Source organism: Rouxiella silvae (assembly GCF_002093625.1).
In the GTDB taxonomy this organism is placed as follows: Bacteria; Pseudomonadota; Gammaproteobacteria; order Enterobacterales; family Enterobacteriaceae; genus Rouxiella; species Rouxiella silvae.
On record NZ_MRWD01000024.1, the window covers coordinates 1 to 57,671 of the forward strand.

Below are 57,671 nucleotides of genomic sequence, written 5' to 3' on the forward strand. Positions count from 1 at the left end.
AATACATACTCTCCAAATATCAAAAGAAAAATATAATCACTTAGATAATACCAAGCGATTAATGCCTCTTTATTGTCAATAACAGCATGCTAAATTTAATTTATTTTAATAATCGCGCATCAAAAAGCCATTCAACACACTATAAACACATCGTTTATCTCACCCTCATGAAAATAATTACCTACACCGTAATTATTACGCTATAATATTTATCGCTTCAAGGGTTCAGCATATAATAACGTTAAAAAATGACACACACCTCCCTCCACCAGGGATAAATAGTACCGACTAACAGGTGCAAAGTAGTAACTTTAGCCTTGAGCTTTTGGCAATGGCATGAATCGCATGCCATTTTTTTTGATGAATTAAATTAATATTAAAATATTCTTTAAAAATCGGCCATTAGATAATAATTTATTGGATAGTGAATTTTACATCGATAAAAATCGTGAATAAAAAAGCCGGAAAGGTTACCCCTTCCGGCTTTTTTATTTTTCGTCGAACTTCAACAATCAGTTCAGCGATGAACCTTGCGCATTACTCTGCGCCGCTCACTCTTTCGATTTTAGCGCCCAGTAGACGCAGTTTATCTTCGATACGCTCGTAGCCGCGATCAATGTGATAAATGCGGTCAACGATGGTTACGCCTTCTGCGATACAACCGGCCAGCACCAGGCTTGCCGATGCGCGCAGATCGGTGGCCATGACCTGTGCACCCGACAGTTTTTCAACGCCGTGGCAGATAAGGGTATGACTTTCGATTTCAGCGTGTGCGCCCATGCGGATCAGTTCTGGCACGTGCATGAAACGGTTTTCGAAAATGGTTTCGGTGATAACACCCGTACCTTCGGCCACCAGGTTCAACAGGCTGAACTGAGCTTGCATATCGGTCGGGAACCCTGGATGCGGAGCGGTGCGCAGCGTAACGGCTTTCGCGCGTTTACCGTGCATATCCAAGCTAATCCAGTCTTCACCGGTCTCAATATCCGCACCCGCTTCGCGCAGTTTTGCCAATACGGCATCCAGCGTATCGGGACGCGTTTCACGGCACACGACTTTGCCGCCTGAAATCGCCGCGGCCACCAAGAAGGTGCCGGTCTCGATGCGGTCTGGCACCACCCGGTGTACCCCGCCGCCGAGACGTTTAACGCCTTCGATGGTGATTCTATCAGTGCCTGCGCCGGTGATCTTGGCGCCAATTGCGTTAAGGAAAACGGCGGTGTCAGCAATTTCTGGCTCACGTGCGGCATTTTCGATAACGGTAGTGCCTTCGGCCAACGTCGCGGCACTCATGATGGTCACCGTCGCGCCAACGCTCACTTTGTCCATGACGATGTGCGCGCCCTTCAGGCGTCCATCAACGGTGGCTTTAACGTAGCCTTCTTCCAGCACGATTTTCGCGCCGAGCTGCTCAAGGCCGGTAATGTGCAAGTCGACCGGACGTGCGCCGATGGCACAGCCGCCAGGCAAAGAAACTTCACCACGGCCAAAACGGGCAACCAACGGGCCGAGTGCCCAGATAGAAGCACGCATGGTTTTCACCAGGTCGTAAGGCGCACGGAACTCATTTACGCCGCTCGCATCAACCCACACCGAACCATTGCGCTCGATTTTAGTACCCAGCTGGCTCAGGAGTTTGATGGTGGTATCAATGTCTTTCAAATGCGGAACGTTTTGCAGTTCTACCGGTTCTTCGGCGAGCAGTGCGGCGAACAAAATAGGCAGTGCGGCATTCTTCGCACCTGAAATCGTGACTTCTCCACTGAGGCGGGTGCCGCCCTGTACACGAAACTTATCCATTATTGCTCTCTTATCTGTTATCAAATTACTTTAGGTATAACAAAATGGCCGGCAGCTACGCGCTTGCCCGTCACCCTTAAAAACCGTTGAGCTTGCGATCGCGCTGCCATTCTTCCGGGGTATAAGCCTTGATAGAGAGCGCGTGGATGCGGTTGTCAGCAATGTATTCCATCAGTGGTGCATAAACGGTTTGCTGTTTCTTTACGCGGCTCATGCCGTCAAACATTGCACCTACCACCACGGCCTGAAAATGACTGCCATCGCCGGTAACGTGTGCTTCATCAAGTGCCAATGCGCCCATCAGCACGTCTTTAATTTCGTTAGTTTCCATATAACCCGTTTAATCGTATGGGGAGTAATAGCCGAACATATTATAGAGATCCGACCAACTCTTAAACCATCAAAAAGCCCCTGTATGAGAGTTTCAGACAGGGGCCCTGTATTGAATATTGATTTATCGCAGAATTTTTCTTCTTAGGCCTGTGCTATCCATCCTAATCGAGAGGAATTATTCCCTGCAAATTGTACAGCGTCACCAAGGTGCTCAAACGATCGGTGATACCTGAAATCTTTAAATCAACGCCGTGCTTGCCGGCGTAATCGCGCAGATGCACCAGAAGCGCCAACCCAGATGAGTCAACGCGCTCCAATTGTGCGACGTCTACGCAGGTCACGCCCTTAAGCAGGCTTGCACGCTGCTCCCATAGCGGAAGCAGCGTTTCACGGTCAAGGCAGCCACTGAGGATCAGGCATTGCTGCAATGATTCAAAGTGCAGTCCGCTACTCATTTATTGTTCTGCTGAAGAGTAATTGGCTGAGCCGCTGCAGATTTCAGACGCGCAGTCAGGCCGTCAATGCCTTTCTGGCGCAGAATGTCTGCCCACTCATTTTGCTTGGTGGTGATCATGCTCACGCCTTCAGCAATCATGTCATACGCCTGCCACTCACCCGTACGGCTATTTTTACGCCATTGGAAATCAAGGCGAATAGGAGGACGACCGCCGGGATCGGTAATGGTCACGCGGATAGCAATAATATCGGTACCGGCAGGAACAGGCTGGGCCGGTTGAACCTGGTAGGACTGATTGGTGTACATTGCCAGTGCTTGACCGTAGGCCTGTTGCAGGTAATCACTGAACGCGCTGAAGTAGGCATCGCGCTGCGCCGGTGTGGCGGAGTTGTAATAGCGGCCTAGTACCAAAGCCCCCGCGTATTTAACCTGCACGAAAGGCAGCAGCTCTTCGCGAACCACAGTGCGCAGATAATTTGGATCCTGCTTGATTTTAGGCTGTTCGGCTTTCAGACGCGAGAAGGTTGCGTCGGCCGCAGCATTCATCACGCTGTAAGGATTGGTTTTATCAACCGCAGCGGCGGCGTTGGCCGCCAGTGGTGCAATCATCAGTAAAGCAACCACCATTAAACGTTTAAACATAACTATTCCTCTTAATTACCTTGTGCCGCAGGCGCGGATGCAGTTGGAGAAGCTGGAGCAGGTGCGCTCGAGTCATCCGGCGTTGCTTTGGCATCACCCGATTTTGCAGCGTCATCTTTATCGCCGCTTTTGTAAAGGAACTGGCCTATCAAATCTTCCAGAACCATAGCCGATTTCGTGTCCTGAATGGTGCCGTCATTTTTCAAAATGGTGGTCCCCATATCAGGGTCCTGGAAACCGATATTCAGCGCCAGGAACTGCTCCCCAAGCAAACCCGAGGTGCGAATAGCCAGCGAACTGGTGTCCGGGATCTGGTTGTATTTTTGGTCGATATCCATCGCCACACGTGGCGAAAGGTTTTTATCCAGCGTGATGTTGTTGACACGACCAATCACCACCCCGCCCACTTTAACCGGTGAACCCGTTTTCAACCCGCCAATATTGTCGAAATCGGCATAAATACGGTAAGTCGGATCGGAACCGAACGAGCGAATATCGGCCACTTTCAGACAGATAAATAGCACCGCGCACAGTGCGATGAGCATGAATGCCCCAACCCAGACTTCACTCTTTTTGTTTTGCATGGCTCAATTCCCAAACATCAGTGCTGTCAGCACAAAATCCAATCCCAGCACCGCCAGTGACGAGTGCACCACGGTACGGGTCGTAGCCCGGCTAATCCCTTCAGAGGTAGGGATTGCATCGTAACCATTGAATAGCGCTATCCAGGTTACGGTTATGGCAAAAACAACGCTTTTAATCAGGCAGTTGAGCAAGTCTTTACGCCAATCTATGGCACCTTGCATCGCCGACCAGAAAAAGCCGCTGTCGATGCCTTTCCAATCAACGCCCACCAGCGAACCGCCCCAGATGCCCACGGCGACGAATATTATCGTCAGCAGAGGCATACTGATAAGGCCAGCCCAGAAACGCGGCGCTACCACACGACGCAGGGGATCGATGGCCATCATTTCAAGACTTGAAATTTGCTCGGTGGCCTTCATCAACCCAATTTCTGCGGTTAAAGCAGAACCAGCACGACCGGCAAACAGCAGAGCGGTCACGACCGGCCCAAGTTCACGCAGCAGGGACAGCGCCACCATCATGCCCAGACTGGCCTCGGCGCTGTAGGTGGTTAATATCAGATAACCTTGCAGTCCGAGCACCATGCCGATAAACAGGCCGGAGACGACGATAATCAGCAGCGACAATACCCCAACGCTGTAAAGCTGTTTTATTAATAACGGCCATTGCTTGGCAAACTGCGGCTTTCCTACCAGTGCGCGGAAAAGCAGTTGCCCTGCCCGTCCGAATGACGCACAGGTCTGTATTCCGCTGCGGCCCAATGACGCTAACGCCCTAATTAACATTGATTTACTACTCCATCATCCAAGCAGCTCGGTTTTATAATCACCAGCCGGGAAACGGAAAGGCACCGGTCCATCGGCGATACCGTCGAGAAACTGGCGAACGCGCGGGTCTGGATTATTATGCAATTCCTCAGTGGTTCCTTCAGCAATAACGTGCTGAGCGGCAACAATATAAGCATAGTCAGCAATGCTCAGAACCTCAGGCACATCGTGAGAAACGACAATGCAGGTGACGCCGAGAGCATGGTTTAGTTCGTCAATGAGCTTGACCAGCACCCCCATCGTAATAGGGTCCTGACCGACGAAAGGTTCATCGAACATGATGAGTTCCGGGTCAAGCGCAATAGAACGCGCCAACGCAACGCGACGCGCCATGCCGCCAGACAGTTCAGCAGGCATCAGCTCAGCCGCGCCGCGCAGGCCTACCGCCTCGAGTTTCATCATCACCGTCGTACGCAGTAGTTCTTCCGGCAGCTTACTGTGCTCGCGCAGCGGAAATGCCACGTTTTCAAAGACGGTTAGGTCGGTAAACAGTGCCCCAGACTGGAACAACATGCTCATTTTTTTGCGTGCTTCGTACAGTTTGCGGCGAGACAGCGTAGGTATGTTGTCACCATCAAACCAGATTTCGCCGCTGTCCGGCGCAAGTTGTCCGCCGATCAGTCGAAGCAAGGTTGTTTTACCGATACCCGAAGGCCCCATGATAGCGGTCACTTTGCCTTTCGGTACGGTCATGTTTATCTCTTCGAAAATGGGACGATCGCCACGCATGAAACTCATGCCTTTGATCTCGACCAGATTCGCTTCGCTCTGACTCATTTGTCTCTTCCCCTAGGCGAACGCAACACAAGACACCTCTTATGGTAGAACCCGCTTTATAACTTTGGCCTAAACGGCGATGCTAACACCCGACATTTTACAAAAACTTACCGCGATTGCTTTACCAAAGTTGCCTTTGATTTACTTTTAGTTCACGTACGGTCAAAATCAGACAACGGCTTAAGGTTAGTTGTTCCTGAGCAGTAAAAGTGTCAAAACACCAAGTCAGAAGCCAAGGTAAACGCTATTATGGAACCCTATTCAACGCTGCTCAGGCCCTTTGCCTGATGTCAGATTGATCGAACTCATTTTGGTTCCTTGCCAGACTTACGAACATTGCATTATACCCATTAAAGGATTTTTCATGCTTCTCGCTATCGTACTAATGATTGTCGGCCTGTTTCTGTTAGTTTATGCCGCCGATCGTTTGGTGTACGGAGCTTCGGTCCTGGCAAGCTCAATAGGTATTCCCCCTCTTATCATTGGTATGACCGTCGTAGGTGTAGGAATTTCCCTGCCCGAGCTGGTGGTATCAACAACCGCAGCACTGAACGGTCAGATGGATTTGGCCGTCGGCAACGTAATTGGTTCGAATATCACGAATATTCTTCTGATTCTAGGCGGCGCTGCGCTGATTCATCCACTTTCCGTACGTTCTGATATCTTACGCCGTGAACTGCCGTTAATGTTAATAGTGACAGTGCTTTGCGGTTTTTTACTGAGCGACAGTGAGTTAAGTCGGTTGGACGGTGTCATATTGATAGCCGCCGCGGCGATATTTTTAATGCTGATGGTAAAAATCGCCAAGATGTCGCAGCACGTCGGGCAAGATACACTGACCCGCGAGCAAATGGCTGAATTACCTCAGGACGGAAGCAACACAGTAGCATTTTTGTGGCTGGCGCTGGGGTTTATTATCATGCCGCTGGCTTCAAACATGATTGTCGACAATGCTTCAGTAATGGCCCGTTTTTTCGGCGTGAGCGAGCTGGTGATTGGGCTGACTGTGGTCGCTATCGGCACCAGTTTACCTGAGCTGGCGACTTTTATTGCCGGTGCACTTAAAGGTGAAGACGACATTGCCCTAGGCAATATCATTGGCGCAAACATTTTTAATATGTGCCTGGTTCTCGGCCTGCCCGCGCTGGTGGCTCCGGGCCATTTCAATCCCGATGCGTTTCACCGGGACTACTGGGTCATGCTGGTGGTCAGCGTAATACTGACAGGCCTTTGCCTGATGCGTAAACACCGAATTGGCCACCTGGCAGGCGCGCTTTTATTGTGCGGATTTATCGCTTATCTGGGCGTGCTTTTCTTCGTTCCGGACAGCATTACCTTCTTCAATAGGTAAGGTCCGTTTAAATATTGCGCAATTCAGAGCAAGTCACAGGAATTGACGATGACACCATTTGATTACAAGACATTTAACTTTATCGACGTCGGCAAACAGGTGCTGTTAACCGAAAGAGAAGGCCTGGAACAGCTGGATCAATACATTAATGACGACTTTAGTCGCGCCTGTGAAATGATGTTCCACTGTAGCGGCAAGATTGTTGTTATGGGTATGGGCAAATCAGGGCACGTTGGGCGTAAAATGGCGGCAACGTTTGCCAGCACCGGCACGCCGGCCTTTTTTGTGCACCCCGGCGAAGCCAGCCACGGCGATCTGGGTATGGTATCAAAGCAGGACGTCGTGATCCTGATTTCAAATTCTGGCGAATCTCATGAGATACTGGCGCTTATCCCGGTATTGAAGCGCCTGGATATCCGCCTGATCTGCCTGACTGCCAATCCGGAAAGCTCGATGGGCAAAGCGGCAAACGTGCATATCTGTGTCAAAGTTCCGCAGGAAGCCTGTCCGTTAGGACTGGCGCCTACCACCAGCACCACGGCGGTCATGGTCATGGGCGATGCCTTGGCCGTTGCCCTGCTCGAAGCGCGCGGATTTACGGCAGAAGATTTTGCCTTGTCTCACCCTGGCGGCGCACTGGGTCGCAAGCTTCTCCTGCGCGTGAGCGATATCATGCACACTGGCACCGAAATCCCGCAGGTTAGCCGAGATGCTTCTCTGCGCGATGCGTTGCTGGAAATTACCCGAAAAAACCTCGGTATGACGGTGATTACCGATGATCTGATGAAAATCGAAGGGATCTTTACTGACGGTGATTTACGTCGAATCTTCGATATGGGTGTCAACGTCAACGAGGCCAAAATTACCGATGTCATGACCACCGGCGGCATTCGGGTGCGCCCCACACTGTTGGCAGTTGATGCCCTCAATTTGATGCAGGACAAACACATTACCTGCGTGATGGTTGCCGATGGCGACCAGTTGCTGGGTGTGGTACATATGCATGACATGTTGAGAGCCGGCGTGGTTTGAACCTTGTTTAACGGGTAAACGCGCAGCGTGAGTAAAAGTTTAAATGGCGATAAAACATTAAGGAATTGCCCGAATGAGTAATAGCGCAGCCAATGTGGATACCTGTTATGGTCCCGTTAGCGCAGAAGTGCTTGAACGAGCCAAAGCTGTCCGCCTGCTGATTTGCGACGTTGACGGCGTAATGTCTGATGGCTTGATTTTCATGGGAAATAACGGCGAAGAGTTGAAAAGCTTTAACGTTCGGGACGGTTATGGCATCCGCTGCCTGATTACCTCCGATATCGACGTCGCGATTATTACTGGGCGCAAGGCCAAATTATTGGAAGATCGTGCCAAAACTCTGGGCATTCGCCATCTTTATCAGGGCCAGTCAGATAAGCTTTTGGCCTTCCGCGAACTGTTAGATACACTGTCACTGCAACCCGAGCAGGTCGCCTATATCGGTGATGACTTGATAGACTGGCCAGTCATGGAGAAAGTAGGACTCTCGGTCGCGGTAAACGATGCACACCCTATTTTGCTACCCAAGGCACATTATGTGACGCGCATAGCCGGTGGACGTGGCGCAGTACGCGAATTATGCGACCTTATTTTACTGGCGCAGGGCAAGCTGGAGGACGCCAAAGGGCTGTCGATATGAGCAAAATAAAGCTTTGGATAACCTTGGCACTGGGCCTGCTGGTACTGGTGCTTGTGGGCTGGACATTGTCGGATAGCACCGACAAGACGCCTGAGGTTGCCGTTAATAATCAGGATCCTACGTATCAGAGCCAGCATACGGTAACCGTAGTTTATGACCCCACTGGCAAGCTGAACTACCGGTTGGTCTCTGACGAGGTCAAATATTACACCACTGACTTGTTAACTTGGTTCACAAATCCAGTGGTGACCATGTATGACCAGAATGCCGTTGCGACCTGGACCCTTCGAGCCGATCGCGCCAAGTTGACCAATGATAAAATGCTGTATCTTTATGGTCATGTGCAGGTTGATAGCCTGACGCCGGCAACGTCACAGTTGCAAAGAATAAAAACAGACAATGCCCAGGTTAACCTGGTCACACAGGACGTAGCGTCAGACGACGAAGTCTTTATTTATGGTACCGGTTTTACCTCTAACGGCATGAAAATGCGTGGTAACTTGAGAAATAAAACCGCACAGCTGATCGAAAAGGTAAATACAAATTATGAAATTCAAAACCAAAAACAAAATCCGTAACCTATTGATCACGACCTCGCTGTTAGCGGTAAGTATTCCGGCGCTGGCATTGAAAACTGACACCTCTCAACCAATGACGATCACCTCTGACAATCAAGCGGTTGATATCAATAGCAACACCGTAACCCTGACAGGGAACGTTGTCGTGAAACAGGGCAGTATTCTGGTTCATGCCGACCGCGCGACCATCGTTCGTCCCAACGGGCAATCGGGTAAAGAAGTCGTGGAAGGCTTCGGTAATCCTGTAACATTTTTCCAGATGCAGGATAACGGCAAGCCTATTAAAGGCCACGCATTGAAAGTACGCTATGAAGTCGACAAAGACTTAATTACGCTGACCGGCGATGCCTACCTTGAGCAGCTCGACAGCAACGTGCAGGGCGATCGCATTACCTATCTGGTGCAACAGCAGCAGATGCAGGCCTTCAGCGACAAGGGCAAACGTGTGACCACCGTGCTGGTTCCTTCTCAGCTACAGCAAAAGACCCCTGCTGCAGCAGGTCAGAAAAAGAGTAACTGATAACTTATGGCTACATTAATCGCAGAAAACCTGGCTAAAGCCTACAAAGGCCGTAAAGTCGTTGAAGACGTGAGTCTGTCAGTAAAGTCAGGTGAAATCGTCGGCTTATTGGGGCCAAACGGCGCGGGTAAAACCACCACCTTTTACATGGTGGTCGGTATAGTTCAGCGCGATGCAGGACGAATTGTGGTTGATGATGAAGATATCAGCCTACTGCCGTTACACACCCGCGCGCGCCGCGGGATAGGCTATCTTCCTCAGGAAGCGTCTATCTTCCGCCGCCTCAGCGTTTTCAACAATCTGATGGCCGTGCTCGAAATTCGCGACGATCTTAATAAAGATCAGCGTATTGCCCGCGCCAATGAGTTGATGGAAGAGTTCCATATATCGCACCTGCGCGATAACCTCGGACAATCACTTTCCGGCGGTGAACGACGTCGCGTGGAAATTGCCCGTGCGCTGGCCGCCAATCCGAAATTCATTCTGCTCGATGAACCCTTTGCCGGCGTTGACCCTATTTCAGTCATCGACATCAAGAAAATCATCGAACACCTGCGCGACAGCGGCCTCGGCGTGCTGATAACCGACCACAACGTACGTGAAACGCTGGACGTATGTGAACGCGCTTACATTGTCAGCCAAGGGCGCTTGATTGCCCACGGTACGCCAGCAGAAATACTGCAAGATGAACAGGTTAAACGCGTTTATCTGGGCGAAGCTTTCCGTTTGTAATTGGCACGCTTTATTTTATTTGTTGTTACGGAAATAGAACCAAGATATGAAGCAAGGTTTGCAACTCAGGCTCAGCCAACAATTGGCAATGACACCCCAGTTACAGCAGGCAATCCGCCTGTTGCAACTGTCCACGCTTGAACTCCAGCAAGAAATACAATTGGCGCTGGAAAGCAACCCGCTGTTGGAACAATCCGACCTGCACGATGAAATAGACGCGAAAGAAACAACCGAAAGTGAAGCCCTGGATACCCGCGAAGCTCTCGAGCAAAAAGACATGCCCGAGGAGCTTCCGCTTGATGCAACCTGGGATGAAATCTATACCGCAGGCACGCCGTCAGGCACCGGTAACGACTACAGTGACGATGAGCTGCCGGTGTATCAGGGTGAAACGACCCAAACCTTGCAAGATTACCTGATGTGGCAGGTTGAACTTACCCCGTTCACCGATACTGACCGCGCGATTGCCACCTCCATTGTCGACGCCGTGGATGACACCGGTTATCTGACCATTTCGCTCGATGATATTCTTGAAAGTATTGGCGATGAAGAAGTCAGCATGGACGAAGTTGAAGCCGTGCTCAAACGCGTTCAACGTTTCGACCCCGTCGGCGTGGCGGCGAAAGACCTGCGCGACTGTCTGCTGATACAGCTCTCTCAATATGCCTCTGATACGCCACACTTAACGGAAGCACGGCTGATCGTCAGCGAGCATCTGGACTTGCTCGCGAATCACGATTTTCGTGCGCTGATGCGTTCAACGCGTCTAAAAGAGGATACACTCAAGTCTGCGATGATGTTTATCCAGTCTCTGGACCCTAGACCCGGGCAGTCGATCAACACCGGTGAGTCTGAGTACGTGATCCCTGATGTGCTGGTACGTAAAGTGGGTAAAATCTGGACCGTAGAGCTGAATTCCGACAGTATTCCGCGCCTGAAGATCAACCAGCAGTATGCTGCGATGGGCAATTCGGTGCGTAATGACAGCGACGGGCAATTTATTCGCAGCAATCTTCAAGAGGCCAAATGGCTGATAAAAAGCCTTGAGAGCCGCAATGACACGTTATTGAAAGTCACACGTTGTATTGTTGAACAGCAGCAGGCATTCTTTGACTTTGGTGAAGAATTTATGAAACCTATGGTGTTGGCAGATATCGCTAGCGCCGTGGATATGCACGAATCGACCATCTCCCGCGTGACCACGCAGAAGTTTCTGCACAGTCCACGAGGGATTTTCGAGCTTAAATATTTCTTCTCCAGTCACGTGAGTACGGACACCGGCGGTGAAGCTTCATCCACGGCTATCCGCGCACTGGTCAGGAAATTAATCGCGGCGGAAAACCCCGTCAAACCTCTGAGCGACAGCAAGTTAGCCACTATGCTATCGGATCAAGGCATTATGGTGGCACGACGCACTGTAGCGAAATACCGAGAGTCTTTGTCAATCCCGCCCTCAAACCAGCGCAAACAGTTGGTTTGACCTCAACCGAGAAGGAAGACATTATGCAACTCAATATTACCGGACATCACGTAGATATCACCGAGCCTTTGCGCGAATTTGTGAATACAAAGTTTGCCAAACTTGAGCAATACTTTGACCGAATTAACCAGGTTTACGTAATATTGAGTGTCGAAAGAGTGCAGAAAGTGGCGGAAGCTACGCTGCACGTAAACGGCGGCGAGTTGCATGCCACCTCGGAACATCAGGATATGTATGCCGCTATCGATGGCCTAGTTGATAAACTGGCACGACAGCTTAATAAGCATAAAGACAAACTGAAACAGCACTGATCCCATAGGCAACTATCGGCTCGTTACTCTCAGGGTTGCGAGCCGATTAGTATTTAAGGGATGAGACTAAGTGAAAATGAGATGATCAACGATACAGCACTGCAGCTGACCTCGGTATTAAATGCCGAATGCACGAAAAGCAACGTTCACTGCGCCAGTAAAAAACGCGCACTTGAAATCATCAGCGAACTGGCGGCTAAACAGCTGAACCTAGCACCGCAGGTGATTTTTGATGCCATTCTTACCCGCGAACGCATGGGCAGTACCGGGATTGGTGCTGGGATTGCTATCCCTCATGGAAAACTTGAAGAAGACACGTTGCGCGCTGTAGGCGTGTTTATTCAGCTCGAACAGCCCATTGCTTTTGATGCGGTTGACAATCAGCCGGTTGACCTGCTTTTTGCCTTGCTGGTTCCAGCCGATCAATGTAAAACCCATTTACATACTTTGTCATTGGTGGCCAAAAAGCTCGCTGATAAAGCGGTATGCCGTCGCCTGCGCAGTGCGCAAAGTGACGAAGAGCTGTTCCAGATTATTACCGAAGACGAGTAAATCGCGAAAATTACTCTTTTAAGTCAATGCCCTATAGTTTTTTAACAGCAGCAATTCTGCGATCAGGTGAATATCTCGGTGCTTACCTACGTGAGTGGCCGAGAGAAATAATACACCTGCGGTTAGGAAGACATTGGGTATTTTAGGGAGATAAACGATGGTGCTGATGATTGTCAGCGGCCGTTCTGGTTCTGGGAAGTCCGTAGCCCTGCGTGCGCTTGAGGATATGGGCTTTTACTGCGTTGATAACCTGCCGGTGGTACTGCTCCCCCAGCTCGCACAGGAGCTGGCACAGCGTAATACCTCAGCGGCAGTGAGCATTGACGTGCGCAACATGCCAGAAACGCCTGAAGTTTACGAACATGCCATGACTCAGCTGCCAGACAGCTTCTCACCCCAGTTGCTGTTTCTGGACGCCGATCGCAACACGCTGATCCGTCGCTATAGCGACACGCGGCGTTTACACCCTCTTTCTAGCAAGAATCTGTCTCTTGAAAGCGCCATCGATCAAGAGGCCGAACTGCTTGAGCCTTTGCGCTCCAGCGCCGACCTGATTATTGATACCTCAGAGATGTCGGTGCACGAACTGGCTGAAATGCTGCGTACACGGCTGCTTGGCAAGCGCGAACGTGAATTGACCATGGTGTTTGAGTCTTTTGGATTCAAACATGGCATTCCTATTGATGCAGACTATGTGTTTGACGTACGTTTCTTACCTAATCCGCACTGGGATCCAAAGCTTCGCCCGATGACCGGTCTGGATAAACCCGTTGCCGCCTTCCTTGACCGCCATACGGAAGTTCATAACTTTATTTATCAGACGCGCAGCTATCTCGAACAGTGGTTACCGATGCTGGAAACCAACAATCGCAGTTATCTGACCGTCGCTATCGGGTGTACTGGCGGGAAGCACCGGTCGGTTTACGTGGCTGAAGAGCTGGCCGACTACTTCCGCTCCCGTGGAAAAAACGTACAGTCACGCCATCGTACGTTAGAAAAACGCAAACCATGACGGTTACTCTTGATGACGGTAAAAAGCTATGTCGATAAAACAAAAAGTTGAGATAAAAAACAGGCTGGGCATGCACGCTCGTCCGGCAATGAAACTGTTTGAGCTGGTACAAAGTTTTGAATCGGAAGTCATGTTGCGTAACGATGCAGGAATTGAAGCAGAAGCTAGCAGCGTCATCGCCCTGCTGATGCTCGACTCTCCTAAAGGTCAGGAAATAGAAATTGAAGCCACCGGTCCCGACGAAGCCGAAGCGCTGGCTGCTGTCCTCAATCTGATTAATTCAGGTTTTGACGAAGACTGATTTTCCCTGATTCATCTCACAGGGCAGCCATCACTGCCCTGCTGTCCTTCCACCGTTTTAAATTCTGCTTAAACAGTCAATGGCAATTGCCTTGAAACTGTCAAAGTCTTGACTGCTTAACAGTCGGCTCATTGACCTCTCACGCACGAAGGTGACAAACAGGTCATAGATGGCCATCGCCTCCTCGTAGTCCGCCTTGCTGATCGCCAGCAGGAAAATAACGTGTGCCGTTTCGCCCTCACCCCATTTAATGCCCTGTGGGGAAAGCACGGTGATCACCACGGTTTTTTTCGCCAGCAGGCCCAATGAGTGCGGCAGCGCGATACCTTCGCCGAGCATGGTCGATACAATTTCTTCACGCTCGACCACCGACGGATAAAACTCTTCATCAACATACCCCTCTTCCTCAAGCTGGGAGCAAATCTTGCGGAAAAGCTGCGCCTGCGTCATCGGTTCATCAAGGCGCATAAAATGGCGTTGATCGAAGAATTTCTCGAGCATATACGGGCGCGTGCGATCCACTAGCACCAGCTTACCGAGCTGTTCCATCTGATATTCGGTAGGAAAAGGCGAAAGCACCACCACCGGCTTATTGCGCTCGGTTACGCGGGCATTGGCGATAATAAAATCTTCATCAATGTGCTGAAGCTTTTCATAATCGCGCAGTGAGATTATTTGAGTAATAACAATTTGTGGAAACTTACGGCTAATCTGCGCCTGAATCATGCGAATGGTGGAATTACCGGTGTCGCACACCAGCATCGCCTGCGGATGACGCTGATAGCCAATGTTGTAGTGCCGCTCTAGCCCAACGCCAATGTGCAACACCAAGAAGCCGATTTCATTTTCACTCAGACTATATGGAGTGTATTTCCCCCAGCTTGATACCGCCGCCAGCGTCACATCATAGGCCATCGGATAGTGCTGCTTAATATTATTAAGCAGCGGGTTAGGAATATTAATCTGATATTTAACCCGAGTGATCATGGCCTTGATATGCGTCAGCAGATCCGAGCGAAGCTGTTTATCGCCTTGCAAATCATAATTATAGTGGGCATTGATGTACGACAGAATGTAATCGACCAGCGATTCCTCGTCATCGGCATTAATGTCGGTAGGTAAAATGCTCTGCACCCGCCGCACGGCAATATTTACCCGCAGATAGGCCTCTTCGGCGGCAGGGATCTCTTTGCCGACCATTCTTTTAAGTTCGGCGGCCAGTTTTACCGAAATTTGCTTAACCGCCGGCTCTTCCTCTTCGGCGTCAAAGTCGGTCAACGGATAACCGCCGGCGATGCGCTTCACGGCCACCGCGCAGTAAAGGATCAGATACTGCTCACCTTCATCGGTCAGTTGAATCGACGACTGCGTCAACAGCTGGTGCATAAAATCGGTCAACGGCAGTAGAGCCTCGGACTCAAGGCTCTCGGCTTTAAGAAAGGAGCTGATTTGATCGTCGTTGTTTAGCTGAAACAGCAGGTCGGTAAGGCAGGCGCGGATCGCCAGCTCAGAGCCGAATAGCTTCATACCATAGCGCGGCTTAGTCTCAATATTTAAATGATAGCGGGCAAGATGCTCTCGCACCTCCGGCATATCATTTTGCAGTGTACCCCGGCTGACGAACCATTCGTCGGCCAGGTCTTCCAGCTTTAATGAAAATGATGAGGTCAAAAAACGGATCAGCAGTCGATTAACCCGCTCCGCCGCAGTGCGCGGCGTGGGGTTGGTCGATTTACCGGGCTGTTGCAGAATAGAAAACAGGGCAGCATCTTCAACTTTCAGCTGATAACCGCTGCCGCGGTTGTGTACAAAGCACGCGCCGTACTGCTGCATAATTTCATTGAGCGCAGTAATATCGGCACGCACCGTGCGCGTGGAGACTTCCAGACGCTTTGCCAGCTCATCCTGCGGCAACGTTTCCGTCTGTAATGCATCAAACAGTACTGCCAATCGTTGGTAAGGAAATCTCACGTAAACCTTCTGTTTTCAGGGCACCATCACCATCTGCGACGGGCTGCCAACCGCAGTATAGTCGTCTACAAAAATTAATTTTCCGCTGCCACTCTCAACCTTGAAGCGAGTAATATTGTCACTGCGCTGATTCAGGGCATAAACAAATTTGCCGTCAGCTGACAGGGTCAGCGTGCGTGGATAATCGCCACGCGTCCAGAACTCATCTGCCCAGCGCATTTCTCCGCTGCCGGTGACAGTAATCTGCGCAATGCTGTTGTGTAAACGGTTGGCAACGTACAAGTGCTTGCCATCTTTACTCAACACAATACCGGCGGCAAAATTAGTGCCTTTGAAATTCGGTGGAAGTGTTGAAAGGCTGTGCAACTGCGTTAAGGTGCCCGTGGCCTTGTCAAAATGATAGCTGGTCAGTACCGAAGCTTCCTCATTGACCAGGAACACTACGTCACCGTTGGGATGAAACACAAAATGACGCGGCCCAGCACCGGCGGATGAGGCATTGATAAACGCCGGGGAGTTGGCCTCAAGCTGACCATTGGACGAATTCAGCTTCCACTGATAAATACGGTCCAGCCCGAGGTCAGTCGAGAATACATACTTACCGCTGGGATCGGTGGCAATCATGTGCGCATGCGGGCCATTGTGGTCACTGATGGCAAAGCTACCCTCAGCTGCGGCGGCAGGCTTACCCGCACCCGCAGGACCTTCGTCCTGATGCACCGAGCTGGCGTCTCCCAGCTTGCCACTGCCGTCTATCGGAAACGCTGCCACAATACCGCTGATATAGTTGGCCACCAGCAGGCGATCGCCACTCGGCGTTAACGATAGATACACCGGCCCCGCCCCCTGAGAGTCCACCTGATTAATCAGACTCAGGCTGCCGTCTTCGGGATTGATATGGTAAGCGGCCACAGAGCCGTGCTTGCCGCCGTTGTAATTATCTACCTCACTGCCGATGTACAGCGTTTTACCACCGTGGCCCACCACCATCTGCGCCTGGTTTGGCAATTTGCTGACCAGAACTTTGTCACTGAGGGCTCCGGATTTGGCGTCTACCTTAAAGCGATAAACTCCTTCACCGTTCGGGTTGTAAGTACCTACGTAAGCGTAATGTGCTGTCTCGGTTGTCATTGCCTTCTCTGCTGCATACAGCGGCATGGCAGAAACTGCCATCAGCGCTGAGGTTAAACCTGAAATACGTAGCCAGTTTCTCATAGTTCCTCTTATGCTTTTAATGGAAATAACAACTACTTACAACCTGAAAGTGCAGATTAACCGATCAGGCGCTTAACGCTGGCCAGCAGCGTTCTCACATCCTCAGGACGCGTATTGCCGCTGGCGCTGTCGATAATAGAGCTATAGATGTGCGGAATGATTTTGCTGACGCCAGCTTCGAGGGCAATTTCCATTATCGCGTCGAAGTTTTCTAAATCGATGCCGCCGGTGGGTTCGAGCCAGAAGTCCTGTTCGGCACAGGCGCGGGCCACGAAGGCAAACTCTTCGCGCGTTTTCAGACCGCCCATTGGGAAATATTTAACTGAGCTGCCACCCATGTCTTTCAGCAGGGCAATGGCCGTGTCGACCGGCACAATGCCGTCGTTGGCCGTCGAGCTGAGCGGACCGGTAGAAATTTTCACGAAGCCGACTTTACCCGTTGGAGAAATCAGGCCATTGACTACGCTGTCGTTCTGACCCAGCAGTGCACGGCTGGTGCCTACGCCGGTGAAAACCTGGTTCACGTGCTGCGGCTGAACCTGCTGAGAAATCTGACTCACCATCAGCGACTGGCGCGGATCGCCCGCCCCCAAGCCCACGGAAAGCGCATTTTCAATTAGCGCAGCGTACTCTTTCATGTCAGCGACGGCGCTTGCCACATCGGCATAATTTTTTGATAACACGCCCACCAGCACGTGACCTTCTGCGGCCTCGTAAATGTCGCGGGCATTGTCTTTAGAACCGGCCAATACGTTAAGGCAGACACGGTCGCGATAAAAATTCGGGGTCAGCTTCATGCTTTCTCTCCGGTAAACAGAACCTTGAAACACTGTGCAACGGTGACCAGCTGTGAGGGGGTTACGCTGCGCACGTCGACGTCAATTTTTCCTTCGTTGGCCCGATAGCCACGGAAGTAGATCGCAATTTCACCGGTTTTCATCGCATCGACGATAGCTTTGGTTTTCCAACCAAGCACCGCTTCGTCAAAGGTGATTTCAGTACGGGCGATGTCACGACCTGCGCTGTCCCAAACCACCTGCGCCGATACGCCGTTCAATGCGTTCAGGCTGCTGATAAACGGTGTCATCTTGTCGACCATTTCCTGACCGGTTGTTTTGGGCTGGGTAATATAGCTTTCAATCGCCTGAGTCAGACCGAGGATGCCCTCTTTGCCCACTTTCATAGCACGACCGATGCCGCCAGACTGCAATTTCACCCACTCAACGTACTGTTTTTTGCCCAGCACCAGTCCGCTGGTCGGGCCTTCAATCGCCTTGGCACCGCTGTAAATCACCAGGTCAGCGCCCATTTCGTAATAACAGGTCAAATCTTCTTCCGCCGCCGCATCGACGATCAGCGGGATATTGTGTTCGCGCGCCACGTCGGCGGCTTCGGCAACCGATAAAATACTTTTCTGCACCGAATGGTGTGACTTGATATACATAATGGCTGCGGTACGCGGAGTGATGGCTGCGGCCAGCTGTGCGGCCGAACATTCGTTGGCATAGCCCGCCTCTCTCACTTTGCCGCCGCCCATCGTCACCATGGTGGCGACCGGCGCACCAAAGTTAACGTTGTGGCCTTTCGGCAGAACAATTTCGTTTGGCACAGTCAAGGGTTCGGCGTGCAGATTTTCAAGCAGCCAGGCATCGTCTTTGACGATCACAGCGGCGACTGACTGGGCGATACCGGCCGAGGCGCAGGAAACTACAACCGAACTTTCAACGTTGAGCAGCTTGGCGATATAGGCACCGGTTTTATTCACCAAATCCTTCATCTCGAAGAAATGGTTTAAACCCGTATTGACCACCTCAGCCACGTCGGCGCGCGGGGTAGACACACCCAAAATAGTCATGCGGCCTGAAGCATTAATGACTTGTTTTAAATCGTACTTCTCATAGATTGAAGACATTTTTTGACTTCCCTTCATCTGTTAATAGCAGCTCACCGGCAACGATTGCCGCCAGCGGCACCAGAATGCGGTCACCCTCGACCGTCAGACCTTCCGAATCGATAAACACCTGCGGCGCATGTTCAATATCAAATAGGGTTAAATCGGCATCACAGCCCAGGTCAAGACGCCCCTTGGACGGCAAGCGCAGCGCATCGGCGGCGTGACGCGTGACGCAGTCGATCACCTGAGGCAGCGAAAGGCCCACGCTAAAGAATTTGGACATCACCGTCGCCAAGCTGTGCACCGGTCCAGCCAGTCGATTGCGGCAATAAATATCGGAGCTGATGGTGTGCGGAATGATGCCCTGTTTAATCGCGACTTCAGCCACGGCGAAGCTAAAGCTGGCCGAGCCGTGCCCAACGTCAAGCAGCACACCGCGCTCGAGCGCGCGTTTTATTGCCTCACGCAGCTGCCCTTCAGGGGTTAGGATGCGGTTAGGCTTGCCGTTATAGCAGTGGGTGATAATGTCGCCGGACTCGAGCACGTCGGCAATTTCATCGAGATTGGGTGGATTATTACCAATGTGCACCATCAGCGGCAGACCGCCGTTTTCCTGCTGCATCTCTTTGGCAATAAACAGCGGTTTGATGCCGTTTTTACCGACCACGCTGCTGCTCATGCGTGCTTTAAGACCGATGATAAAGTCAGGATTATTCGCCATCGCCTGACGCACGCCGACTTTATCTATCTGACTCATGTCCGCCAGTTCGTTTTGCGTCACGATACCGGTGCGGGCAATGTTCAAAAAAGCGAAGACGTTGGTTTTGGCATCACGGGTGATTTGATAGAAATCATCGACGTCGTTGGCGCCGGTGCTGCCAGCGTCAATCACCGTCGTCACCCCGCTGCCAACGCCCACCAGGTCAGGCTCGTCGTAATAGATTGGTGATTTTGCATAGCAGTGAACGTGAGAGTCGATCCAGCCTGCGCTGACCCAATATTGGCCCTTGAGATCAAGCGTTCGGGTGGCGGTCGCCTCTGCGGCAAGCTGACCTACTGCGGCCAGCTTGCCGTCCAGAATGGCGATATCAGTCAGGCTGCCGTCTGCATTTTTTGCCTGTCTGAGGATCAAATCATACATACGACATGTCTCCTTAAACTCTCTATCGATAACAATCTGTTATAGCGAAATCGGGAAGATAGCACCGAGGATCATCGCGCCAAGAATAGCGCCACCGGTCAGCGGTTTTTTCCAGATGTAAAACACCAACGCGCCAAGCAACGAACCCAGACCAATCGGAATAGATGCCGCCATGGCAGAAAGAATAATCAAAGGTCCGAGGAAGCGGCCTGTCGCGTTACCCGCGCCCATCATGACGTCGGCACCGTAGGTAGAGTTACCCTGATTGATGGTAAATTTACGAGCCAGAACAATGATGTAACCTACTGCCAACCCTAATACCAAGCCCGTCACCAGGGAGGCCGCGAAGTTAGCGACTGGGAAAACGATGCCCGCACCAAGCAGCAGCGCAGGTACGCCGAGGCCAATACCGGTCTGAATGGCGCCACCGATATCAAGAATACCGACCAGTGAACCTTCAATGATGCGCGCAAACAGGAAGCTGGCACCGAAGGCAGCTACCGCGCCATAAACGCCAGTGTCCATTCCCGAACGCAGCATCGAAACAAATGCCACTTCGTTGAATGCACCAATGCCGTACAAGTAGTACATGTGCGTACCGGCAAACACACCGGCAGAGAGTAATCCGACAAAGATCGGGAACGACCATTCGGCGTACCAGAAACCACTTTTGGCTTGTTCTTCCATTTTCATGTCCCCTTATTTGCCACTGAGTGAGTTGTGGATGCCGTTCAGCCACGTTGGGACGTCAAGCATGAAAGACTGCAACAGTTTCACGTCAAATCCACGGAAGAAGCCGCTCAGCACGAACAGAGCAATAATCGCGCCCATCATCACTTTAGTGACGTGGTTCCAACCGCCCTCTTCAACGCCTTTGCCGATCAGAATACCCAGCACCAGACCCGGTACGGCGTTGCCCATAATCATCTGCGCCAGACCTCCAAAAATGGTGCCCCAGAAGCCTGAACGACGACCGGCATCAATCGCCGCCAGCCAGAAGATAACCGGCATCACAGTGTTGACCAGCATGTTGGCAGCAGGTACCAGCACTTTGATTGCCGTGACCTGTAGAGCAGGCGGCACCGCAGAGGCGGTAGTGTTCAGGAAGGCAACGACAATCATGCCGATGATGCCGCCAGCAATCGCCATTTTGCGTGGATCGTGCAGGGTTTCTGCCACGTTGCGATTCTTCATCATCAACACGGCGGCGGCCCAGTTAGGAATAATGCGGTGGTCGACATCCTGAGTGAAGGAGCCTGCCGCCACGGATGACGCCCAGGCGTTGAAGAAAAAGCCCAGTCCGAAAGAGAAGTGTGAAGCCGGATCGCCTTCGCAAGAATTTAGCTCGCCCAGCGTACGAAAAGCCCCCATCCCCTGTACGGTGGGTGCGTGGAACATACGTGCAGCGCCTGCACCTACGCCAACGCCCACCAATCCGCCGATAATAAGCGACTTGAATAAGATAATTAAAAACATCAGGTTATCCTTGTGATTTTATATACTCGGCAAGAAAAGCTGCGCACCCTGCGGCGACAGCTCTCCCTGTGGCGAATATTTATTTCTTGGTGAATATGACCTGTTCGGTATTAATCACGGTCATATTGACGGTGATGTCTAACGCGACGTAATAACTCTTCCTTTCCCTGGCCAGAAAGAAGAACAAAAATTTCTCTCTGGTAACCTTCTCTTCTGCTGTAATGACCTTGACGTCCTGCGGTTCAATGCGCAGCAAAATATTATCAGTAGATTTAAGAACGGTTCTTTGGACCTGGCTAAGCGCCGAGGAAAAAGCCGCGGCTTTTGTCTCGCCTTTTCCCTCAACCTTGACCGTGGTCGTCAAATTCTGCTTCATTACGGCTGGCCATTTTTCTTGATATAAGTTTCAACCAATTTTTGACCCAGTTCTTCTTTGTCCATAAAGCCAAAGCCCAGTACGGTACAACCTTCGTTAATTGCCGTTACGCCTTCATCAACAGAACGCATACCGTGTTTGGCTTTGTATTTATATTTATTCTGAGCAGTGATTGCACCTGCACCGCCGCTGCCACAGAAGGAGATACCAAAGGTTGCGCCTTCTGCATTCATCACGTCGCCCAGTTTCATGTCGGCCGCAACACCAGGAATAACAATGGCTTTACCGCCCGCTGCTTCTACGCCTGCTGCAACTTTCTGGCCTTTACCTAAGCGGTCGCCGATAACTACGATGACTTGTCCCATATTTAAACTCTCCAGATAAGTTGTTTATGACGTTAAAAATACGACGTTATGAATAAATAGATTTAAAAATCTTCACGATTAGTGGTTATTATCTTTCGCCACTTCGAAATGTACCGAGAGTAAATAGGCTTCCTCGATCGGCAAGTTATCCAGCATCTCGACAACCTTTTCCGCCATTGTCATCGACTCTGCCGATATTTCATCAAACAGTTCTTTTTCAACTTCCGGCAATGGCTCGCCGGTAATAGAGCGCAACACCATGGCTTTAACGTGAGAAGTTAACATCTGTTGCTGAACGTCGTTGGTAAATATATTTTCAGCGTTCAACATCTTTTGAATATCAGCCAATAACTGTTCGGTTCTTTCTGGCGCATCTTTTAATTCAAGTGCATTCTTCATAACAATCTGCTCTGCCCCTTTTACAGATGCGATCCCATTATTTACTGGCAACCACTTTCATCTGTTCTTACCCTACTCGCATGACGAATTAGTGTGTAGACGGTTTTTTTCCAGTTCAAACTGGAAATGGCGAGCACTGAGCAGATCCATTTCTCAAAAATGCAATTGGAAGGCACATACCGCGCGTCGATTAAGATTTAGCAGTGGAAATGACTGAGAAATGCGGGGAGGTCAATGTCCCTTCCCCATTCATTTTTAAACGGGGAAGGGTATAGAAACGGGGACTATCTGAATTTCTTATGATTTTCGTTACGAGTTTCTTTAAAGCCTTCGGCCTCTTTCTTCGCATCGGCCATTTTATCGGCTTTTGCCAACTCAGAGGCTTTATCGATCTGACCAATCAGCGTATCTAGACCTTTGTGATAATCCTGAATCTCAGGGCTATTATCAGGCTTGGAGTCGAATTTAGGCGGTTTGGATTTTTTGGCATCCTGCGCAGCAGCCTTCATTTTTTCCAAACCGGACAGGAAGTCAGCCTTGCTGTCAGTCTTCAAAATCTTGCCGTAGTTATCGGCAATCGTGTCCATATCTGTTTCTAAATCGGCCGCCATTGACTGGATACTCCAGCCCAGCAGGGCAACCGTCGCTAATGCAATAACATGTTTACGCATGCTTACCTTCCATTTATTTTTTGATTTATTAGAAATAACGACATTGTTTATGGGACTATTGCTGCCATTAACATAAGTGCAACACCAGGCAATTGGCACCCCTTTTTTGTAAAGAATGTTAAGCGACAGAGTGTTGAGCAGCAGAAAGGCAGCGACGGCGGGCCCGTCGCTGTTATAGAAGAGGTTACGGTTTATTCGCCGGCGATTTTCATCTCTGGCAGGATAATGGAGCCACACTGAATATTGCTGCGCGTTTCAATGTCGCTGCCAATGCTAACCATGTTGCGCAGCATATCTTTCAGGTTACCGGCGATGGTTATTTCGCTAACCGGATACTGAATTTCACCGTTTTCGACCCAGAAACCGGCCGCACCGCGTGAGTAATCGCCGGTGATGCCGCTCACTGCCTGCCCCATCAACTCAGTCACCAGCAGGCCTTTGCCCAACTTACGCAGCATCGCGTTAAAATCGTCACCTTGACCCGCAATGCGCCAGTTGTGAATGCCGCCCGCATGGCCGGTGGTTTGCAGTCCGAGTTTGCGAGCGGAGTAGCAGGTCATTAGCCAAGTTTGCAGTACGCCCTCTTTCACAATATCGCGGCGCTGGGTGCGAACGCCCTCGCTGTCGAATGGCGTTGACGCCATGCCCTTCAGCAAATGCGGATGTTCTTCAACGGTAACCCACTCAGGAAGAATCTGTTTACCCAGACTGTCGAGCAGGAAAGAAGATTTTCTATAGATGCTGCCACCGCTAATTGCCCCGACTAAATGCCCAAACAGGCCGGTTGCGACTTCGGCAGCAAACATTACTGGCGCTTTCATGGTCGGCAGTTTGCGTGGAGAAAGGCGTGACAGCGTACGGCGAGCGCACTCTGCACCTACCCATTCAGGGCTTTTCAGTTCGTCCATTGAACGGGCAATGGTATAGGCATAATCGCGCTCCATATCACCCGCCGCTTCGGCAATGACTGATGCAGAGAGGGAGTGACGGGTCGAACAATAGCTTTTCAACATGCCGTGGCTGTTGCCGAACACGCGAATTCCGTAATGGCTGTTGAAGCTGCCACCTTCGGTATTGGTAATGCGTTTATCCACGGCCAGCGCGGCTTGCTCGGCGCGCGCTGCAAGCTCTATTCCACGATCGGCGTCGAGTTCGGTTGGGTGAAATAGGTCGAGATCCGGGGCGTCAAAGGCCAGCATCTGCTCATCGGCTACGCCCGCGAAAGGATCTGGCGAGGTGTAGCGCGCGATGTCCAACGCCGCCTGCACGGTGCGAGCAATCGCGTCCGGGCTGAGATCGGTAGAGGACGCGCTGCCTTTACGTTGTTGATAGTAAACGGTAATACCGAGTGCGCCGTCGCTGTTAAACTCAACATTTTCAACTTCACCAAAGCGGGTGCTAATCCCAATACCGGTTGTTTTGCTGACTGCCACTTCCGCGCCGTCAGAACCAGCTTTCGCTAACTCCAGAGCCTGCGCCACGGCCTGTTCCAGCGTTTTACGTTGCTCAGCCACTTGAGTGGTTACGTTCATCAGCCCGCCCTTCTTTAAAATAAGGTGTTAAGTAAAAAGTTGCAGATAATTACTTTCAGATTCTTCAGAGTCTAACAGAGACTTAGCACAATTTCGCATTCCGTCTGGGTCTTTTGGTGCCAACCGTGCGATAATGCGCCCAAGAATTTTAAGGATCCATAATGACTAAGAAAATAGAAGACTGGCTCGACGATGTTCCTGAAGAGAACAACGAAGAAGATGAAGAGATCATCTGGGTCAGCAAGAGTGAAATCAAACGTGATGCAGAAGCACTGAAAGATCTCGGTGCCGAGATGGTTGATCTGGGAAATAACTCCCTCGACAAGATCCCGCTCGATGAAGACTTGCGTGCTGCCATTAATCTCGCGCAGAAAATCAAGAAGGAAGGCCGCCGTCGCCAGATGCAGCTTATTGGTAAAATGCTGCGTTCACGCGACATTGAACCCATTCAGACTGCACTCGACAAACTGAAGAATCGCCATAACCAACAGGTTTCACTGTTCCACAAGCTTGAGGTTCTTCGCGACCGTCTGGTTGAAGAAGGTGATGACGCGGTGCCAGCGGTATTAGAACTTTATCCGCAGGCCGACCGTCAGCAGCTGCGTGCGCTGGTGCGTAACGCGCAGAAAGAAAAGGCGACAAACAAGCCACCAAAGGCTTATCGCCAGATTTTCCAGTACCTCCGCGAACTGGCCGAAGCTAAACAATAACCGTTGTTCTTGACGCTGTATCTTACTACAGCGTCAACAACGTGGTTCTTATGCTAAGCATTAGGCTTGGCTTTATCGAATACGTTAAACCGCAGCGCCCCCTCCAGCTCTTCTTCCGCCTCTTCGAACAGCAGTACCAACGCGCCAAAGCGTCTTTTTCGTCCGGCATTCAGGTTGATAAAATCAATTTCTACCGGCAGCGCAATACCACCGGTGACTTCATCCCACAGCGCATCCAGATTCGCGCCAAATTGTTCGTTGAGCGTAAATTGACGGGCAAAATCGGCATAAAAAGCCGCCAGGTCCGGGATATGATTAAAATCGAAGACCACTTTTTTCATTTTTTACTCCACCCGAACAACATTCTTGTAGTGATTACGGCTGACATAGATAAGGCCATCATTGGCGAACAGCACGCGATCGGCACCGCGACGTCCGCAGTGGTAGTTAATATCGGCCTCACGCCACACACGACCCGGCGCAGAGGGCAAGCTCTGCTCACGGTTGGAGAAACGGTCTCCGCCAATCGCTTTGCCTGGCAGCACCTGGCAAAGATTTCCGGCGCGAGCATCCCAACCGGCATCGCGCGCCTGTCTTTTAGTGACATAAAAATCAGGCAGGCGGTGATTCTGTCGCAGGTAACTGACCACATTATTTTCCGCCGTTAATGACTCAATATTCCCCTGCGCAGGGTGGAAAAAACTCATCTTCGCCACCGAACTGCCGCTGAGCATCAACAACAGTGCCGCCGCTAGCAAATTAATCCCGCTCCACCTCTTTACTGCTCTCATTGTCACCTACTTTTAGAATAGACAGATTTCAGCCTACAGATTGCCAAGATGCAGCGTTTTAACCTGCAAATACTCTTCCAGTCCCAGCACCGAACCTTCTCGGCCCAGACCAGACTCTTTCACGCCGCCAAAAGGCGCGACTTCGGTCGAAAGTGCGCACTCGTTGATGCCAATCATGCCGCTTTCAATCGCATCGGCCACGCGGAAAACGCGTTGCAGATTTTGGGTATAAAAATAAGCCGCCAGGCCAAACTCAGAATCATTGGCGCGCTTAACGACTTCTTCTTCGGTTTTAAAACGAAAACAGGCAGCCAGCGGGCCAAAAGTCTCTTCGGATGCCACTTTCATCGGGTCGCTCGCCTGAGCAATAACCGTCGGCTGGAAGAAATTGCCGCCCAACTTATGCCGCGACCCGCCGGTCAACAGCTTGCCACCGTGCTCTAAGGCATCTTTAACATGTTCTTCCACCTTTTCAAGCCCTTTAATGTTAATTAACGGACCAACGATGACGCCTTCCTCCATGCCGTTACCCACTTTGAGTTGGCTCACTTCATCGGCCAAACGTTTAACAAAGGTGTCATAGATGCCGTCCTGCACGTAAATGCGGTTAATCGACACGCAAACCTGCCCGGCGTTACGGAATTTACAGGCCAGCACACCGTCAATCGCGGCATCGATGTCGGCATCATCAAACACGATGTAGGGTGCATTCCCCCCAGCTCCATCGAGACTTTTTTCATGGTATCGGCACTGTTGCGTACCAGCGTTTTGCCGACTTCTGTTGAACCGGTAAACGAGATTTTTCTCACCGCGCTGCTGGCCATAATTGCGTCGCTGATAGCCGAAGTATCGCCCGCCACGCCGTTGATCACGCCATCCGGCACGCCCGCCTGCTTCGCCAGCTCGAGCAGTGCAAAGGCCGACAGTGGCGTATTATTCGCAGGCTTAATGAGCCCGGTGCAGCCCGCGGCCAACGCGGGCCCCAGTTTGCGAGTTAGCATTGCTAAAGGAAAATTCCACGGCGTAATGGCGGCCACTACGCCAACAGGTTCGCGGGTGGCAAGAATGCGTGACCCTGATTTTACCGGAGGGATAATTTCCCCGTTGGCGCGTTTAGCTTCTTCGCCAAACCACTGAAGGAAGCTGGCAGCATATTCCACTTCTCCCAGCGCTTCCTTCAACGGCTTACCCTGCTCAGCCACCATCAGCTCACCAAGGAACTGTTTGTTTTCAATCATTAACTCGTACCAGCGATGTAAAATTTCGGCGCGAGCCTTGCCGGTGGTTTTCCGCCATGCGGGAAAAGCTTCGCTGGCGGCTTTGATTGCTGCTTCGGTCTCCGCCTTTCCGGCACGAGAAACGCTGGCAACAACTTCGCCGGTAGCTGGATTTTCAACGTCAAAAGTTTCAGTAGTTTTCTTCCAGGAACCCGCCACAAAATAGCCTGTTTTAAAAAGTGGATGTTCTGAAAGTTTGTTTTGTTGAGTCGACATAACGATCCTTTTCCTGAGCGGGGTTCACCACGGTTTTCGGTGAAACATAAGTGATAATCAATGCCTAAGTATAGCCATTAATCACCCGTCCGCTGAGGTAGCCCAGCAGCCAACTGTGCTTTTCAGACTGCTTAACCCCAAGGTTTGATGCTGCCATTTCTACAAATTGGCAATAAAAAAAGGCTGGCGCGTTAATGCGTCAGCCTTTTTTTTTCTTATCGCTGGAGTTTTCTTATCGCTGGAATTCACTTACTGCAGGAAGGCCCGCTGGTAGTTGTGCAAAAGGTTACACAGGCGCCTGACAGGTTCGGTGACCTTCGGGGGTGCATCGTACTCCACCAGTTTTTGCTGATACTCCCCCATCTCTTTCAACAGGCGCTGATAGTAGTATTCGCGCTTGCCTTCGCGTTGGGAGGAAACTACCCGATCGGCAGTGTGGCGGATCTGCTTATGGAACGCTGAAAGCTCTTCGTTGACCGGCACTTCCGCCATTTTCAGGCGCTGATGGGCAATGATAAGCTGCAACGCCAGACGATATTTACCGATGTCATTCGGAAACAGCACCAGCAACTGGTTCAACTGATGGTAAAGCGCTGGCAGATGATTTTCACGTCGACGATAGGCCTTGGTGGTCAGCGCCGATACCGCACTGCTGACGAAACGGTTAAGCAGCGTACGTCCGGTTTTATCGCGTGATTTGTCGCGAATAAGCGAAAGCACGACCAAGGCAATCACACAGCCGATGGCTTGACCGGTCGCGTTATCAAGGAAGCTGGTCACGTCAAAGGTCATCGGGTTACTGAGCACCAGAATGTTAATACACCCCACCAGCAGGCCCAATACGCCTAAACGACGTTTTTGAACCTCGATCCCGATAACAAAGATAAAGATGCCGAGCGACAGACAGAGCAAGAATAAACTTTGCTGCGTCCACGGCAGAATAACCATGTAAAACAGGGAACCTATCGGGATAGCTGCCAGCATACCGACCATAAAGTCGACGGCCATCATGCGAGGATTCGGCGTGCGCATCGCCAAGGAAGTAATTACCGCAATAATGACGATACACCCAGCCCCTGAGGTCCAACCGGTCCACAGCCACAGCAAACAGCCAATGGCGCTTGAGACGAAGGTACGCAGGCCGTTAATCATGGCGTGATGCATTTCGGCCGAAGCGGGTTTCACCACCACCTCGCCGCTCAGCACATTGTTTTCGGTACTGCTAATGCTGCTGTTGGTGTGAATGCCTTTAATCATTAATAATGCGCGGCTACCGGAGCCAATCCACGAATAAAGTGGCAACGCAATGGTATCGGTTGGAATTGTGGCGGCAATCTGGCGCAGCTGCTTCATTCTTTTACGCACGTCCTGCAAATTTTCAACCGGCTCGTTGACCCGCTGTTTTATCCCTTCGGGCACCAGCTCCGGCGTGGTCTGCATAATAATGTACGTTTCGCAGGCTTGGGTGATCATGCCCAGCGAAATGCTGTGCAAAGCCTTAAGACGGCGATTAACGCGCTGCCAGCGGGAAGACTCCATCATCAGACTGCCGCGCATGGCGTTGATAGCAGTGCTGCTTTTCACCAGCGTGTTCCAGGCTTTATCCATCTCTTCTTTTTCAGCCTGATTCACGCTCAGCTTAATCAGCATGAACTGGTCGAGCATCAGTTGGTCTACCGCGCGGTCAATGTCTTTCTTGATTGAGCGTGGTGAGAAAATCAGGTCGGCAAAAATAGCGGCGCAAATACCTACCACAATTTCACTGCATCGTTCGACGGCAAACTGCGGGGCCTCAACCACATTAGAAGATGACAGCACCACAATGATAAGCGCCGTGTAGCCCGCCAGGCCAAAAGCGTAGGAGTTTTCTACCCGTACCACGGTCGACCACCAGGTACAGAAGCCGGCCCACAGGCAGCACACTAGCAGCATCAAAGCGGGGGCTCGAGCAAAGGTCATAATGATGGCAATCGCAGCAATACAGCCAATAAATGTGCCGATTACGCGCAAAATACCGCGGTGGCGGATAGCACCAGCAAAAGGTTCACCGCCCGCCACCAGAGCGGGACCGGCGGCCACGATGGCGGCAGTCATCGCCGACCAGCGTGGTGTTTCTAACTGAAGATAAAACCCGAAAACCAGCGCACCCAGGATGGCAAAGGTCAACTTGCAGGCGAATCGCATGCGGAGAAGTGTCTGGCTATTCATTTTATTTTCTCTTAACCAAACTCGCGCAGGCGATGCAGGAATTTAGTAAACCAAGAGCCGTGTTCTACGCGGTCATGCTCACCGGCGACCACAACGGTAGCCGTAGTCCCTGCCGGATACGGATGTTTTTCATCCATGTCGTCGAGGGTGATTTTAACCGGTACGCGCTGCGCCAGGCGCACCCACTCAAGGTTGCTGTCGATAGTTGCCAGGCCGTTGCTGGCGGCGGTGCTGCTGCTGTTCGTGACCGCGGCGGCTACGCTGTCAACCGTGCCGTGCAGAATGCGGTTGCTGCCCAGCGGGGTTATTTCGACCCGATCGCCGATGCGTACGCGCGCCAGTTTTGTTTCTTCCATGTAGGCGAGCACGTAGAAGGTATGCTCTTTCACCAGCGCCACAGTGGTTTCACCGCGGGTAATAAAGTCACCAGGGTGAACGGTGAGGTTGGTTATCCAGCCGTCAGCCGGGGCCACCACGACGGTGCGTTGCAGATCAAGCGCGGCGGCATTAGCCGTTGCCTTGGCTTTTGCCAACTGATGAAGAGTGGTTTGCAAATCACTGGTCGCCTGCTCGATGGCCTCAATAGACATCGCCTGAGTGCCCAGTTTTACGCGGCGGTTGGCCTCGCGTTTTTTCTCGTCTGCCAGCGCCTGATAGTAGGCTACGTCGGCATTAGCCTGATCTAAGGCTACCTGATAGCGAGGTTGGTCAATTTTGAACAACACGTCACCTTTAGCCACCAACTGGTTATCGTGGACCGGCACATCGGTCACTAGGCCGGCTACGTCCGGAGCAATCGCCACAACGTCAGCGGTGAATTTTGCATCACGCGTCCAAGGGGATTCCGTATAAAAGACCCAGGCACGGAAAATCGCGATGGCGGCCAGGACCACAATGATAAACGTTATTGCATAACGTATTATTTTTATTGATAAGTTTTTCACGACAGCCTCAGACGAAAGCGCAGGATATTAGATAGAAGAGACAGCAATACAAAGCCGTATTAAATAATGCCGGATGCCAGACAAAATCATAGATCCCAGTAGGCGTCAAAATCCGGCGCAGTATAAAAAACACCAGCAACGCCAACAGTATTTCGAAAAAAACCGGGGGAAACGACAATCCGAAAATCACCATTACCGGAAGCAAACTCATGGATATTTCCTTAGACTCATACCACAAAGGTAAAAACGCACAGCAGCCCTCATATTATTTATTAATTTTAACATTACCGCGCGTTTCTGATTCAGAATTTTCAACAATACCGGCACACTTCAAGAGATGACTCTTTAAAGCATGTACAGAAAAGTAGCGTTGGATTGCCAGAAAAGTCGGCGGAGGTAAGATAATGGGTTTCACTGCATCCGAACTTGAGGCTTTTATCTGGACAAGTATATTAGCCTGCTTATTATCAAGTTATCAACATTCTGTGATCACAATCACTTTTAAGCTGAGCTTAACAATGGACCGATTAAAACGCATGTCGATTTTTGCTCAGGTGGTTGAAAGCGGCTCGTATACCGCCGCTGCCGTACGCCTCCACATGAGCGTTTCCGCTATCAGCCAAAGCATTAGCAAGCTTGAAAATGAATTACAAATCAAGCTATTGAACAGAAGCACACGCAGCATTGGTCTGACGGAGGCCGGTAAGATTTACTATCAGGGCTGTAACAAAATGCTGCATAACGTGCGCGAAGTGCACGAGCAATTATACGCTTTTAATAACACGCCAACCGGTACATTACGCATCGGTAGCTCCTCCACAATGGCACAAAATGTTCTTGCTGCCATGACCGCCGAGATGCTGAGTGAGTATCCGGGGCTTACGGTGAATCTGGTTACCGGTATTCCGGCACCGGATTTAATTTCCGACGGCCTGGATATTGTGATCCGCGTCGGCAAGTTGCAGGATTCAAGCCTGTTCTCCAAGCATCTTGGATCGATGCCCATGGTGGTGTGTGCGGCAAAAAGCTATTTGATTCAGCACGGCAGGCCTGAAGCACCAGCAGACATGGTTAACTTCTCATGGTTGGAATATAGCGTGCGTCCTGACAGTGATTTCGACCTAATTTCCCCCGAAGGCCACGCGATACGCATACATCCACAGGGCCGTTTTGTCACCAATGATTCGCAAACCATGATCCGCTGGCTAAAATCTGGCGTCGGTATCGCCTATATCCCGTTAATGTGGATCATTGATGAGATTAACAGAGGGGAAGTCGAGATTCTGTTTGGCAACTATCAGTCAGAGCCGCGCCCGGTGTATGCATTGCACACTGAAAAAGACAAACTGCCGCTGAAGGTGCAAGTGTGTATTAATTATCTGACGGATTATTTCAAAGAAGTGAGTAAGGTTTACCGGCAGCATCGCAAAAGTGAACCGGGCGCAAAATAGCGCCCGGCGGAAATCTCTCTGTCAGCCAATTAACCCAGCCCTTAACGTCGTAGGCTATTTTAAGCGGTGCCGCCGACAGTCAGGTTGTCCAGTTTCAACGTTGGCTGACCTACACCAACCGGCACGCTTTGGCCTTCTTTACCACAGACCCCTACGCCCTTGTCGAGTGCCAGATCGTTACCGACCATTGAAATCTGCTGCATGGCTTCAATCCCAGAGCCTATTAGCGTTGCGCCCTTCACCGCCTTGGTGATGCGGCCTTTCTCAATGAGATAGGCTTCAGAGGTTGAGAACACAAATTTACCCGAGGTGATATCGACCTGACCGCCGCCAAAATTGGGCGCATACAGGCCGTATTCCACGCTGCTGATAATATCTTCCGGCGTAGACTTGCCACCGAGCATGTAGGTATTGGTCATGCGCGGCATCGGCAGGTGTGCATAAGACTCACGGCGACCGTTACCCGTTGGCGCGACGCCCATCAGGCGCGCGTTGAGCTTATCCTGCATGTACCCCTTCAATATACCGTTTTCTATCAGTACGTTGTACTGTCCCGGCACGCCTTCATCGTCGACCGAAATAGAACCACGACGGCCCTGCATCGTGCCATCGTCAACCACAGTGCACAGCTCGGAGGCCACCAGCTTGCCCATCTGACCGCTAAAGACCGAGGTGCCACGGCGGTTAAAATCACCTTCAAGTCCGTGCCCCACAGCCTCATGCAACAGAACACCTGGCCAACCTGCACCCAGAACAACCGGCATGGTGCCAGCCGGTGCGGCAACCGCTGTCAGATTAACCAACGCCATACGCACCGCTTCACGGGCATAGTTATCGGCAATAACCTCACCGTCGGCGGTTTCAAGGAAGTATTCATAGCCAAAACGACCGCCGCCACCGCTTGCGCCGCGCTCACGACGACCATCTTGCTCAACCAGCACGCTAACGGACAGACGCACCAGCGGGCGAATATCGGCCGCCAGTGTCCCGTCGGTTGCCGCAACCAGCACGCTTTCATAAACGCCGCTGATGCTGGCAGACACTTCCTGCACACGGCTGTCGGCAGCGCGAGCGACTTTGTCTACGCGATGCAGCAGGGCAATTTTCTCTTCACGCGGCATGCTTTGCAGCGGGTCAGCCAACGTATAGAGCGCAGCATGATTGATTGCGCCCAAGGTATGGACTTTACCATTGCCCTGATCGCGCACGATACTGCGAGCGGCCAATGCGCTTTGATTCAAGGCATTAAGGGTAATTTGGTCCGCGTAGGCAAAACCGGTTTTTTCACCGCTTACTGCGCGAACGCCAACGCCTTGATCGATATTGTACGAGCCGTCTTTGATAATGCTGTCTTCGATGACCCAGGCTTCGTGAAAACTGGACTGGAAAAAGAGATCGGCATAATCGAGACGGCGCTCAGCCAGCTGGCCTAATACCGAAAACAGGTCTTGTTGACTCAGGTTATTAGCGGTTAGTAACCGCTCACTGACTAGGGCCAGACTCATAATTTCTTCACTCTCTTTGGTCATGTAAAGTCAATGTACAGCCTACCACAGTGTGGACCCGGCCAACACCGTGAGGCAGAGCCGCGCTTATTTAGCCGCAGCGGCCTGAGCATCTTTAGCGGCTTTGGACTGCCGCAAAATTTCGTGGATCTTGGGTTGTTCGATGGTGCCGTCAATCTGATAGCGGATCAGAGAGATCTTGTTCCACAGCGGCGCCAGTGCCTTACTGGCGGCAAACACCGCCGCCCCCACAATCGGGTTGATAACAAAAGCAGTAGCAACCCCCACGGTGGCTGAAATTTCTGGTGCGACCACGGCTTCAAGATTCAGACGCTGAGTCACCAGATTAACATCACCATTAATGGCAATATCCGCCGCCAGGCCATCCACCAATAAATCGTTGGTATGTATTACGCCGTCTTTAATCCAGGCCGTCGACTTGATCGAATCAAAGTAGAAGCCCTGCCCAAACGTATCCCTGAAATCGAGTTGAAGCTTGCGCAATAGTGCGTCGAAGCTCACCAGACGCAGCAGTTGCCCCGCACGACCGCCGCCCATATCCATGATTTCACCCTTGCCGAAGTCGGTTTTCAGGGTGCCGTTCAAGGTTTTCACGTCTGGCTTCCAGGGTGCATCTTTCCAGTGTAAATCGAAATCGACTTTGAAAGGGGCTTCTTTCAGCGGCGTAGTCACCCCAAGGAACGACGTTGCGCGGTCGATATTCTTGCCGCTGAGCGTGCCTTTCAGGGCGGTGCTGTCAGTGTTTTTTGCGTCCTGCTTCCAGTCGCCCTGCACGTCAAGGCGACCTTCTCCGGTATCAATCAGGCCATTGCGCAGGGTCAACGTATTGCCCTGCGGCGCCAGGTCGGCGTTAACCTTGCGCAGGCTTTGTCCCATGAACCAGCAGGCTTCACAGCGCACATTCAGCGCAGGCCAGTTGGCAAAAGAAACGTGGCTGCCGAATGGGCTTTGACTGCCCGCGTTGCCGTTTGCGGTTGTGCTCGGCGTTGACCACTGCGGATTAAAGTAAAGATAGCGCAGATTCGCCAGCCACGGACCTTGGTTGTTCATGTCCAGCGAGCCGTCGATCTCTTTGCCCTTAGCTTTGATATGCATGCCGTCGTCGTTTTGAGTCGAGGTCAACATTAAATCGTTCCACCCCTGTCCCGCTAAGGTAAGACGCGGCGTGGTAACGGTAATTTGATGCGGGAACCCGAAGCCAACCATTTTGCTATTTTCAGTCTGCGTCGCCTTGTCCGGGGAAAGCAAGCCCAGCCAACTTTCTCCATCCAGCGCAGGCAGATGCAGCGTGAGGCTGCTGCTGTCGGGGAGTGCGGGCATTTTAGAGGCATTGGCTTCCCACGACGCGCGGTCAAGAGTGAGCTGTTTACCCAGCAGCCAGCGGCTGTTAAAACGGTCTTTCCCCGCCAACACGCCATTGAGGGTGAAGCTTCGCAAATCGCCCTGCACGTTGACCACCAACGGCAGCGAGCGGCCTGGGGTTTTATTCAACGGATTAGGTAAGTGACTGCTTACATTCTTCAGATCCGCCTCGGTGACTGCCTTGTAGGTCGGCGTACCTTTATGTGGCAGCAGAATATCTACCGCACTTTTCCAATTGGCGCTGCCGCCAATTCTTGCCGCAATCTCTTTTGGTAGGCCAGGCAGTTTTGCAGGCTGCCAGTTACCGTTCAATCCGACATTAATTTCATAATTATCAGGTTGTTCGAACGTTTTAAAGTTAATATTAACCGGCTGACCAAACCAGTTGGCCGTCAACGCATTGCTTTCAAGATTGCCATTATCAAAGCTGAACTGGCCGTTAAGGTTCTGAATCTTGCTTTCAAGCGGCTTGATGAACAGGCTGTTATTTTTAAGATTTACCCCCCCAGTGGCGCGAACCAGCTGTCCGTTCAAGGGGATATCAAGATGTAAGCGCCCACTAACGCTTCCGCCAATTTGCAGCTGCTGCAATGCCGCACCTAAAGAATCATCCAGCGGTGTCTGCATGAAATAGCTGCCAATGTCGCTACCTTGTCCAACAATGTCGGCATCAATAAACAGTTTTTCTTTCAGATAATCGGGAATATTGGCCACGACATTGTTACCCGATGCTTTACCAAGCTGGGTATGGGCTGCTTTCATAAACAGGCCATCGTTAAGGAAATCGAGATCGATATCCAGATTGGTCAACGCAGGCCATTCAGGCTGGAACTGGAAGGTAGAATTGCGCAGCGGAACCCATACCTCAAACTGCCCTTCATTGTGCTTGAAAGGGAAGTCGTGCGGGTTACCATTAAAGCTCAATGTGGCGTTATCAACCTGACCGGCTTGAATTGCCGAACTGAGGTAATCAACCAAATGTTTGCCCATCAGCGTTTCAGGGAAGTAGCGCCACGCCTGTCCCCCGTCATATACCCGAATACCGGACAAAATCTTTAGCCACGGCTGGGCGTCTTTTTCAGCGGGCTGAACATAGCTAAACCCGCCGGTCGCCCACAGTCCCTTGGCTTTAACGTCGACGTTTTTAGACCACAGCGACCAGCCTTCATTATTGTTGGTCCAGTCGAAAACGCCGCTAGCCTGGCTGATTTCAAACGGCGCACGGAACATTTCGCCGTAAGGCAGCAGGCTGTCTTGTAAGTTGACACTGAGCTGCCCGCGAGGCACGCTGCCCTGCAGACTGCCGCTGAAATGATTAACGCCCGGCAGCAGCTCCCAGCGTTGCCAGCCCACGTCGTGCCATTTCATGTTAAAACGTGTCTGATCCGGCTGTTTAAGGGGAATATCCAGCGCCAACTGGTCAATCATGCCGGTCGGCTTAAGGTCTTTCCAACGCTCAAGCAGCGCTGGCGTCAGGAATGAAATGGTCGGGATAAGCGGCCCAATTCTTTCAAGCTGAATATTCGTGCCGCGCAGACGCAGCTCTTCAAGCGGGTTAGGCCCTAAAAATTGGCTATTGGTCGTGATGCCGTTTTCCGGCAGATAAAGCGCGGTAAGTGTGCCTTTTGGCCACGCCTGACCGTCAGTTTTCAAATTTAGCTGCGGGGTACCCATCTGCCAACCGTTGCCCTGACGATTGCCGTGCAGGCTAAGATTATCGACATCAAGTCGATGCGATTGCTCGTCAGTATGCCAAACCGCTTCGCCTTTCTTGACTTGAATATCGCCAGCAAAAACCTGCCCATCGCGTACGGTAAGCCAGGCCGCCAGGCTAAAATTAGCACTTTCAAGGCCGGTATTGCTGCGCAGCCAGCGGCTAAACCACGGCTTCATGTCGATATCGTCAGCCTGGAGGTAGATTTTACCTTCATTAAGCAGGCCGTCATTGTCGTTTAAGTCCATGCGCAGTTGAACCACGCCGTGTTGGCCGTTGAAACTCGATAATCCCAGCTGCCCTTCGGCGCGGTGGCGGTTAGTCGAGTTCAGCCAGGTCATTTGCTGAATATCAAACTCGGCGCGCGGTCCCGAAGGGGTAAGGAAGGTGATGCGGCTATTGCGCAAGTCAAAATGGTCGACCTGCTTGAGGAAAATATCGCTGATACGATTCGCACCAATAGGGCTACCGTGATTGTCGCCACCGCCTATGGTTGAATTCAAATCAAGCTGTAGATTGTAGAAAGTCAGATCGCGGAACTGCCAGCGCAGATGCAGCAGCGACTGCCATACGTCCAGCGCCAGCGTGATGCGTTCAACCTTCCACGAAGAGTCCGGCAGGGTAATTGCCAGATTTTTGACCTCCAGCGTCGGGCCAAAGGTTTTCCAACTGCCCTCGACCTGAGAAAGGCTGACGGGCACACCGGTCATGGACGAGATTTTGTCGACAATTGGCTGCTGAAAGCGATTAAGCTGAGGCAGCGCCAGGCGTAATCCACTGATCGCCAACGCGACGATAACAACAATCGTCGCGCAGCTGGTTAGCAGTATCCCGGGCAGTCGCCTCACACTTATCTCCTTGTCTTGCATTGCGTACCCTGGCTTTCAATACCTTCGATTTCAATGAATATGGCCGCAACTTTTCAGCCAAAAAATGCAATTTACATCATCACTACGTCAAACTGCTCTTGGCTATACAGAGGCTCAATTTGAACTTTTACCTGTTTGCCCACAAAGATTTCTACTTCTGCCAGTGCGTGAGACTCTTCGCCTTTCAGGGCCTCTCCCACCGCGACGGAGGCATAAACCAGGAATCTGTCGGCGTCATAGGCGTGATGCACGCGAACGATTTCACGCAAAATTTCATAGCACACTGTCTCGACGGTTTTCACCGTGCCGCGCGCGTGGCAGGTTGGACAATCGCTGCACAGCACATGCTCCACGCTTTCACGGGTTCGTTTACGGGTCATTTCGACCAAACCCAGTGCCGAAAATCCGTGGATCCCGGTTTTAACGCGATCCTTGGACAACGCCTGTTCTAAAGAGTGCAGAACGCGGCGACGGTGCTCATCATTAGACATATCAATGAAGTCGATGATGATGATGCCGCCCAGATTACGCAGCCGAAGCTGACGTGCAATCGCTTGGGTGGCTTCGGTATTGGTATTGAAGATGGTTTCTTCAAGATTGCGATGGCCCACAAACGCACCGGTGTTGATGTCGATAGTGGTCATGGCTTCGGTCTGATCGATAATCAGATACCCACCGGACTTAAGCTCGACTTTTCGTTCAAGCGCGCGCTGTATTTCATTTTCAACGTCGTAGAGGTCAAAAATCGGCTGCTTGCCGCTGTAGTGCTCGAGCTTGTCGGTCAACTCCGGCATGTATTCACCGGTGAACTCGGTCAGTAGCTCATAGGTCAGACGTGAATCAACGCGGATGCGGTTCAATTCCTGGCCGGTAAAGTCGCGCAGCACGCGGTGCGCCAAGGCCAGTTCACCATAAAGTTTACACTTGGTGATATTGCGGCGCTTGCGCTCCATCACCTTGGTCCACAGGCGCTTGAGGTAAGCAGCGTCCTGAGAAAGCTCTTCTTCACCCACGCCCTCAGCGGCGGTGCGGATAATATAGCCACCCTGCTCGTCGCAGTAGGCGGAAACGATGCGTTTAAGGCGGTCGCGCTCGGCTTCACTCTCAATACGCTGCGACACGCCAACGTGGGCAGCGCCCGGCATGAAAACCAGATAGCGAGAGGGCAAAGTGATGTCGGTAGTCAGGCGTGCGCCTTTGGTGCCCAGCGGATCTTTCACCACCTGAACCATCAAATCTTGGCCCTGATGAACCAACTCGACGATATCGCGGACGTTGAATTTTTTTTGCTCATCGCGCGCCACGCACTCAGTGTGAGGCATGATGTCGGAAGCATGAAGAAAGGCCGCTTTTTCGAGACCAATATCAACAAAAGCAGCCTGCATACCGGGCAGAACACGGCTCACGCGACCTTTGTAAATATTGCCTGCAATCCCGCGCTTAGCCTCGCGCTCGATGTGGATCTCTTGCAGGATCCCGCCGTCAATGTAAGCTACCCGAGTTTCTGATGGGGTCACATTGACCAGTAATTCAGCCGTCATGCTTTCTCCTAAGAACGCGTAATGCAACAAAATTACTGTACAGTTCTTGGGTCTCGACCAGAGGAAGCCCAACGACTGCATAGTAACTGCCGCGAATCTCACGGACGAAACATCCGCCCTTTCCTTGAATACCGTATGCCCCGGCTTTATCCATGGGCTCACCGCTGGAAATATAGTGCTGAATATCCTCAGAGGATAGCGTTCTGAAGGTGACATCGGTCACAACCATCGCCGTAAGATGCCTCTCGGCATCGGCAAAGGCGATAGCGGTCATCACCTGATGCTGACGTCCTGACAGTGCCGCCAGCATTTCAGCAGCCTGCTGAATATCGACGGGTTTTTCCAGAACGCGTCCGTCAAGCACCACAATAGTGTCTGCGCCCAATACCGGCAAGTCCTGAGGCGCCACAGCCACCCCGGCTTTGGCTTTATCCAGCGCCAAACGCTGAACGTAAACTTCAGGGGTTTCACCGGACTGACGCTCTTCAGCCACCTCAGTCGTTAGTCGCTCGAAGGGCAATTCCAATACCGTTAACAACTCACGACGACGCGGCGAACCTGATGCGAGATAAAGTAAAGTCATAAAGCCCTTATTGTACTGCAAACTGACGGCGGATTTTACGCATCAGCAGGAACAGCCAAGGCCAAAGTACGCCGTCAACCACGCTGCTCCAGAAAATCTGCGGTCTGAAAGAGACGTTAACCACCAAAAATTCGGCCCAGAAGATAATCACGTTTACCGCCATCGACAGCAACATCACGATCAGCGCCTGCTGCCATAATGCCATATTGCGGAACAGCTGAAACTTGAAGGCCACCAGATACGCGGTGATGGCCAGTGCCAGTGCGCGAACGCCCAGCGTTGAACCCAACACTAGGTCCATCATAAAGCCCACCAGAAAGCCGGTGCCAACGTTAACCCGATGCGGCAGCGCCATCACCCAATAAATCAGGATAAGCATCAACCATGATGGGCGGAACATATACAGTTGGTCAGGCCACGGCATTACCTGCAATAACATCGCTATGATAAAGGATAGCCAAATAATCCAGCGTCCGTGGCTCCGATAGCCGTTCATCGTCTACCACCGTGCGTCGTTACAGCCGCTGCAACGGGTGCAGTTACCGTACCGGTTGCCGGTGCAGGCACTGGCGCGGGCGGCCCCATCTCATTAGCCGGTGGCAATACCTGCGGCATCATCTGCATCAGACGCTCGTTGGCAATGCGGTGTACTTCTTCCGGTGACATTGGTTTATCACCGTTGCGATCGGCACCCCACAGCAGGAGCAGGTAGCGCAGACGCTGCAGGCCAGCAGTTGGACGCGCCTGAATCACCGTATACGCACGCTGATTGTCGACTTTAACCGATGACACCACCGCAACCGGGTACCCTTCAGGGAAACGGCCGCCCAATCCTGAGGTCACCAGCACATCGCCCACGCGAATATCGGTATTGGCCGGTAAATGTTCGAGCTGAAGATCGTCGGCACAGCCGCTGCCGGCGGCAATAACGCGAATGTCGTTGCGCAGAACCTGAATCGGAATAGCGTGCGATGCATCACAGATAAGCAATATGCGGCTGGTTACGGCGGCGACGGCAATGACCTGACCGACAACGCCTTTGTCACTGATAACCGGCTGGCCAACGTAAACACCTGCGTTGCTACCTTTATCGATAACCACCTGATCGCTATAAGGATCATTGCTGGTCGATAGAACCTGCGCCACCATTTTGTGTTCATCCTGACGCAGCGGTGAGCCCAGCAGTTCACGCAGACGGGCGTTCTCCTGCTTAAATTGACCCAACAGCAGCAGATCGCTGTTTTTCAGCAGCAGTTCTTGACGCAGGGCACGGTTTTCGAGTTCAAGCTGTTGGCGAGTTGCCAGCGTTTGGGAGACGTTATCCAGAAATTCTCTTGGCGCATTGGACAAGAAGTAGAAAGGGCTGACGGCAGTATCCATGTAGGTGCGGATCTGGACGAAGGTACCTACCTTACTGTCGGCAAAAATCAGGACGATGGCCGTGAGAATAGCCAAAAAAAGTCGCAACTGCAGAGACGGACCTCTGCTAAAAATAGGCTTCATAAAATATGCGAGTTCCTCGGCAACGGGAAATTTCAGCCGATCTGAGCGAAACAATACCCTAACAGGAATGGTAGCAGGTATAAAAGGGTGCAGACGGACACGCAGGAAAACAGGCCTGAACCCGTAAAGGTTCAGGCGTAGCGTCACAATCCGTTCAGACACTCAAACTTAGACACTGCGGGCTCCGCCACAGGGGCAGCCCTCTCTTCCGCGGCAGGCTAGTTTTCACTATTCCCGACGTAGCTGAAGCTGCACCGGCGTTAATACGCGAGCTGCAACCTCAATTACTTTGGGCATACACTACTCTTGGGAGGCTTATTCTTCGCTGAAGAGGTCGCCGCCGTGCATGTCGATCATTTCCAATGCTTTACCACCGCCGCGCGCAACGCAGGTCAGCGGATCTTCTGCTACTACCACAGGAATACCGGTTTCTTCCATCAGCAGGCGATCGAGGTTACGCAGCAATGCGCCACCACCGGTCAGTACCATGCCGCGCTCGGAGATATCGGACGCCAACTCTGGTGGACACTGTTCCAGTGCAACCATCACCGCGCTAACGATACCGGTCAACGGTTCCTGCAGGGCTTCGAGAATTTCGTTGGAGTTCAGCGTGAAACCACGCGGTACACCTTCTGCCAGGTTACGACCGCGCACTTCAATTTCGTGCACTTCATCACCTGGATAAGCAGAACCAATGCCGTGCTTGATGCGCTCGGCGGTCGCTTCACCAATCAGTGAACCATAGTTGCGGCGCACGTAATTAATGATGGCCTCGTCGAAACGGTCGCCACCAATGCGCACGGATGAGGAGTAAACCACACCGTTCAGGGAGATAACGGCCACTTCGGTCGTACCACCGCCGATATCAACAACCATAGAACCGGTTGCTTCGGAAACCGGCAGGCCTGCGCCGATTGCAGCAGCCATTGGCTCTTCAATCAGGAAGACTTCACGTGCGCCTGCACCTTGTGCAGATTCACGAATTGCACGACGCTCAACCTGCGTCGCGCCAACTGGCACACATACCAATACGCGCGGGCTTGGGCGCATAAAGCTGTTGCTGTGAACCTGTTTAATAAAGTGTTGCAGCATTTTTTCAGTCACGAAGAAATCGGCGATCACGCCGTCTTTCATTGGACGAATAGCTGCGATGTTGCCTGGAGTACGTCCAAGCATCTGTTTTGCATCATGGCCCACGGCCGCAACGCTTTTAGGTGAACCAGCACGATCCTGACGAATAGCCACAACTGATGGCTCATTCAACACGATGCCTTGTCCTTTTACATAAATAAGGGTATTGGCAGTACCCAGGTCGATGGACAAGTCGTTGGAAAACATGCCGCGAAATTTCTTAAACATAACGAAAGGATAATCCTGCAAGCTGGGGGCGGAAAATAAAATCTGCCTACTTTACCAACCACACGAAGCAGCGACAAGGCGCAAAAACGTTCTGCTTCGGTGAAAATTGTCAGCAACGTTCGCTACTTAACTTGGTGATTAAATACACTGAGGAAGAAACTTGAATCCCAGATTCAGGTTAACTCGCACAGGCAACGGTTAAGTCGCGGACGGTGCACATAAATTCTTACACTTTACCCGACATAACTCAGCGCATACGGTAGAAATAATGCACTAAAACGGGCGCCCTAATGTGCAAATGGCAGGGCTGCGCCATTCTACGTTAAATTTTCCCGTTGGGATCAGTTTAAACCCCGTGGTTGTGTGAATATTTTTTTCCGACCGGGTCGATGACCTGCGGTGTAGCAAAAAAATCACCCTGACCGCCGTGGATTCCGTTTTCCAACAGGACCAGCCATTCGTCAATACTGCGAACGCCGGAGGCGTAGACCTTGGCCTGTGTGCCCTTACAGGCGCTCAGCAGACTTTGCACAAATAGTTGATTTTCAACCCGCTTATCAATATCGCGGACCAGTCCGGGGTGAAGTTTTACCCGTTCAATAGGGAAAGACTTCAGATAGGACGTGCTTACCACGGTCAGCCCGGCCTGAGAAACGGCCAATCTGCACCCTAACCCCTGCAACAATCGCAGTGCGGGACGTAGACGGTCGATATGTTGACAGAGATCGGCCTCTGCAAGTTCAATAAGAATTCGATTTCTCTGCGATTTTTCACACTGGAGCAAGATATCTCGCAGCCAGCGCACAAAAGATCGCTGTAATAATGAATCAACGGTGAGGTGAAATGCCAGCGTCTCGTCCGGCCATTGGGTCAGTAACGGAATAATCTGACCAATCATGCGGCGATCGAAGCTTTGCGACAGGCCAAACTGGGTGACCAACGGAATAAATTCGGCGGCGAGCAGTTCGCGCGTGCCGTCAAATATGCGGCGCTGCACTTCACGATGGTCCAAAAAACCGGCCTTATTCATCGCCGGTTTCTGATACAGCCTCGGCCCGCCGCGCGCCAGCGTGTCTTCAAGCAAAGTGCGCCAACGAACGCTGCCACGCCCTTTTTCAGGGACGTTGCTGTCATAAACCAGCCAGCCGTTGCTGCCCTGGAAGGCAGCATTGCGCGTGGCCTGCTCGGCGGAGTCCATCACTTCTTCAAGCGTCTGGCCGTAGCGATAGCTGCTAATACCTATATAGAGCAGCGCATCGCGGTCGATAATCGAAGAGGACGGCAACACGCCCACAGCCTTCACCAACTGCGCGGCCATCACTTCAGCCTCTTTTAAGGTGCTGTGCGGGAGCAGAACGGCAAAATCACTGTGGTAGTAGCGCGCCAGCAGCGCCGAGGGATATCGCATGACAAACGTCGACAGCAAATTAACCATTGAAGACAATAAATCTTTAACCAGCGCCTGCCCGTGCGTATCGCGCAGCGTATCGAAATCGGGCAGGCGAATCAGCATGAGAATTCCGTACGCGCCCTCTTCTTCCAGCTCGGTGGTGAGCTGATTGTCAAAGAACAACCGATTGCTGAGTCCGGTTTTGGCATCCTGCTGTGCATAGGCGCGAATTAATGTATCAACGCGACTGCGCTGTTCGCGCGCTTCACCGAGGTCCACCAGCAATTTATCGATTGCGGCACTGGCCCGCTGCGGCCACTCCCTGACGTCGCCCAAAGGAAGGTTGTCGCGCTGACCGCGTAAAATGCGCGATGCGCGATCTTCGAGCCGCTCAATGCCGGACGTTTGCAGCCGCAGCCAGCGAAAACTCACCAGAGTTGCGATAATAATAAGAAGAATGGCAAAACTGATGTAAAGCGTGGTGCGCAGCGAGCGGGCATAGCTGCTTACTGGGTCCAGATACACCACTTTCATGCTCAGGTCGGGATGCTGCAACAGCGGAAGATGCTCGGTAAGCAAGTCGGGAATGTGGCTGTCCCAGTCAGTGTCTTTTTGTGGGGAGTTATTATGGCTATAAACCGGCCCGCTGGTTGCAACAATTTGAACCTGGCGAATATCGAGCTGGTTCATGACCAGCGGTAACCAACTGTGCAACGAAGCCGGGGGATTGGACAGCAGACTTTGGTCGACGGAGGTCGACAGCGCACGTAAATGCTGCTCGGCATTCTGTTTATTGAGATAAACAAAGCTGAACGTCACGCCCACCAGCATCAAAAAAACGGTGAGTGCGACCAGCATTGTAATCATCGCATATAATCTGGTAGTAAATCGCATCCCTGTGCCTTACTCAGTTTATGTGGTTTGTTACGCAAATTGTCCTGCCTAACTGCAGGCGTATATAAATAGCATATCAAGAGCGGATTTCATCAATTCACATTTCTTATGTATCTGTAGCGGCTGTCCAATTTCTGGCATGGGGCCTGCGAAATTTCGTATTTTCTCGCACCGCCTCGCTAAACCCCTATTTTACCGTCATGCTGTATTAAATAATAAAAGTAATTGTAACTCACCCGATGCCGTTCGCGACTCAGGGTCATTTACCGGAGCATGTCATGAACAATAAAAAGGTCTTAACCGAAGCCGACGTTACCCCTGAGAGTATCTTCCACGATCGCCGAAAAGTCCTGCAGGCGCTGGGGCTTGGTGCCGCATCTTTAGCGTTGCCATCGACTTCACAGGCCGACGTGCTGTCGTGGTTCAAAGGTAACGATCGCCCGAAACCACCGCCGGGCAAACCGCTCGATTTTACCAAACCGGCCATGTATCAAGCGGATTTACCCCTCACGCCCGAGGACAAAGTTACCGGCTATAACAATTTTTACGAATTTGGTCTCGATAAGGCCGATCCCGCTGCCAACGCCGGTCAGTTGCCAACATCGCCTTGGAAAATCACGATTGACGGTGAAGTCGCCAAGCCAATGACCCTCGACATGGACGACATTTTCAAACGCTTTCCGTTGGAGCAGCGTATTTACCGCATGCGCTGTGTAGAGGCTTGGTCAATGGTGGTGCCGTGGGTCGGATTTCCGCTCAGTGCGCTGCTGAAATGGGTTGAGCCAACCAGCGATGCCCGCTTTGTGGCCTTCACCACCTTGTACGACCCTGAACACATGCCGGGCCAGAAAGACCGCTTTATCGGCGGGGGTCTGAATTATCCTTACGTTGAGGGCCTGCGTCTGGATGAGGCGATGAACCCGCTGGCGCTGATGTCGGTCGGCGTTTATGGTAAAAGCATGCCACCCCAGAACGGGGCGCCTATCCGTCTGACGATTCCATGGAAATACGGCTTTAAGGGCATCAAGTCAATCGTGCATATTCGCTTGGTAAAAGACCAACCGCCGACCACTTGGAATCAGATTGCCTCAAACGAATACGGCTTTTACGCCAATGTGAATCCCCATGTCGATCACCCTCGCTGGTCGCAGGCAACCGAACGCTTTATCGGTTCTGGCGGTATTCTCGACGTTAAACGTCAGCCCACTCTGCTGTATAACGGCTATGAAAAAGAGGTGGGGCATTTGTACCGTGGGCTGGATTTGCGAGCGAATTATTAAATGAAGATACCGCGCCTGACACTTAAACAGATAACCTGGCTCAAAGTGTTAATCCATTTGGCGGCCTTTTTGCCGCTGTTGTGGATAATCCTTTCTATTAACCAGGGCTGGTTTAGCGCCGATCCGGCAAAAGATATCCAGCATTTTACCGGCAGAATGACCCTAAAACTGCTGCTGGCTAGCCTGCTTGTTACGCCCGTGGCGCGCTATGGCAAGCAGCCACTGCTGATCCGCGTCCGTCGTCTGGTAGGATTATGGTGTTTTGCCTGGGCGAGTCTTCATTTGCTGAGTTATTCCTTCCTCGAACTGGGGATCAATAATCTCGGCCTGCTCGGCAGCGAGCTCATTTCGCGTCCATATTTAACGCTGGGGATCATTAGTTGGTTTATTTTGCTGTTTCTGGCCGCGACGTCTACGCTTTGGTCACAGCGTAAGTTAGGGAAAAAATGGCAGATTCTACATAATGGTGTGTATGTGGTGGCAATATTGGCCCCTATCCATTATTTGTGGTCGGTTAAGACCTATTCCCCCCAACCGATCATTTATGCGCTAATTGCGGCGATCTTGCTGCTACTTCGCTACAAGAAGTTCCGTCAGTGGTTTAGATAACGTTCTTAACCGCGCGGCCATCCCCTTTAAATCTTCCCGATGTAACCCTCAGTTTCAAACTGGGGGTTGATAATCTTCGCTGATAAGACCAGTATTTGGCAGCGAATTGCCCCGATATGGTTATAATACAGCCCTTCCTAAGAAAAGTCTGGGTTGATTTGTCATGAAATAGGTGACAAATTGGCGTCATCAAGGTATTTTCTTCGACCTCGTACTAATCGCAGGAGATAGGCTCACAATGGCGCATAAGTTTGACATTTTGCTTCTCAACGGTCCCAACCTTAATTTGCTGGGAACGCGTGAGCCAGAAACCTACGGAAGTACCACGCTTAACGATATTGTTAAAGGTTTGGAACAGCAGGCCGCCGCAGCTGACGTTGCGTTAAGCCATCTGCAATCTAACGCAGAGCACCTCCTGATTGACAGGATCCATCAGGCCCGGGGAAACATCGATTTTATTTTGATCAATCCCGCAGCCTTTACCCATACCAGCGTGGCGCTTCGTGACGCACTGTTGGCGGTGCAAATCCCGTTCATCGAGATCCACCTCTCCAACGTTCATGCCCGCGAAGCATTCAGACACCATTCATATCTTTCCGATATCGCGGTGGGCGTTATCTGCGGACTTGGCGCAGATGGCTACCATTTTGCTTTACAGGCAGCGGTTAACCGCTTGTCAAAATCCAATTAATTACTTGCATAAGAGTACGGAATCACACCCATGGATATTCGTAAAATCAAAAAACTGATCGAACTGGTTGAAGAGTCAGGCATTTCTGAACTGGAAATTTCTGAAGGTGAAGAGTCAGTACGCATCAGCCGCGCAGCACCACAACAAGCTTACCCAATGATGCAACAGGCTTATGCCATGCCTGCTCCACAGCAGCCAGCTCTGGCTACCGCGGTTGCCCCTGCGGCACCGGCTGAAGCCGCTGCACCTGCAGCCATCAGCGGCCACATCGTTCGTTCACCGATGGTAGGCACCTTCTACCGTACGCCAAGCCCGGATGCAAAAGCATTCATCGAAGTTGGCCAGCGCGTAAACGTAGGTGACACTCTGTGCATCGTTGAAGCAATGAAAATGATGAACCAGATCGAAGCGGACAAATCTGGCGTGGTTAAAGCCATTCTGATTGAAAGCGGCCAACCGGTTGAGTTCGACGAGCCGCTGGTCGTCATCGAATAACGAGGCGTACCATGGATAAAATTGTAATCGCTAACCGCGGCGAGATTGCCCTGCGCATTTTGCGTGCCTGTAAAGAACTGGGCATCAAAACCGTCGCCGTGCACTCCACTGCTGACCGCGACCTGAAGCACGTGCTGCTGGCAGACGAAACTGTCTGTATCGGTCCTGCACCTTCAGTCAAAAGCTATTTGAATATTCCGGCGATCATCTCTGCTGCTGAAATTACTGGCGCAGTGGCTATTCACCCGGGATACGGTTTTCTGTCTGAGAATGCTGATTTTGCTGAACAAGTTGAACGTTCAGGCTTTATCTTCATCGGCCCGAGAGCTGAAACTATTCGCCTGATGGGTGATAAAGTTTCTGCCATCAACGCGATGAAGAAAGCCGGCGTACCTTGCGTTCCTGGCTCCGACGGCCCCTTGACTGAAGACATGGAAAAGAACCGCGCTTTCGGTAAGCGTATTGGTTATCCGGTCATCATCAAAGCGTCCGGCGGCGGCGGCGGTCGCGGTATGCGCGTTGTTCGCGCAGAGAAAGACCTCGAGCAGTCCATTAACATGACGCGTGCTGAAGCCAAAGCGGCTTTCAACAACGACATGGTTTATATGGAAAAATACCTGGAAAACCCACGTCATATCGAAATTCAGGTATTGGCCGACGGTCAGGGCAACGCCATCTATCTGGCCGAGCGCGACTGCTCCATGCAGCGTCGTCACCAGAAAGTTGTTGAAGAAGCGCCAGCACCAGGCATCACTGCCGAAATGCGTCGCTACATCGGCGAGCGTTGTTCTAAAGCCTGCGTAGACATTGGCTATCGCGGCGCAGGTACTTTCGAGTTCCTGTACGAAAACGGCGAGTTCTATTTCATCGAAATGAACACCCGTATTCAGGTTGAGCATCCGGTGACCGAAATGATCACCGGCGTTGATTTGATTAAAGAGCAGCTGCGCATCGCCGCAGGTCAGCCTTTGTCTATCAAGCAGGATGAAGTGCGTATTCAGGGCCACGCCGTTGAGTGTCGTATCAACGCCGAAGACCCGAACACCTTCCTGCCAAGCCCGGGCAAAATCACCCGCTTCCATGCGCCAGGTGGTTTTGGTGTGCGTTGGGAATCACATATCTACGCCGGCTATACTGTGCCTCCGTACTATGATTCCATGATCGGCAAACTGATCACTTACGGCGAAAATCGCGATGTTGCGATCTCCCGTATGAAAAATGCTCTGGCAGAACTTATCATCGACGGCATCAAAACCAACGTTGATCTGCAGCTGCGCATCATGAATGACGAGAACTTCCAGCACGGTGGAACCAACATCCACTATCTGGAGAAAAAACTCGGATTGCAGGAAACTTAAGTCTCCGCCCCCTGGAGCTTAAAGTAAGGCCGGATATGTTCCGGCCTTTTTTTCGTTAGGAGTACACGTGTATGCATGTGGACAAACGCTTCTTGCAGGCGAACCGCGAGGCACGCTGGGCCTTTGGTCTCACTCTCGGCTATCTGCTCGCCTGGTCGCTGGCAGCCTATCTTCCCAACGATACCCAAGGTGTCACCGGCCTTCCCCACTGGTTTGAAATGTCCTGCCTGCTGGTTCCGCTGATTTTTGTGCTGTTGAGCTGGATTATGGTGCGCGTTATTTATCGTGATATCCCGCTGGAGGATACTCATGCAGACTGAAGTTTTGCTGCCACTGCTCGCCTATCTGCTGCTGGTCTTTGGCCTGTCGGTTTTTGCCTACACCCGTCGCCAGCAGGGCAGCTTCCTGACCGAATATTTTCTCGGTAACCGTTCAATGGGCGGCTTCGTGCTTGCCATGACCCTTACCGCGACCTACATCAGCGCCAGCTCGTTTATCGGGGGTCCCGGCGCGGCCTATAAATACGGACTTGGCTGGGTACTGCTGGCGATGATCCAGCTCCCGGCAGTCTGGCTATCGTTGGGGGTGTTGGGCAAAAAATTTGCGATTCTGGCCCGCCGTTATAATGCGGTCACCCTCAACGACATGCTTTATGCCCGCTACAAAAGCCGTCTGCTGGTGTGGCTTGCCAGCCTGAGTCTGCTGGTGGCTTTCCTCGGCGCCATGACCGTGCAGTTTATCGGCGGCGCTCGACTGCTCGAAACCGCAGCCGGTATTCCCTACGACACTGGACTGCTGATTTTTGGCGTCAGCATCGCGCTTTACACTTCGTTCGGCGGTTTTCGCGCCAGCGTGCTCAACGATGCCATGCAGGGTCTGGTGATGCTGCTGGGCACGGTTCTGCTGCTGGTGGCGGTGATTCACGCCGCCGGTGGCCTGCACAGCGCAGTCGATAAACTCCAGCACATTGACCCGCAGCTTGTCTCGGTTCACGGCGCTGATAACGTACTGTCACTGCCGTTTATGGCCTCATTTTGGATACTGGTATGCTTTGGCGTGATAGGTTTGCCGCACACGGCGGTGCGCTGTATTTCTTATCGCGACAGCAAGGCCGTACACCGCGGCATTGTTCTCGGCACGCTGGTGGTGGCTATTCTGATGTTCGGCATGCATCTCTCTGGCGCGCTGGGTCGCGCCATTTTGCCTGACCTCAAAATCCCCGATCAGGTCATTCCCACGTTGATGATCACCGTACTGCCCCCTTGGGCCGCCGGTATCTTTTTGGCGGCACCGATGGCCGCCATTATGTCGACGATTAACGCGCAGTTGCTGCAGTCTTCGGCTACCATCGTTAAAGACCTTTACCTGGGTGTCAGACCCGCCCAACTGCGCAATGAGCGGCTGCTCAAGCGTTTCTCAAGTCTGGCGACGCTCGTCTTGGGGCTACTGGTCGTGTTGGCCGCGTGGCATCCGCCGCAGATGATTATCTGGCTCAATCTGCTGGCCTTTGGTGGCCTTGAAGCCGTGTTTCTGTGGCCGCTGGTGCTCGGCCTCTACTGGGAGCGCGCCAACGCCACGGGCGCACTGTGTTCAATGATCGTTGGCGGCGTTTGTTATACCCTATTGGCCACCATTGACCTGCATATTGCAGGCCTGCACCCTATTGTTCCGTCGCTGCTGCTTGGCCTGCTGGCTTTTTATATCGGCAACAAACTGGGCGAAAGCCGCCGTGCAAACGCGCTGACATCATATTGAAACGTCAGCCAAAACAAATTGTTAGAAGAGAATGGTTATGCCTTGGATCCAACTGAAAATTAATACAAATGCTCAGGATGCAGAGACTCTGAGCGATGCGCTTATCGAAAGCGGCGCCGTCTCCGTCACATTCCTGGATACCCATGACAATCCAGTATTTGAACCGCTGCCCGGCGAAACCCTACTCTGGGGCGATACCGATGCCATCGGCCTGTATGACGCAGAAACCGACATGGACAGTGTCATTGCCATCCTTGAGAACGAGCCGCTGCTGGGCAAAGATTTCGCCCATAAAATCGAGCAGCTCGAAGACAAAGACTGGGAACGCGAGTGGATGGACAACTTCCACCCGATGCGCTTTGGTGAACGCCTGTGGATTTGCCCAAGCTGGCGCGACGTGCCCGACCCAACGGCGGTGAACGTGATGCTCGACCCTGGTCTGGCGTTTGGTACAGGCACCCATCCGACCACCGCGATGTGTTTGCAGTGGCTCGACGGGCTGGACCTGCAAGGCAAAACCGTGATCGATTTCGGCTGCGGTTCCGGCATTTTGGCCATCGCGGCGCTTAAACTTGGCGCCGCGCAGGCGATCGGAATTGATATTGATCCGCAGGCGATTCAGGCAAGCCGTGATAATGCCCAGCGTAACGGCGTGTCAGAGCGTTTGTCGCTGTATCTGCCGCAGGATCAGCCCGACAACCTGTCTGCCGACGTGGTGGTCGCCAATATCCTTGCAGGGCCTCTGCGCGAGCTTGCACCGCTTATCAGCGTATTGCCGGTAGCGGGAGGTCATCTTGGCCTGTCGGGCGTGCTGGCAAGCCAGGCAGCGGGAGTGGCTGAAGCCTATCAGGCAATCTTCGACCTCGACCCGGTCGCCGAGAAAGAAGAATGGTGCCGCATCACTGGCGTCAAGAAGGCGTAAAATCGTACAAATTGTCGCAGTTATGTGGACCGCGTCACTGAAATGACGCGGTTATTGCTACTTGAAACGGCAATTTTCACCTTAGATTCCGCTGTTATAAGCCGCATAATTAGCGATAAGTCACTAAATTATCGAAGCGCACAATTTGACCATTCGCTAATAACCAACTGTTTTTAATAGATAAAATATTTTTAAACGAGGTTACCCACGTGTAAAGGTGCTTTTTCTTACGCAATTGGTTAAAGTTTGGCCTTTCATATCCTGCAAAAAATGCGTAATATACGCGCCCTTGCGGACTTCAGTATGGTCTTTCCTAGTATGCGCATTGGACACCACCAGCTTACAAATTGCCTGATTGCCGCCCCGATGGCCGGTATAACAGACCGACCGTTTCGAGCCTTATGTCATTCAATGGGTGCTGGAATGGCAGTATCCGAAATGCTCTCCTCTAATCCAGAGGTGTGGCGAACGGATAAGTCGCGTTTGCGCATGGTACATAGTGATGAGTCAGGAATTCGCGCCGTGCAGATTGCCGGTTGTGACCCTGAAGATATGGCCGCCGCCGCCCGTATTAACGTGGAGGCAGGTGCTCAGATCATTGATATCAATATGGGTTGCCCAGCCAAGAAAGTGAACCGCAAACTGGCAGGCTCTGCGTTGCTACAGTACCCGAGTCTGGTTGAACAGATTTTACGGTCAGTGGTAAACGCAGTGGATGTGCCAGTCACGTTGAAAATTCGTACTGGTTGGGATCCGGAAAACCGTAATTGTGTACAAATTGCCCAATTGGCTGAAAACTGTGGTATTCAGGCCCTGACTATTCATGGCCGAACCCGTGCCTGCCTCTTCAATGGAGAAGCAGAGTACAACAGTATTCGGACAGTTAAGCAGAGTGTTTCCATTCCGATTATCGCGAATGGCGACATAACTGACCCGCATAAAGCCAGGGCGGTGCTCGACTACACTGGAGCTGATGCTCTGATGATAGGCCGTGCCGCTCAGGGGAGACCCTGGATCTTCCGGGAAATCCAGCATTATCTGGACACAGGGGAGCTGTTACCGCCGCCGCCACTTGGGGAAGTACAGCGCTTGATGATAGGGCACGTACGGGAACTGCACGACTTTTATGGTCAAGGCAAAGGATTCCGTATCGCCCGTAAGCATGTCTCTTGGTATTTACAGGAACATGCCCCGAATGACCAGTTTCGGCGCTCCTTCAACGCCATAGAGGATGCCAGCGAACAGCTGGAGGCGTTGGAAGCATATTTCGAAAATCTTGCGTAACAAAAAAGAGCTGACAGAACTATGTTCGAACAACGCGTGAATTCTGATGTACTGACCGTGTCTACCGTTAATTCTCAGGATCAGGTAACTCAAAAACCCCTGCGTGACTCGGTAAAACAAGCACTTAAGGGCTACTTTGCTCAACTGAACGGTCAGGATGTCAATGACCTGTATGAGTTGGTACTGGCTGAAGTTGAACAGCCACTGCTGGACATGGTGATGCAGTACACCCGTGGCAACCAGACTCGTGCAGCCCTGATGATGGGTATCAACCGCGGTACCCTGCGTAAGAAACTGAAAAAATACGGCATGAACTGATACTAATCAGTTAAGTATTTGAGAAAAGGCGCTTTTATCGAAAGATGAAGCGCCTTTTTGTTTTCATTTGATGTGCCATTGTTAATCAATTTGTTTTTGTTGGAAATTTACAATCGTACATAAACCGTGCATAAACTTTGCACTATTAGGATGATTCCTCGCTCTTTAACCTTTGGGTAACGTGATATACTCCGCATCAAGAGTCGAATTCGCCCCGCCAATCGCCTACGGATAGCCTTTTAGCCCCGCGACCCCGCCTTTTAATGTAAAGATTCGAGAAGATTGTGATTTCCCACAACTAAATCCGGAAACGGTAGTCCGAATATTTGCAAACCAAGTACGTATCGCGATTGGGCTTCTGCTGACGCGTTACGCAAATTCACTCATTTGATGATTGAAATTACATGACTGCTCCAATCCAATGTTTTAAAAAGTCATTTTTACATCCACGTTATTGGTTGACCTGGTTTGGCCTCGGCGTGCTCTTTTTACTGGTTCAACTACCTTATCCGGTGCTGTATCGACTGGGCGTCTGGTTGGGCCGCACTTCCATGCGTTTCTTAAAACGCCGCGTTTCAATTACGCGACGTAACCTGCAGTTGTGTTTTCCGGACATGGACCCGGACCTGCTTGAACGCAAGATCGTCAGCAATTTCGAATCCCTCGGCATGGGTCTTTTAGAAACCGGCATGGCCTGGTTCTGGTCAGATGCGCGGGTTAAACGGTGGTTTGACGTTAGCGGACTTAACTACCTGAAGCTGGCCCAGAAGAATAATCAGGGCGTGCTGATTATTGGCGTGCATTTTATGTCGCTGGAGCTGGGTGGTCGCGCCATGGGCCTCTGCCAGCCAATGATGGCGATGTATCGTCCACACAACAATAAAGTCATGGAATTTGTTCAAACTTGGGGCCGCATGCGCTCCAACAAGGCGATGCTCGACCGCAAAGACCTGCGCGGTATGGTTCACGCCCTCAAGCGCGGTGAAGCCGTTTGGTTTGCCCCCGATCAGGATTACGGCCCGCGCGGCAGCGTTTTTGCACCGCTGTTTGCCGTCAGCCAGGCAGCCACCACCAGCGGCACCTACATGCTCGCGCGCTTGGCTAAGCCGGCGTTGGTTTCAGTCGTGCTGGTGCGAAAAGACAAAGGTGCAGGCTATGACTTGGTGATTCAGCCCGAGCTGAGGGATTATCCTATTGATGATGAACTCGCCGCCGCCGCCTACATGAATCGCGTGGTAGAGAAAGAGATTATGCGGGCGCCCGAGCAGTATCTGTGGCTGCATCGACGTTTCAAGACACGTCCAGAAGGCGCACCGTCACTGTATTAGCCAACGCTTGCCCTTTCTACCTAAGCCCGATGCTCAGCGTCGGGCTTTTTTATGCCCGCAAAACACACCGTCATCCACCCACACCTGTGTAGAAATCTTTCACAATATCTCTCAGTAATTCCCTCCCGAAAAATTCGATCACACGCCCAATTCATTTACCTTCTGAATATTACTGAATGTTAGCAAAACAACGGAAGTGGTATTTAAAATCACTTAAAAGTTGAACATCGCGCACCATTTTGCAGCAAAGGCGTTTACAACGCGCCAAAATAGGTCAATAAATCTCCTGACGTGCAGGATTGTTACTGTGCAATATCCCCACGGTACCTGATTGCTAAGCGTTTTCAATGTTGGCACTCCCTTTGCTTTAGCCGTTTTGCTCGTACGATTCTGAGCAGAGGGCTTTGCCCCATAAACAGACAGGGTGCTCTGCACTCATAAAATAATAATTTTCGCTCTCGCCTCACAGGACGATCTATGAAAAAAATATTGCTCTCAACGATGATTGCCGCTGCAAGTTTTGTCACCCTGGCTGGGCAGGCTCACGCCGGAACGACGCTGGACGCGATTAAGAAAAACGGGTTTATCAAATGCGGTATCAGCGACGGTTTACCGGGCTTCTCCTCAAAAGATGATAAAGGCAACATTACTGGACTCGACGTAGACGTTTGCCGCGCGATCGCCGCCGCCGTTTTTGGTGATGCAACAAAAGTAAAATATACCCCGCTGACAGCAAAAGAGCGTTTTACCGCCCTGCAATCTGGTGAAGTCGACATCCTCTCCCGTAACACTACCTGGACCTCATCCCGCGATGGCGGCATGGGCATGATTTTCGCCGGCGTTAACTACTACGACGGCATCGGCTTCCTGACGCACAAGAAAGCCGACCTCAAAAGCGCGAAAGAGCTGGATGGCGCAACCGTTTGCCTACAGGCCGGTACGGATACCGAGCTGAACGTGGCCGACTACTTCAAAGCCAACAAAATGACCTTCACGCCGGTCACCTTCGACCGTTCAAGCGACAGCGCCAAAGCGCTGGAGTCTGGCCGTTGCGATACGCTCTCTTCTGACCAATCCCAGCTGTATGCGCTGCGTCAGTCTCTGAGCAAGCCTGACGACTACATCGTGCTGCCAGAAGTTATCTCCAAAGAGCCTCTGGGCCCGGTAGTGCGCCGCGGTGACGAAGACTGGCTGGAGATCGTGCGCTGGTCACTGTTCGCGATGCTCAATGCCGAAGAGATGGGCGTGACCTCTAAAAACGTGGACGCGATGGCCGCAAATCCGACAACGCCAGACATGTCCAACTTGCTGGGTAAAACCGGTAAATATGGCGAAGACCTTAAGCTGCCAAACGACTTCGTGGTCAAAATTGTTAAACAAGTCGGCAACTACGGCGAAAGCTTCGACCGCAACGTCGGTGAAGGCAGCCCGCTGAAAATTGCTCGCGGTCAGAATGCCCTCTGGAACAAAGGCGGCATCCAGTACGCACCCCCTGTTCGTTAATTCCTGCCGGATGGCGGCACGTGAGTTCACCCTGACGTGCCGCCTCCACCAAAACCTGTAACACTCGAATTACCGCATACTGAGGCTGTCTCTTATGTCGCAACGCCCAACCGAAAAAGTCGCGTTCTCGCTGCGTAATCCTGCAGTTCGCGCCTGGCTGTACCAAATTATTGCGGTGTTGCTGCTGGTTGCCTGCATGGGCTACCTGTTACACAACACGATCACCAACCTAACGACGCGAGGGATCACCTCGGGATTTGAGTTCTTGAGCCGCGGTGCTGGCTTTGGCATCGTCCAACACTTAATCAGTTATGACGAAGGCGATACCTACGGGCGCGTCTTTTTTATCGGCCTGCTGAATACCTTGCTGGTTTCTGCGCTGTGCATCGTTTTTGCGTCGATTCTCGGCTTTGTTGTCGGATTAGGGAGACTTTCCGATAACTGGCTCATCCGCAAACTCTGCACCGTGTATATCGAAACGTTCCGCAATATTCCGCCGCTGCTGCAAATCTTCTTCTGGTATTTTGCCGTGCTGCGCAACCTGCCAGGACCTCGGCAGAGCATGAATGCCTTCGATACTGTGTTCGCCAGTAACCGTGGCCTTTATTTGCCTTCGCCAGAAATGGCGGCGGGATTCTGGGCCGCGCTGATTGCCCTGGTACTGGCCGTTGGCGGCATCCTGTTTCTGAAGCGTTATAACCATTTTCGCCAAATTCATACCGGCCTGGTATGGCGAATCTGGCCGTGGTGCGTGCTGATGCTTATTCTATTTCCAGCGGTGGCGCATTTGATTTTTGGCCCTGCGCTGCACTGGGACATT

At 51.8% G+C, this 57,671-nt stretch carries 58 protein-coding genes and 1 pseudogene (1 of these 59 running past the window's edge); 26 read left to right on the forward strand and 33 right to left on the reverse strand.

Annotated elements, in window-relative coordinates:
- Positions 1-537: 537 nt before the first annotated feature.
- The 7 genes from murA to mlaF form a co-directional block, all read right to left on the reverse strand.
- Positions 538-1,800, reverse strand: coding sequence for a UDP-N-acetylglucosamine 1-carboxyvinyltransferase (gene murA, locus BS639_RS11345; protein ID WP_055774437.1), 1,263 nt, complete (start codon positions 1,798-1,800; stop codon positions 538-540).
- Positions 1,801-1,876: 76 nt separating this feature from the next.
- Positions 1,877-2,131 carry a BolA family iron metabolism protein IbaG gene (gene ibaG, locus BS639_RS11350; RefSeq protein ID WP_055774434.1) on the reverse strand — a complete coding sequence of 85 codons (255 nt, stop codon included), beginning with the start codon at positions 2,129-2,131 and terminating at the stop codon, positions 1,877-1,879.
- 163 nt (positions 2,132-2,294) lie between these two features.
- Positions 2,295-2,588, reverse strand: a complete 294-nt coding sequence (gene mlaB, locus BS639_RS11355; protein ID WP_055774429.1) for a lipid asymmetry maintenance protein MlaB — start codon at positions 2,586-2,588, stop codon at positions 2,295-2,297.
- The gene (mlaC, locus tag BS639_RS11360; RefSeq protein WP_055774425.1) at positions 2,585-3,232 is read right to left on the reverse strand and encodes a phospholipid-binding protein MlaC; all 648 of its coding nucleotides are present in this window, start codon (positions 3,230-3,232) and stop codon (positions 2,585-2,587) included. The genes mlaB and mlaC overlap by 4 nt, the downstream gene beginning before the upstream one ends.
- Positions 3,233-3,243: 11 nt before the next feature.
- A complete protein-coding gene (gene mlaD, locus BS639_RS11365; RefSeq protein ID WP_055774422.1) occupies positions 3,244-3,816 on the reverse strand; it encodes an outer membrane lipid asymmetry maintenance protein MlaD in 573 nt (190 codons plus the stop codon).
- A 3-nt stretch (positions 3,817-3,819) separates the two neighbouring features.
- A complete protein-coding gene (gene mlaE / locus BS639_RS11370; RefSeq protein ID WP_055774419.1) occupies positions 3,820-4,602 on the reverse strand; it encodes a lipid asymmetry maintenance ABC transporter permease subunit MlaE in 783 nt (260 codons plus the stop codon).
- 15 nt (positions 4,603-4,617) lie between these two features.
- Positions 4,618-5,421: a phospholipid ABC transporter ATP-binding protein MlaF gene (gene mlaF, locus BS639_RS11375; RefSeq protein ID WP_055774415.1), complete on the reverse strand. Its 804-nt coding sequence runs from the start codon at positions 5,419-5,421 to the stop codon at positions 4,618-4,620.
- Between the two features lie 364 nt (positions 5,422-5,785).
- Here mlaF and BS639_RS11380 point away from each other — a divergent pair, with 364 nt between their 5' ends.
- The 11 genes from BS639_RS11380 to npr all read left to right on the forward strand — a co-directional run bounded on the left by BS639_RS11380 (position 5,786) and on the right by npr (position 13,930).
- Positions 5,786-6,772, forward strand: a complete 987-nt coding sequence (locus BS639_RS11380) for a calcium/sodium antiporter (RefSeq protein WP_055774413.1) — start codon at positions 5,786-5,788, stop codon at positions 6,770-6,772.
- Positions 6,773-6,820: 48 nt separating this feature from the next.
- Positions 6,821-7,804: an arabinose-5-phosphate isomerase KdsD gene (kdsD, locus tag BS639_RS11385; RefSeq protein ID WP_084983132.1), complete on the forward strand. Its 984-nt coding sequence runs from the start codon at positions 6,821-6,823 to the stop codon at positions 7,802-7,804.
- Positions 7,805-7,877: 73 nt separating this feature from the next.
- Positions 7,878-8,444, forward strand: coding sequence for a 3-deoxy-manno-octulosonate-8-phosphatase KdsC (gene kdsC / locus BS639_RS11390; RefSeq protein ID WP_055774408.1), 567 nt, complete (start codon positions 7,878-7,880; stop codon positions 8,442-8,444).
- Positions 8,441-9,022 (forward strand): LPS export ABC transporter periplasmic protein LptC, encoded by a 582-nt coding sequence (lptC, locus tag BS639_RS11395; protein ID WP_055774404.1) that lies wholly within the window; start codon positions 8,441-8,443, stop codon positions 9,020-9,022. The genes kdsC and lptC overlap by 4 nt, the downstream gene beginning before the upstream one ends.
- The gene (gene lptA, locus BS639_RS11400; protein WP_055774402.1) at positions 8,991-9,542 is read left to right on the forward strand and encodes a lipopolysaccharide ABC transporter substrate-binding protein LptA; all 552 of its coding nucleotides are present in this window, start codon (positions 8,991-8,993) and stop codon (positions 9,540-9,542) included. Before lptC ends, lptA begins: the two co-directional genes overlap by 32 nt.
- A gap of 6 nt (positions 9,543-9,548) precedes the next feature.
- Positions 9,549-10,274 (forward strand): LPS export ABC transporter ATP-binding protein, encoded by a 726-nt coding sequence (gene lptB, locus BS639_RS11405; RefSeq protein ID WP_055774400.1) that lies wholly within the window; start codon positions 9,549-9,551, stop codon positions 10,272-10,274.
- Positions 10,275-10,320: 46 nt separating this feature from the next.
- Positions 10,321-11,754: an RNA polymerase factor sigma-54 gene (gene rpoN, locus BS639_RS11410; RefSeq protein WP_055774397.1), complete on the forward strand. Its 1,434-nt coding sequence runs from the start codon at positions 10,321-10,323 to the stop codon at positions 11,752-11,754.
- Between the two features lie 23 nt (positions 11,755-11,777).
- On the forward strand, positions 11,778-12,065 hold the full coding sequence (hpf, locus tag BS639_RS11415; protein ID WP_055774394.1) for a ribosome hibernation promoting factor: 288 nt from the start codon (positions 11,778-11,780) through the stop codon (positions 12,063-12,065).
- 81 nt (positions 12,066-12,146) lie between these two features.
- Positions 12,147-12,617: a PTS IIA-like nitrogen regulatory protein PtsN gene (ptsN, locus tag BS639_RS11420; protein ID WP_055774390.1), complete on the forward strand. Its 471-nt coding sequence runs from the start codon at positions 12,147-12,149 to the stop codon at positions 12,615-12,617.
- A 157-nt stretch (positions 12,618-12,774) separates the two neighbouring features.
- Positions 12,775-13,629 (forward strand): RNase adapter RapZ, encoded by an 855-nt coding sequence (rapZ, locus tag BS639_RS11425; protein ID WP_055774386.1) that lies wholly within the window; start codon positions 12,775-12,777, stop codon positions 13,627-13,629.
- 28 nt (positions 13,630-13,657) lie between these two features.
- Entirely contained in the window at positions 13,658-13,930 is a 273-nt protein-coding gene (gene npr / locus BS639_RS11430) for a PTS phosphocarrier protein NPr (protein WP_055774383.1), read from the forward strand.
- A gap of 57 nt (positions 13,931-13,987) precedes the next feature.
- On the opposite strand, the gene BS639_RS11435 is transcribed toward npr, so the two are convergent.
- The 12 genes from BS639_RS11435 to pmbA form a co-directional block, all read right to left on the reverse strand.
- Positions 13,988-15,901: a BglG family transcription antiterminator gene (locus tag BS639_RS11435; protein WP_084983133.1), complete on the reverse strand. Its 1,914-nt coding sequence runs from the start codon at positions 15,899-15,901 to the stop codon at positions 13,988-13,990.
- Between the two features lie 15 nt (positions 15,902-15,916).
- Complete coding sequence (locus tag BS639_RS11440) at positions 15,917-17,116, reverse strand: lactonase family protein (protein WP_084983134.1); 1,200 nt, start codon at positions 17,114-17,116, stop codon at positions 15,917-15,919.
- Positions 17,117-17,172: 56 nt separating this feature from the next.
- Positions 17,173-17,913, reverse strand: coding sequence for a 2-dehydro-3-deoxy-phosphogluconate aldolase (gene dagF, locus BS639_RS11445; RefSeq protein WP_055774366.1), 741 nt, complete (start codon positions 17,911-17,913; stop codon positions 17,173-17,175).
- On the reverse strand, positions 17,910-19,028 hold the full coding sequence (locus tag BS639_RS11450) for a DgaE family pyridoxal phosphate-dependent ammonia lyase (RefSeq protein ID WP_055774363.1): 1,119 nt from the start codon (positions 19,026-19,028) through the stop codon (positions 17,910-17,912). Before BS639_RS11450 ends, dagF begins: the two co-directional genes overlap by 4 nt.
- Complete coding sequence (locus tag BS639_RS11455) at positions 19,012-20,151, reverse strand: amidohydrolase/deacetylase family metallohydrolase (protein WP_084983135.1); 1,140 nt, start codon at positions 20,149-20,151, stop codon at positions 19,012-19,014. The genes BS639_RS11450 and BS639_RS11455 overlap by 17 nt, the downstream gene beginning before the upstream one ends.
- Positions 20,152-20,190: 39 nt before the next feature.
- Positions 20,191-20,838 (reverse strand): DUF4310 family protein, encoded by a 648-nt coding sequence (locus BS639_RS11460; protein ID WP_055774358.1) that lies wholly within the window; start codon positions 20,836-20,838, stop codon positions 20,191-20,193.
- Between the two features lie 12 nt (positions 20,839-20,850).
- The gene (locus tag BS639_RS11465) at positions 20,851-21,627 is read right to left on the reverse strand and encodes a DUF4311 domain-containing protein (RefSeq protein ID WP_055774354.1); all 777 of its coding nucleotides are present in this window, start codon (positions 21,625-21,627) and stop codon (positions 20,851-20,853) included.
- A 79-nt stretch (positions 21,628-21,706) separates the two neighbouring features.
- Positions 21,707-22,003: a DUF4312 family protein gene (locus BS639_RS11470; RefSeq protein WP_055774351.1), complete on the reverse strand. Its 297-nt coding sequence runs from the start codon at positions 22,001-22,003 to the stop codon at positions 21,707-21,709.
- On the reverse strand, positions 22,003-22,368 hold the full coding sequence (locus BS639_RS11475) for an SFCGS family glycine-rich protein (RefSeq protein WP_055774346.1): 366 nt from the start codon (positions 22,366-22,368) through the stop codon (positions 22,003-22,005). The genes BS639_RS11470 and BS639_RS11475 overlap by 1 nt, the downstream gene beginning before the upstream one ends.
- 78 nt (positions 22,369-22,446) lie before the next feature.
- Positions 22,447-22,767 carry a PRD domain-containing protein gene (locus BS639_RS11480; RefSeq protein WP_055774343.1) on the reverse strand — a complete coding sequence of 107 codons (321 nt, stop codon included), beginning with the start codon at positions 22,765-22,767 and terminating at the stop codon, positions 22,447-22,449.
- A 284-nt stretch (positions 22,768-23,051) separates the two neighbouring features.
- The gene (gene cybC / locus BS639_RS11485; protein WP_055774339.1) at positions 23,052-23,438 is read right to left on the reverse strand and encodes a cytochrome b562; all 387 of its coding nucleotides are present in this window, start codon (positions 23,436-23,438) and stop codon (positions 23,052-23,054) included.
- Positions 23,439-23,629: 191 nt separating this feature from the next.
- Positions 23,630-24,970, reverse strand: a complete 1,341-nt coding sequence (pmbA, locus tag BS639_RS11490; protein ID WP_055774335.1) for a metalloprotease PmbA — start codon at positions 24,968-24,970, stop codon at positions 23,630-23,632.
- Between the two features lie 161 nt (positions 24,971-25,131).
- Here pmbA and yjgA point away from each other — a divergent pair, with 161 nt between their 5' ends.
- The gene (gene yjgA / locus BS639_RS11495) at positions 25,132-25,680 is read left to right on the forward strand and encodes a ribosome biogenesis factor YjgA (RefSeq protein WP_055774332.1); all 549 of its coding nucleotides are present in this window, start codon (positions 25,132-25,134) and stop codon (positions 25,678-25,680) included.
- Positions 25,681-25,733: 53 nt separating this feature from the next.
- Here yjgA and BS639_RS11500 read toward each other — a convergent pair whose 3' ends face one another.
- From BS639_RS11500 to aaeX, 6 genes and pseudogenes are all read right to left on the reverse strand, one after another.
- Positions 25,734-26,021 carry a barstar family protein gene (locus tag BS639_RS11500; protein WP_055774329.1) on the reverse strand — a complete coding sequence of 96 codons (288 nt, stop codon included), beginning with the start codon at positions 26,019-26,021 and terminating at the stop codon, positions 25,734-25,736.
- A 3-nt stretch (positions 26,022-26,024) separates the two neighbouring features.
- Entirely contained in the window at positions 26,025-26,414 is a 390-nt protein-coding gene (locus BS639_RS11505; protein WP_226951056.1) for a ribonuclease domain-containing protein, read from the reverse strand.
- Between the two features lie 90 nt (positions 26,415-26,504).
- Positions 26,505-27,964: pseudogene (locus tag BS639_RS11510) on the reverse strand (NAD-dependent succinate-semialdehyde dehydrogenase).
- Between the two features lie 249 nt (positions 27,965-28,213).
- Positions 28,214-30,172, reverse strand: coding sequence for a p-hydroxybenzoic acid efflux pump subunit AaeB (aaeB, locus tag BS639_RS11515; RefSeq protein WP_084983136.1), 1,959 nt, complete (start codon positions 30,170-30,172; stop codon positions 28,214-28,216).
- A gap of 11 nt (positions 30,173-30,183) precedes the next feature.
- Positions 30,184-31,116, reverse strand: a complete 933-nt coding sequence (aaeA, locus tag BS639_RS11520) for a p-hydroxybenzoic acid efflux pump subunit AaeA (protein WP_055774318.1) — start codon at positions 31,114-31,116, stop codon at positions 30,184-30,186.
- Between the two features lie 7 nt (positions 31,117-31,123).
- A complete protein-coding gene (aaeX, locus tag BS639_RS11525; protein ID WP_055774314.1) occupies positions 31,124-31,327 on the reverse strand; it encodes a p-hydroxybenzoic acid efflux pump operon protein AaeX in 204 nt (67 codons plus the stop codon).
- Between the two features lie 307 nt (positions 31,328-31,634).
- Between aaeX and aaeR the strand changes: the two genes are divergently transcribed.
- Positions 31,635-32,567 (forward strand): HTH-type transcriptional activator AaeR, encoded by a 933-nt coding sequence (gene aaeR / locus BS639_RS11530; RefSeq protein WP_084983152.1) that lies wholly within the window; start codon positions 31,635-31,637, stop codon positions 32,565-32,567.
- Positions 32,568-32,626: 59 nt separating this feature from the next.
- On the opposite strand, the gene tldD is transcribed toward aaeR, so the two are convergent.
- The 8 genes from tldD to csrD all read right to left on the reverse strand — a co-directional run bounded on the left by tldD (position 32,627) and on the right by csrD (position 45,308).
- On the reverse strand, positions 32,627-34,072 hold the full coding sequence (tldD, locus tag BS639_RS11535) for a metalloprotease TldD (RefSeq protein WP_055775262.1): 1,446 nt from the start codon (positions 34,070-34,072) through the stop codon (positions 32,627-32,629).
- An 87-nt stretch (positions 34,073-34,159) separates the two neighbouring features.
- A complete protein-coding gene (yhdP, locus tag BS639_RS11540) occupies positions 34,160-38,017 on the reverse strand; it encodes an AsmA2 domain-containing protein YhdP (protein ID WP_084983137.1) in 3,858 nt (1,285 codons plus the stop codon).
- Positions 38,018-38,109: 92 nt separating this feature from the next.
- Positions 38,110-39,579 carry a ribonuclease G gene (gene rng, locus BS639_RS11545; RefSeq protein ID WP_055774308.1) on the reverse strand — a complete coding sequence of 490 codons (1,470 nt, stop codon included), beginning with the start codon at positions 39,577-39,579 and terminating at the stop codon, positions 38,110-38,112.
- Positions 39,569-40,162: a Maf family protein gene (locus BS639_RS11550; protein ID WP_084983138.1), complete on the reverse strand. Its 594-nt coding sequence runs from the start codon at positions 40,160-40,162 to the stop codon at positions 39,569-39,571. The genes rng and BS639_RS11550 overlap by 11 nt, the downstream gene beginning before the upstream one ends.
- 7 nt (positions 40,163-40,169) lie before the next feature.
- The gene (mreD, locus tag BS639_RS11555; protein ID WP_084983139.1) at positions 40,170-40,658 is read right to left on the reverse strand and encodes a rod shape-determining protein MreD; all 489 of its coding nucleotides are present in this window, start codon (positions 40,656-40,658) and stop codon (positions 40,170-40,172) included.
- Complete coding sequence (gene mreC, locus BS639_RS11560) at positions 40,655-41,665, reverse strand: rod shape-determining protein MreC (protein ID WP_084983140.1); 1,011 nt, start codon at positions 41,663-41,665, stop codon at positions 40,655-40,657. The genes mreD and mreC overlap by 4 nt, the downstream gene beginning before the upstream one ends.
- 315 nt (positions 41,666-41,980) lie before the next feature.
- Positions 41,981-43,024: a rod shape-determining protein MreB gene (mreB, locus tag BS639_RS11565; protein ID WP_007891976.1), complete on the reverse strand. Its 1,044-nt coding sequence runs from the start codon at positions 43,022-43,024 to the stop codon at positions 41,981-41,983.
- 346 nt (positions 43,025-43,370) lie between these two features.
- Complete coding sequence (csrD, locus tag BS639_RS11575) at positions 43,371-45,308, reverse strand: RNase E specificity factor CsrD (protein ID WP_055774297.1); 1,938 nt, start codon at positions 45,306-45,308, stop codon at positions 43,371-43,373.
- A 278-nt stretch (positions 45,309-45,586) separates the two neighbouring features.
- Here csrD and msrP point away from each other — a divergent pair, with 278 nt between their 5' ends.
- The 13 genes from msrP to BS639_RS11640 form a co-directional block, all read left to right on the forward strand.
- Positions 45,587-46,588 (forward strand): protein-methionine-sulfoxide reductase catalytic subunit MsrP, encoded by a 1,002-nt coding sequence (gene msrP / locus BS639_RS11580; protein ID WP_055774294.1) that lies wholly within the window; start codon positions 45,587-45,589, stop codon positions 46,586-46,588.
- On the forward strand, positions 46,589-47,197 hold the full coding sequence (msrQ, locus tag BS639_RS11585; RefSeq protein WP_139804088.1) for a protein-methionine-sulfoxide reductase heme-binding subunit MsrQ: 609 nt from the start codon (positions 46,589-46,591) through the stop codon (positions 47,195-47,197). It abuts the gene before it with no gap.
- Between the two features lie 238 nt (positions 47,198-47,435).
- Positions 47,436-47,888: a type II 3-dehydroquinate dehydratase gene (aroQ, locus tag BS639_RS11590; RefSeq protein WP_055774291.1), complete on the forward strand. Its 453-nt coding sequence runs from the start codon at positions 47,436-47,438 to the stop codon at positions 47,886-47,888.
- A gap of 30 nt (positions 47,889-47,918) precedes the next feature.
- Positions 47,919-48,383, forward strand: coding sequence for an acetyl-CoA carboxylase biotin carboxyl carrier protein (accB, locus tag BS639_RS11595; RefSeq protein ID WP_055774281.1), 465 nt, complete (start codon positions 47,919-47,921; stop codon positions 48,381-48,383).
- Between the two features lie 11 nt (positions 48,384-48,394).
- Positions 48,395-49,741, forward strand: a complete 1,347-nt coding sequence (gene accC / locus BS639_RS11600) for an acetyl-CoA carboxylase biotin carboxylase subunit (protein ID WP_055774279.1) — start codon at positions 48,395-48,397, stop codon at positions 49,739-49,741.
- A gap of 77 nt (positions 49,742-49,818) precedes the next feature.
- Complete coding sequence (locus BS639_RS11605) at positions 49,819-50,061, forward strand: YhdT family protein (protein ID WP_055775256.1); 243 nt, start codon at positions 49,819-49,821, stop codon at positions 50,059-50,061.
- Positions 50,051-51,496, forward strand: a complete 1,446-nt coding sequence (gene panF, locus BS639_RS11610; RefSeq protein ID WP_084983141.1) for a sodium/pantothenate symporter — start codon at positions 50,051-50,053, stop codon at positions 51,494-51,496. The genes BS639_RS11605 and panF overlap by 11 nt, the downstream gene beginning before the upstream one ends.
- A gap of 37 nt (positions 51,497-51,533) precedes the next feature.
- Positions 51,534-52,418: a 50S ribosomal protein L11 methyltransferase gene (gene prmA / locus BS639_RS11615; RefSeq protein WP_055774273.1), complete on the forward strand. Its 885-nt coding sequence runs from the start codon at positions 51,534-51,536 to the stop codon at positions 52,416-52,418.
- 318 nt (positions 52,419-52,736) lie between these two features.
- A complete protein-coding gene (gene dusB, locus BS639_RS11620; RefSeq protein ID WP_055775252.1) occupies positions 52,737-53,702 on the forward strand; it encodes a tRNA dihydrouridine synthase DusB in 966 nt (321 codons plus the stop codon).
- 21 nt (positions 53,703-53,723) lie between these two features.
- Positions 53,724-54,020, forward strand: coding sequence for a DNA-binding transcriptional regulator Fis (gene fis / locus BS639_RS11625; protein WP_004097144.1), 297 nt, complete (start codon positions 53,724-53,726; stop codon positions 54,018-54,020).
- Between the two features lie 404 nt (positions 54,021-54,424).
- Complete coding sequence (lpxP, locus tag BS639_RS11630; protein ID WP_055774265.1) at positions 54,425-55,348, forward strand: kdo(2)-lipid IV(A) palmitoleoyltransferase; 924 nt, start codon at positions 54,425-54,427, stop codon at positions 55,346-55,348.
- A 477-nt stretch (positions 55,349-55,825) separates the two neighbouring features.
- Complete coding sequence (locus BS639_RS11635) at positions 55,826-56,851, forward strand: amino acid ABC transporter substrate-binding protein (RefSeq protein WP_084983142.1); 1,026 nt, start codon at positions 55,826-55,828, stop codon at positions 56,849-56,851.
- 94 nt (positions 56,852-56,945) lie between these two features.
- Positions 56,946-57,671: the 5' portion of an amino acid ABC transporter permease gene (locus BS639_RS11640; protein WP_084983143.1), read on the forward strand. 453 nt of this gene lie beyond the right edge of the window; 726 of the gene's 1,179 nt are visible here — the first part of the coding sequence; it begins with the start codon at positions 56,946-56,948; the stop codon falls past the right edge of the window.

Coding starts and splice junctions, on each gene's coding strand:
- murA (WP_055774437.1), bottom strand. CDS start 1,800: ATGGATAAGTTTCGTGTACAGGGCGGCACCCGCCTCAGTGGAGAAGTC.
- ibaG (WP_055774434.1), bottom strand. CDS start 2,131: ATGGAAACTAACGAAATTAAAGACGTGCTGATGGGCGCATTGGCACTT.
- mlaB (WP_055774429.1), bottom strand. CDS start 2,588: ATGAGTAGCGGACTGCACTTTGAATCATTGCAGCAATGCCTGATCCTC.
- mlaC (WP_055774425.1), bottom strand. CDS start 3,232: ATGTTTAAACGTTTAATGGTGGTTGCTTTACTGATGATTGCACCACTG.
- mlaD (WP_055774422.1), bottom strand. CDS start 3,816: ATGCAAAACAAAAAGAGTGAAGTCTGGGTTGGGGCATTCATGCTCATC.
- mlaE (WP_055774419.1), bottom strand. CDS start 4,602: ATGTTAATTAGGGCGTTAGCGTCATTGGGCCGCAGCGGAATACAGACC.
- mlaF (WP_055774415.1), bottom strand. CDS start 5,421: ATGAGTCAGAGCGAAGCGAATCTGGTCGAGATCAAAGGCATGAGTTTC.
- BS639_RS11380 (WP_055774413.1), top strand. CDS start 5,786: ATGCTTCTCGCTATCGTACTAATGATTGTCGGCCTGTTTCTGTTAGTT.
- kdsD (WP_084983132.1), top strand. CDS start 6,821: ATGACACCATTTGATTACAAGACATTTAACTTTATCGACGTCGGCAAA.
- kdsC (WP_055774408.1), top strand. CDS start 7,878: ATGAGTAATAGCGCAGCCAATGTGGATACCTGTTATGGTCCCGTTAGC.
- lptC (WP_055774404.1), top strand. CDS start 8,441: ATGAGCAAAATAAAGCTTTGGATAACCTTGGCACTGGGCCTGCTGGTA.
- lptA (WP_055774402.1), top strand. CDS start 8,991: ATGAAATTCAAAACCAAAAACAAAATCCGTAACCTATTGATCACGACC.
- lptB (WP_055774400.1), top strand. CDS start 9,549: ATGGCTACATTAATCGCAGAAAACCTGGCTAAAGCCTACAAAGGCCGT.
- rpoN (WP_055774397.1), top strand. CDS start 10,321: ATGAAGCAAGGTTTGCAACTCAGGCTCAGCCAACAATTGGCAATGACA.
- hpf (WP_055774394.1), top strand. CDS start 11,778: ATGCAACTCAATATTACCGGACATCACGTAGATATCACCGAGCCTTTG.
- ptsN (WP_055774390.1), top strand. CDS start 12,147: ATGATCAACGATACAGCACTGCAGCTGACCTCGGTATTAAATGCCGAA.
- rapZ (WP_055774386.1), top strand. CDS start 12,775: ATGGTGCTGATGATTGTCAGCGGCCGTTCTGGTTCTGGGAAGTCCGTA.
- npr (WP_055774383.1), top strand. CDS start 13,658: ATGTCGATAAAACAAAAAGTTGAGATAAAAAACAGGCTGGGCATGCAC.
- BS639_RS11440 (WP_084983134.1), bottom strand. CDS start 17,116: ATGAGAAACTGGCTACGTATTTCAGGTTTAACCTCAGCGCTGATGGCA.
- dagF (WP_055774366.1), bottom strand. CDS start 17,913: ATGAAGCTGACCCCGAATTTTTATCGCGACCGTGTCTGCCTTAACGTA.
- BS639_RS11450 (WP_055774363.1), bottom strand. CDS start 19,028: ATGTCTTCAATCTATGAGAAGTACGATTTAAAACAAGTCATTAATGCT.
- BS639_RS11455 (WP_084983135.1), bottom strand. CDS start 20,151: ATGTATGATTTGATCCTCAGACAGGCAAAAAATGCAGACGGCAGCCTG.
- BS639_RS11460 (WP_055774358.1), bottom strand. CDS start 20,838: ATGGAAGAACAAGCCAAAAGTGGTTTCTGGTACGCCGAATGGTCGTTC.
- BS639_RS11465 (WP_055774354.1), bottom strand. CDS start 21,627: ATGTTTTTAATTATCTTATTCAAGTCGCTTATTATCGGCGGATTGGTG.
- BS639_RS11470 (WP_055774351.1), bottom strand. CDS start 22,003: ATGAAGCAGAATTTGACGACCACGGTCAAGGTTGAGGGAAAAGGCGAG.
- BS639_RS11475 (WP_055774346.1), bottom strand. CDS start 22,368: ATGGGACAAGTCATCGTAGTTATCGGCGACCGCTTAGGTAAAGGCCAG.
- BS639_RS11480 (WP_055774343.1), bottom strand. CDS start 22,767: ATGAAGAATGCACTTGAATTAAAAGATGCGCCAGAAAGAACCGAACAG.
- cybC (WP_055774339.1), bottom strand. CDS start 23,438: ATGCGTAAACATGTTATTGCATTAGCGACGGTTGCCCTGCTGGGCTGG.
- pmbA (WP_055774335.1), bottom strand. CDS start 24,970: ATGAACGTAACCACTCAAGTGGCTGAGCAACGTAAAACGCTGGAACAG.
- yjgA (WP_055774332.1), top strand. CDS start 25,132: ATGACTAAGAAAATAGAAGACTGGCTCGACGATGTTCCTGAAGAGAAC.
- BS639_RS11500 (WP_055774329.1), bottom strand. CDS start 26,021: ATGAAAAAAGTGGTCTTCGATTTTAATCATATCCCGGACCTGGCGGCT.
- BS639_RS11505 (WP_226951056.1), bottom strand. CDS start 26,414: ATGCTCAGCGGCAGTTCGGTGGCGAAGATGAGTTTTTTCCACCCTGCG.
- aaeB (WP_084983136.1), bottom strand. CDS start 30,172: ATGAATAGCCAGACACTTCTCCGCATGCGATTCGCCTGCAAGTTGACC.
- aaeX (WP_055774314.1), bottom strand. CDS start 31,327: ATGAGTTTGCTTCCGGTAATGGTGATTTTCGGATTGTCGTTTCCCCCG.
- aaeR (WP_084983152.1), top strand. CDS start 31,635: ATGGACCGATTAAAACGCATGTCGATTTTTGCTCAGGTGGTTGAAAGC.
- tldD (WP_055775262.1), bottom strand. CDS start 34,072: ATGAGTCTGGCCCTAGTCAGTGAGCGGTTACTAACCGCTAATAACCTG.
- rng (WP_055774308.1), bottom strand. CDS start 39,579: ATGACGGCTGAATTACTGGTCAATGTGACCCCATCAGAAACTCGGGTA.
- BS639_RS11550 (WP_084983138.1), bottom strand. CDS start 40,162: ATGACTTTACTTTATCTCGCATCAGGTTCGCCGCGTCGTCGTGAGTTG.
- mreD (WP_084983139.1), bottom strand. CDS start 40,658: ATGAACGGCTATCGGAGCCACGGACGCTGGATTATTTGGCTATCCTTT.
- mreC (WP_084983140.1), bottom strand. CDS start 41,665: ATGAAGCCTATTTTTAGCAGAGGTCCGTCTCTGCAGTTGCGACTTTTT.
- mreB (WP_007891976.1), bottom strand. CDS start 43,024: ATGTTTAAGAAATTTCGCGGCATGTTTTCCAACGACTTGTCCATCGAC.
- csrD (WP_055774297.1), bottom strand. CDS start 45,308: ATGCGATTTACTACCAGATTATATGCGATGATTACAATGCTGGTCGCA.
- msrP (WP_055774294.1), top strand. CDS start 45,587: ATGAACAATAAAAAGGTCTTAACCGAAGCCGACGTTACCCCTGAGAGT.
- msrQ (WP_139804088.1), top strand. CDS start 46,589: ATGAAGATACCGCGCCTGACACTTAAACAGATAACCTGGCTCAAAGTG.
- aroQ (WP_055774291.1), top strand. CDS start 47,436: ATGGCGCATAAGTTTGACATTTTGCTTCTCAACGGTCCCAACCTTAAT.
- accB (WP_055774281.1), top strand. CDS start 47,919: ATGGATATTCGTAAAATCAAAAAACTGATCGAACTGGTTGAAGAGTCA.
- accC (WP_055774279.1), top strand. CDS start 48,395: ATGGATAAAATTGTAATCGCTAACCGCGGCGAGATTGCCCTGCGCATT.
- panF (WP_084983141.1), top strand. CDS start 50,051: ATGCAGACTGAAGTTTTGCTGCCACTGCTCGCCTATCTGCTGCTGGTC.
- prmA (WP_055774273.1), top strand. CDS start 51,534: ATGCCTTGGATCCAACTGAAAATTAATACAAATGCTCAGGATGCAGAG.
- dusB (WP_055775252.1), top strand. CDS start 52,737: ATGCGCATTGGACACCACCAGCTTACAAATTGCCTGATTGCCGCCCCG.
- fis (WP_004097144.1), top strand. CDS start 53,724: ATGTTCGAACAACGCGTGAATTCTGATGTACTGACCGTGTCTACCGTT.
- lpxP (WP_055774265.1), top strand. CDS start 54,425: ATGACTGCTCCAATCCAATGTTTTAAAAAGTCATTTTTACATCCACGT.
- BS639_RS11635 (WP_084983142.1), top strand. CDS start 55,826: ATGAAAAAAATATTGCTCTCAACGATGATTGCCGCTGCAAGTTTTGTC.